Genomic DNA, 57,671 nt, shown 5'->3' on the forward strand with positions numbered 1-57,671 from the left:
GTTGACTTTTGGCACGCTGTTGAGTTCTCAAGGAACGGACGCTTCCTTTGTACTCACCCTCTCGGGCTTTCCTCCGGGCTTCCCTTCGGTCTTGCGTTCCCGACTCTATCAGACTCTTTTTGCGTCTCACTTCTCATGGAGAAGCGGTCTCAATTAAGAGGTCTAATGGCCTTCGGACTGGCCCTTTGCCTTTCGGCGAGCCCGACATTATCAGAAACAGCGGGGCTGAACTAAATCGGCCGCTGCGATTCGGATGATGTATCGGAAATGCTCCGCGGAAATTCGATTCCCGCTCGAAGCCGAGTAGAGATTAACCGTCGCTTCCGAGCTTGTCCAACTCCGACGCAACTAGTCAAATCTACCTCCCCACACAGGCCATGTCAACAATCGGCACCGGTCTCTGTGGAGCGAACTGGAGAATAGCAGGTCAGCAAGCGTCCACGCACATCAGGCTGCCGTGGGCAGCTGGGCGCTCTGGTCGGCGCTCTCCACGTCGCCCGTGTCACCCGCGCGAGCCGCTCGGCCGCCGAGCACGTACACGTACGCCAGGAAGGCCAGCTCGGAGAGGACACCGATGGCGATACGAGCCCATGTCGGCAGGCCGGACGGGGTCACGAAGCCCTCGATCAGACCCGACACGAAGAGGATCAGTGCCAGTCCGATCGCCATCCCGACCGCCGCCCGGCCCTGTTGGGCCAGTGCCGTGCGACGCGTGTACGGACCAGGGTCGATCAGGGTCCAGCCGAGCCGGAGGCCCGTACCCGCCGCGACGAAGACAGCTGTCAGCTCAAGGAGGCCGTGGGGCAGAACCAGACCGAGGAAGCTGTCCAGTCGGCCGGCGGACGACATCAGGCCGATGCCGACGCCGAGGTTGAGCATGTTGAGAAAGAGGATCCAGATCACCGGGAAGCAGAGGAAGGCGCCGAGGACGAGGCACATGGCGGCGGCCTGGGCGTTGTTCGTCCACACCTGGGCCGCGAAGGACGCTGCCGGGTGACTTGAGTAGTAGGTCTCGTACTCGCCGCCGGGTCGGGTCATCTGTCGGAGGTCGTCGGGGGCCGCGATCGCCGACTGGACCTCGGGGTGCGTCCCTATCCACCAGCCGATGACCGAGGCGACGAGTACGGAGAGCAGAGCGACCGGTATCCACCAGTGCCGGGAGCGGTACATCGCGGCGGGGAAGCCGGCGGTAAGGAATCGGGCTGCGTCGCGCCAGCCGGCGCGACGGGTGCCCGTGACCACCGAGCGGGCGCGCGCGACCAGCTGGGTCAGGCGCCCGATGAGCATGGGGTCCGGGGCGCTGGACTGGATCAGCGAGAGATGGGTGGCCGTGCGCTGGTAGAGGGCGACGAGTTCGTCCGCCTCCGCACCGGTGAGGTGCCGTCCACGGCGCAGGAGATGTTCCAGACGGTCCCACTCAGGTCGGTGGGCCGAGACGAAGACGTCGAGATCCATGGTCGGCTGCTGCTCCAGGCACTGGGTGCGTACGGTCCGTACTACTGCGGCACGTTGCAGGCCAGCTTGGCAGACTGAGCGGTCCGGGGGCAGAGAAGGTCGGCGAAGGGTGAGCACCGGTGGATGAGCTAGTCACGGGCGACGCGGTCGTATTGGGGCTGCGCCCCGCGAAGCTGCCGAGCCGGGCTTTGGCGGTCGTCATCGACCTGGCCGTGGTGTGGGCCGGGTACATCGTGGTGTCGATCGTCCTCGCCATCGCGACGGATTCGCTCGACACCGCCGCCGTGGCGGCGCTGGCGGTCGCGAGCTTCCTACTGATACCGGTGGGGGTGCCGATCGCGGTGGAAACCCTCAGTCACGGGCGGTCGTTGGGGAAGCTGGCCTGCGGGCTGCGGGTGGTCCGTGACGACGGCGGGCCCATTCGCTTCCGGCACGCATTGGTGCGCGGGGCGATGGGAGTGGTGGAACTGCTTATGTCCTTCGGGGTCATCGCGTGTATCGCTTCGCTCGTTTCGGCGCGAGGGCGTCGGGTCGGAGATCTGTTCGCCGGGACGTTGGTCGTGCGCGAGCGTGTGCCGGCCGATCGGGCCTCTGCCGTACCGCCTCCTCCCCCGTGGCTCGTCGGGCGCTTCTCGGAGCTGGATCTGTCGTCGGTGCCCGACGATCTGTGGCTGGCCGTACGGCAGTACCTGACGCGGATGCGGCAACTCGACGCCGGCGTCGGCTGGTCGATGGCGCAGCGGCTGGCCGGTGATCTGGCGGCGCGTACGGGGGTGCCGCTTCCCCACGACGTGCCGCCGGCGGCCTATCTCGCGGCTGTGGTCAACGAACGGCAGGCGCGAGACGCGCGGCGGGCCTTCGGACCTGGCTCGGTGACGGCTGGCCGGTCCGCGCCCGGCGCGCAGCCCGGTCCGGTCGCCCCCGCCCACCCACCCGTGCGTCGGCCTGAGGTCGCGGAGCCGCGGGACGCGCGGCCCGTGGAGGTACCGCAGGACGGGGCGGAGGCCGCGAGTCGTGAGCCGGGGCCCGCCGCTCCCCCGGCCTCCGGGTTCGCGCCGCCCGCCTAGACACCGTCAGGGCAGGGCCGACGGCGGCGTTTCGAGGTCTTCGAGCTCGATGCCCGGCGCCGCGAGGACCACGTCGCCACTGATGTGCACGCTGTGCTGTTCACCGGTGTCCAGAGCGCCGACCTGGTACTCGTCCACGGTCAGGGGTCCATTGTCAGTGGCGTGCGCTTCACTTCTCAGTAGCGCCCAGGACTGGTCCAGAGTTCGGGGGGCGAGGACCGGGTCCGTGAAGGCGACGAGACGGACCCGGGTCGCCGGGGAAGCGGGGGTGAGGCGGAGAAGGCGGGTGATCGCGACGAGGAACGCGGGGGATGTGCCGGTGAAGGAGTGGGCGCGGACATTGCCTTCGGTGGCTTCGGCACCGGTGGGGTCGGTGCGGACCCAGGTGACGCCGTCGAGCGCGGCACCACGGACCTGCCAGCTCGCGGCGTGCAGTTCGAGACGGATGGGGCGGCCGAGTTCGTCGAGGGTGAGGTCGACGGAGCCGGCGTGGTCACCACCGGGAGCGGTGATCTGGGAGACGTAGCGCCAGCCGGAGGGGCCCGGCGCGCAGTGGAAGTGTTCTTCGCCGAGGGGGGTGTGGTCGTGTGGATCGTGGAGTGAGTAGCGGCCACGGGGCATGTGCGGGAGTCCTTCGGTGTCCTCCGGGGCCGTGCCGTGAGAGCACACAGCGGTGCCGCTCACGTACACACGAACCACATGGGACCAGCAGCCGGTGGGACCAGGGGCGGGAAAGCGGGGCAGGCCCCCAACACGGGGGTGTGGGGGCCTGCCCGTGCCGCTGGTGTCAGCGGCGGTGCCTGTGGATCAGTAGCGGTAGTGGTCGGGCTTGTACGGGCCTTCGACCTTCACGCCGATGTACGCGGCCTGCTCGGGGCGGAGCGTCGTGAGCCTCACGCCGAGCGCGTCGAGGTGGAGGCGGGCGACCTTCTCGTCGAGGTGCTTGGGCAGCACGTAGACGTCGGTCGGGTACTCCTCCGGCTTGGTGAAGAGCTCGATCTGGGCCAGGGTCTGGTCCGCGAACGAGTTGGACATCACGAAGGAGGGGTGACCGGTCGCGTTGCCGAGGTTCAGCAGACGGCCCTCGGACAGGACGATCAGCGTCTTGCCGTCGGGGAACGTCCAGGTGTGGACCTGCGGCTTGACCTCGTCCTTGACGATGCCGGGGGTCTGCGCCAGGCCGGCCATGTCGATCTCGTTGTCGAAGTGGCCGATGTTCCCGACGATCGCCTGGTGCTTCATCTTGGCCATGTCCGCGGCCATGATGATGTCCTTGTTGCCCGTCGTGGTGACGAAGATGTCGGCGGTGCCGACGACGTCGTCCAGCGTCGCGACCTGGTAGCCGTCCATGGCCGCCTGGAGCGCGCAGATCGGGTCGATCTCGGTGATGATCACGCGGGCGCCCTGGCCGCGCAGGGACTCGGCGCAGCCCTTGCCCACGTCGCCGTAGCCGAAGACGACGGCGACCTTGCCGCCGATCAGCACGTCGGTGGCGCGGTTGATGCCGTCGATCAGGGAGTGACGGCAGCCGTACTTGTTGTCGAACTTCGACTTGGTCACGGCGTCGTTGACGTTGATCGCCGGGAAGAGAAGGGTGCCGTCGCGGTGCATCTCGTAGAGACGGTGGACACCGGTCGTGGTCTCCTCGGTGACGCCGCGGATCTCGGACGCCAGGAGGGTCCACTTCTGCGGGTTCTCGGTGAGGGTGCGGTTGAGCAGACGGAGGATGTAGCTGTACTCCTCGCTGTCCGCCGTGGCCGGGTCGGGAGCCTCGCCGGCCTTCTCGAACTCGACGCCCTTGTGGACGAGCAGGGTGGCGTCGCCACCGTCGTCCAGAATCATGTTCGGGCCGCCGGTGGAGGAGTTGGGCCAGGTCAGAGCCTGCTCGGTGCACCACCAGTATTCTTCGAGCGTCTCGCCCTTCCAGGCGAAGACCGGGATGCCCTGGGGGCTGTCCGGGGTGCCCTTCGGGCCGACGGCCACCGCGGCGGCGGCGTGGTCCTGGGTGGAGAAGATGTTGCAGGAGGCCCAGCGGACGTCGGCGCCGAGCGCGACCAGCGTCTCGATGAGGACGGCGGTCTGCACGGTCATGTGCAGGGAGCCGGTGATGCGGGCTCCGGCGAGGGGCTGCGCCTCGGCGTACTCCCTGCGGATCGACATCAGGCCGGGCATCTCGTGCTCGGCGAGGGTGATCTCCTTGCGGCCGAACTCGGCAAGCGAGAGGTCGGCGACCTTGAAGTCCTGTCGGTTGGCGACAGTGGTCATAGCGAGCTGCTCCTCGTTAAGGGGTCGAGGGTGGGTACGGCTGACTCTGCGGCGGCGGGCATACGAATGCCCGGACGTACGCAACGCAGTCCGTCGGAGGCCCTCTCTCCCTCGGCCGGTCCGCGCCGCAGACCGCCCGACCGCCATCAGCAGCGACGTCTGGCTCTGATGACGAATCTACACCGATCGGCCCAGCGGCCCCACAGCGCACCGGTGCCCGGCCCTCGTCATCGGCGGTCCCCGAGGGGTCCTCGACTCGGGCCTCCGGGGCTTTTCGTACTGGACCGCGTAGGCGCGCCCCCGCACGCCGTGAGGGCGTACGGACGCCTCATCAGTAAGGAGGCCCCGGCGCGAGATGCGCCGGGGCCTCCTTACTGATGCGAGCGGGTGATCAGTGGTCCTTGTCGGCCTCAGGGGTCGCCTCGGGGGCAGCCTCAGGGGTCGTGCCGGGAGTTGTGTCGGGACTCGGCTCCGGCGCCGGTTCGGTGTCCGGGACGCCCGGCGACTTGGCCGGGTTGGTGCCCGCCGCTGCCGCCGCCTCGCTGTAGATGTCCGGCTCCAGGTAGATCACACGGGCGATCGGAACGGCCTCGCGGATCCTCGACTCGGCCGCGTTGATCGCGTGCGCGATCTCGGCCGCCGTGTCGCCGTGCTCGACCGAGATCTTGGCCGCCACGAGCAGTTCCTCGGGGCCGAGGTGGAGCGTGCGCATGTGGATGATGCCGGTGACGACGTCGCCGTCGACCATCGCGGCCTTGATCTTCTCCACGTCCTCCAGGCCGGCGGCCTCGCCGAGCAGCAGGGACTTCGTCTCTGCCGCCAGAACGATCGCGATCACGATCAGCAGGATGCCGATGCAGAGCGTGCCGATGCCGTCCCAGACGCCGTCTCCGGTGGCGAGCGCCACGCTCACACCCGCGAGGGCGAGGATCAGACCGACCAGCGCGCCGAGGTCCTCCAGCAGGACGACCGGAAGCTCCGGAGCCTTGGAGTGCCGGATGAACTCCTTCCACGAGCGCTTGCCACGGGTCGCGTTGGACTCGTTGATGGCCGTACGGAACGAGAACGACTCGGCGATGATCGCGAACACGAGGACGCCGACCGGCCAGTACCAGGCCTCGATCTCGTGCGGGTGCTTGATCTTCTCGTAGCCCTCGTAGATGGCGAACATGCCACCGACGGAGAAGAGCACGATGGAGACGAGGAACGCGTAGATGTAGCGCTCACGGCCGTAGCCGAACGGGTGCTCCGGGGTCGCTTCGCGCTTGGCCTTCTTGCCGCCCAGGAGCAGGAGCCCCTGATTGCCGGAGTCGGCGAGCGAGTGCACGCTCTCGGCGAGCATCGACGACGAACCACTGAAGAGGAACGCCACGAACTTGGCTACTGCGATCGCGAGGTTGGCGGCGAGCGCCGCCACGATCGCCTTGGTTCCGCCTGACGCGCTCATGGGTGCGGTGGATCCCTTCCTCGGTCCCCGGCCCTGACGCCGCGGGTACGGCGGGACATTGTTGCAGCCGCCGAAGCCGGCCGTGCGCGAAGCGTTGGTTCAGGCGACGACGGTAGCCCGGAAGACCGTGCCCGTACCGGTCAGTTCGGTCTTTTCGCCGGCGGGGACGAAGACCGAACCACCCGGCGCCAGGTCGAAGTCGTCGGCGCGCGGCGTGCCTTGCGTGCACAGGAGGATCTGCGGGGTTCCCGCGGTGAGTTCGCGGGGTTCGGCGCCGGGCGCCAGGACGTAGCGGGACAGACGGAACTCATCGATCGGGGTGTCGTACAGCTCTTCGCCGGACGGCGACGCCTCGGGGCGGAGTACGGCGGGTTCGGTCGCCTCGAAGCGCACAACGCGGAGCAGTTCGGGCACGTCGACGTGTTTGGGGGTGAGGCCGCAGCGCAGGACATTGTCCGAGTTGGCCATGATCTCTACGCCCAGGCCGTTCAGATACGCGTGCGGGACACCTGCGCCGAGAAAAAGGGCTTCGCCGGGCTGGAGTTGTACGTGGTTGAGCAGCATGGCCGCGATGACGCCCGGATCTCCGGGGTAATGGTGGGCGATCGACGCATATGGCGAGTACTCGCCTCCGAGGCGTGCCGCGGCTTCGGCGGAGGAATGAACAGTGTGGGACATCTCGTCGGGGTCGGCGGTCAGCACGGCGGTGAGGACCTCGCGCAGCGCGGCTTCCTCGGGGTGGGCGTGCAGGAGGTCGACGTACGGCTTGAGCGAGTCGACGTCCAGCCGGGCGAGGAAGTCGGCGGTCTCGTCAGGGGCGCGGAAGCCGCAGAGGCCGTCGAAGGGGGTGAGGGCGCAGATCAGTTCGGGCTTGTGGTTGGCGTCCTTGTAGTTGCGATGCGGAGCGTCGATGGGGACGCCCTGGCGCTCCTCCGCCGCGAAGCCCTCTTTCGCCTGGGCGAGGTTGGGGTGGACCTGGAGGGAGAGGGGGGCGCCCGCGGCGAGGAGTTTGAGGAGGAAGGGGAGACGTGGACCGAACTTCTTGACGGTGGGGGCTCCGAGTTCAGCCTCGGGGGCGGCTGCGATGACTTCGGAGAGGGGGTGTTCGAGCGGGGTGGTGGTGCGGTGGATACGGGACGGGGCCCCTGGGTGGGCACCCATCCACATCTCGGCCTGGGGCTCGCCGGTGGGGGCGGTGCCGAGGAGCTCCGGGATGGCGGTCGTGGAGCCCCAGGCGTAGGGGCGCACAGTGTTGGAGAGGCGGTCCATGGGGTGCTTCCTGGTCGCGTGAGGGGGACGGTGACGTGCGGGCGCGGGGCGGGGCGGGGCGGATCGGTGCGAGGTGGTGCAAGTTGCGGAGGTGCCTGGGGGAACGGGGTGTGAGAAATGGGCGGTGCGAAGTCGGGGGTGTCTGAGGTGAGTTCAGCGCGGGGGTCGGTCGGGGAAGCCGGTCGGAGTCATTCGCGGTTGCCGGAGGCCAGGGCCAGGTAGACGGCTGTGAAGTCCGTGATGGCTACGAGTTCCGCGAGGGCTTCGAGTTCGCTGCCCTCCTGCGGTTCCAGTTCGCTGATGGCCGTCTCGTGGCTGATGGCGAGTTCACGGGCCGCAGGTGCCGCGGTCAGTCCGCCGACGGGCCGGTCGCGGAGCAGCACGACACGGGCGCGCAGCGCCGGGGGCTCCTCGACGCGGTCGCGGAAGAAGTCGTCGGGGTCGGCGGCACCGCCGGCGAAGTCGCCGCCCAGGAGGAGGCCGTGCGCGGGCAGTGCACCCGGAAGCTCGGCGGCGAGTGCGGGGCGGCCGGACAGCTCGGCCAGTACGGCGGCGAAGCGGCGGCCGGCCGGAGCTGCTGTCGTGCCTTCCGTCCAGATCAGCGGGAGGCTCTCGGCGAGTTCGGCTGCCAGCGTCTTCGCCGGGTTGCTGTACGTCGCGATGGCCGGGCCGCAGCGCTCCGCCGTGCTGTCGAGGCGGTCGGCGACGAGCTGGAGCGTCCCGGCCGGGGCGGTGAGCAGTCCGACGCGGTCGAGAAGAGAGAGAAGGGGGGTGAACAGCGCCCAGAGGGCACCCGGGCTGGCGGCCTGGGTCTCCTCGTACTGCTCCTGTGGTGTCGGCGCCATGGGCACGGAGAGACCGTGCCTGCCGCCGACGGCCTCGCTGAGCGGGGATTGGCTCGGGGCGACGGCGACGACGGTGCAGCCTCGGCGGTAGGCCTGCTCGGCGAGGAGGGCCAGACCGGGCTCGCCGCCGTCGGTGGTGGCGATGAGGAGCAGGTCGACGGAGCCGGCCCAGCCGGGAAGCGCCCAGCGCAGGGCGCCTGCGGCGGGGGCGACGCCGGTGGGGCGCAGCAGCGTGACGGGCGCGGCGGCACCGGCGAGCGCGCCGAGCAGGTCGGCGACACCGAGTGCGGCGGTGCCGGAGCCCGCGAACAGTACGGCGCGGGGACGGCCCTCCGGGTTGAGGTTCCCGATGCCCGCCTCGGCGGCGTGCCGGACGGCGGTACGGACGCGTGCTCCGGCCTCCGCGGCGCCGAGGAGGAGCCCACGGTGGTCGGCGCGGGCCAGCGCGTCCGGCGCGTCGAGCAAGGACTCGTCGAGCATGGCGGGGTGGGTCTCCGATCGCCGGGCGCCGTGGGCGGCGCGTGAGCACGGGCGGTGGCGGTGGCGTTTCGCGAGTGGCCTGCGCGGGCGGGCTCCCCTAGGCGGGGCGGCGGGCCTCGTCGACGAGGAGTACGGGGATGTCGTCCCGGACCGGGTAGGCCAGGCCGCAGTCCTCGCCGGTGCAGATCAGCTCGGGGGTGTCGTCCGCCGTGTGGTCGCTGAGCGGCGCGTGGCAGGCCGGGCAGGCGAGGATCTCCAGGAGGCCGGCTTCGAGCGGCATGTGGTGGGTGTCCCTTCGAACGAGCTGAGGCGTGCGGAGTGGTGCGGATCGAGCCACGTCAGCCTACCGCCGGAGGGTGCCGCGAGGCTCGCTCCGGGGCTGGGGCCGGGGCTGGGGCCGGGCGCCGGGGGTGGGCGCCGGGGGTGGGCGCCGGGGGTGGGCGCCGGGGGTGGGCGCCGGGCACGGCAAGGGACGCGTCCCTCTGCCCGCGACCCGCCCCTTCCGGGAACCGGAGCGAGCCCCCGGGCCCCGGGCCCCGAACGCCCGCTCGCGCCCTCAGGAGCGGATCAGAGCAAGGGCTTCGTCTCTGATCTTGGACATCGTCGGTTCGTCGCGGGCCTCCACGTTGAGGCGCAGCAGCGGTTCGGTGTTGGAGGCGCGGAGGTTGAACCACCAGTCGTGGGTGGTCACCGTCAGGCCGTCCAGGTCGTCGAACGTGACGCCCTCGCGGTCGGCGAAGGCTTTCCGTACGGCGGCCAGGCGGGCCGTCTGGTCGTCCACCGTGGAGTTGATCTCGCCCGAGCCGACGTACCGGTCGTAGGAGGCGACGAGTTCGGAGAGCGGGCCGTCCTGTCCGCCGAGCGCGGCCAGGACGTGGAGCGCCGCGAGCATGCCCGTGTCCGCGTTCCAGAACTCACGGAAGTAGTAGTGCGCCGAGTGCTCGCCGCCGAAGATCGCGCCGGTTCGGGCCATCTCCTGCTTGATGAAGGAGTGGCCCACGCGCGTACGGACCGGGATGCCGCCGCGCTCCCTGACGACCTCGGGGACCGACCAGGAGGTGATCAGGTTGTGGATCACCGTGCCGCCGGGGTTCTTGGCGAGTTCACGCTCGGCGACCAGGGCCGTGATCGCCGACGGTGACACGCCTCTCCCCAGCTGGTCGACGACGAAGCAGCGGTCCGCGTCGCCGTCGAACGCCAGGCCCAGGTCCGCGCCTTCGGAGAGCACGCGGGCCTGGAGGTCCACGATGTTCCGGGGGTCGAGCGGGTTGGCCTCGTGGTTGGGGAACGTGCCGTCCAGCTCGAAGTACATCGGCACCAGGTCGACAGGGAGTGCCGCGAGGACCGTGGGGACGGTGTGGCCCCCCATGCCGTTCCCCGCGTCGACCACGACCTTCAGCGGGCGGATCGCCGAGAGATCGACCAGGGACAGCAGATGTGCCGCGTAATCGTTCAACGTGTCACTCTGCGTGATGGTTCCGGGCTTCGCCGCCGGTTCCGGGGGCCCGTCGGCCAGCCATGTCTCGACCAGTGCGCGGATCTCCGCCAGGCCGGTGTCCTGCCCCACCGGTGCGGCGCCCGAGCGGCACATCTTGATGCCGTTGTACCGCGCCGGGTTGTGCGACGCGGTGAACATCGCGCCCGGCAGGTCCAGTGCCCCGCTCGCGTAGTACAGCTGGTCCGTCGAGCAGAGCCCGATCATCGTGGCGTCCGCCCCCCGCCGGACCGCGCCCCTGGCGAAGCTCGCCGACAGATGGGGCGAGGAGGGCCGCATGTCGTGACCGACGACGATCGCCGTGGCGCCCGTGACTTCCACGAACGCCGCCCCGAACAGCTCGACGAGCCGGTCGTCGAGCTGGTCCGGGTACACGCCACGTACGTCGTACGCCTTCACGATCTGGCCCAAGTCGGCCACGGCCACCCCTCCTGAGGTCTCTGCGGACAGTCAGCACAAACTACCCGCCCCGAGGAGGGGCCCGGAGGGCGCGACCCCACGCCTGCCACAGCGCCTACGGCAGCATCCAGTCCAGCACGAAGGTGCTCTGTCCCACCACGATCAGGCACATCACCAGCAGCAGCCCGAGGCTCCACGGCAGGACCTTCCTCAGGAGGTCCCCTTCCTTGCCGGCGAGACCGACCGCGGCGCACGCGATGGTCAGATTCTGCGGAGAGATCATCTTGCCGAGCACACCGCCGGAGCTGTTCGCCGCAGCCAACAACTCGGGCGACAGCCCGGATTCGCGCGCCGCCGTCACCTGAAGGGCGCCGAAGAGCGCGTTGGCCGAGGTGTCGGAGCCCGTGACGGCGACCCCGAACCACCCCAGCACCGGAGAGAGGAACGCCAGCCCCGCGCCCGCCGCGGCGACGAAGTGGCCGATGGTGGCGGCCTGTCCGGAGAGGTTCATGACGTACGCGAGGGCCAGTACCGAGACGACGGTGAGGATCGCGTACCGCAGTTCGTGCACGGTGGCCGCCCACTCCTTGAGCGCGTCCTTCGCCTTGAGCCCGATCACGCCCGCGGTCAGGAGGCCCGCGATCAGGACGAGCGTGCCGCCGGTCGAAATGAGCGGCAGCGAGAAGACGTTGGCCCCGACCGGCTTCCCCTCCGAGTCGGCGACATCGAGGAACGGCCAGTCGAAGGACTGCGTCGCCTTCGCCAGGAGGTCCTTGATCGGCGGGATCTGCGCGAGGGAGAAGATCACCACGATCAGTCCGTACGGGGCGTAGGCGCGGAGGACTTCGCGGCGCTCGTCCTCGACGTCGAGGTCCTCGCTGCGCGCGCCCGTCAGTACGGAGGTCCGTACCGCCTCGTCGGCCGGCTTGCGCGCGCTCGGCACGGCGAGTAGCGCGGCGGCGCCCACCAGCGCGGCACCGATGTCGGCGAGTTGGGCGGAGACGTAGTTGGACGCCACGAACTGCGCGACACCGAAGGCGAGTCCGCAGGCCAGGGCGGGCGCCCAGGTCTCGCGGAGCCCCCGCTTGCCGTCGACGAGCCAGACGAGCACCAGGGGTACGACGACGGCGAGCAGCGGCGTCTGGCGGCCGACGACGGAGGCGACGGAATCCAGCGGCAGGCCGGTCACCTGGGCCAGCGTCACCACCGGCGTACCCATCGCGCCGAAGGCCACGGGCGCGGTGTTGGCCACGAGGGCGACGACCGCCGCCTTGACCGGGTCGAAGCCGATCGCCACGAGCATCACCGCGGAGATGGCGACCGGAGCGCCGAAGCCGGCGAGGGCTTCGAGGAGCGCGCCGAAGCAGAAGGCGACGACGAGCGCCTGGATGCGCGGGTCGTCGGAGAATCGCCCGAACGAGCGGCGCAGGATGTCGAAGTGCTGGGTGCGGACCGTCATCCGGTACACCCAGAGGGCGTTGACGACGATCCACATGATCGGGAAGAGGCCGAAGACGATGCCCTGTGCGCCGGCGGAGACGGTCTGGCCGATCGGCATTCCGAAGGCGAGCCAGCCGACCAGGGCGGCGACGGCCAGACCGATCAGTCCGGCGCGATGAGCCTTCATACGGACGGCGCCGAGCAGCACCAGCACGGTGACCAGGGGAAGCGCGGCTACAAGGGCGGACAGGCCGAGTGAATCGGCGACGGGTTCCAATTGCTGTTCGAACACGAAAGGGCCTCCGAATTCCGCGATGCGGAAAGTGATCTCTCACGGCTGGAGGAATGATCGTGTCCACGACAAAAGAGGTCAATGGCCCGTGCAGGATCCGTCACGGAAACTCACGGGAAGGGTTCGGCACGGCCGAAACATCCGCCCGCCCTCAGCCCCGTCCGAATCAGGACCAGGACCAGGACACGGGACGAGGACTCAGCACTCGGAGCTCAGGAATCGGGGGAACGCAGCACGCGTAGATGCCCGCGGCGCCCGACCTCCGCCTGATCCGTGCCGCGCGGCCCGTTGCCGCGCGGCCCGTTGCCGCCCGGCCCGCTCGTCCGTTCCGGCGGGCGCGCGGCCTCACGCACGGCGTTCGCCAGGGCTTCCAGATCGTCGCCGCTGGGCCGGGCCGGCGCGGACCCGTCCGTGAGCCGGACGACCTCCCAGCCGCGGGGCGCGGTGAGTCTCTCACTGTGTTCCGCGCACAGGTCGTAGCAGTGGGGCTCGGCATACGTGGCGAGCGGACCGAGGACCGCGGTCGAATCGGCATAGACGTACGTCAGTGTCGCGACAGCGGAACGGCCGCACGCGGTGCGCGAACAGCGACGTACAGGGCTCACGATGTTGGACGGTACCGCACTCTTGAGCGGGCCGCGACGACTCCGCCTCACGTCACTCCACCGTGTCGTGACGCGGCATTCACCCCAGCCGGTACCCACGCAACTGCCCTGACCTGCGCGGGAAGACGAGTAATCGGTCAATCACCGTCAGTGATCCAGTCACCACTTGGGGCAAACCCTGCCAATGAAGGCGAGTTCCACGATCCGGCGGACGTAGCGAAACGAGCCCAAGCTTGGCCGGAATGCTCAATTTGCGACATGACGTCCGGTGGGCCTGTCCGGCACCGTCGCGGCGTTCCCCGGAGAGCTACCCTGCGTCAGTGATGGACAGTCCTGTACCGCAGCAGCCGACCGAGCCGAGACCACGTCGCCGAGACCGCCACGGCCGCGGTATGCGAGGGCCGGTCGCGCCGCCGCAGGTCCCGCTCTCGGCGAGCCGCTCGGACTCGTTCCGTGATCTTGTGCGGGACTCGGTGGAGCGGCTGGAGCGGCGCTGGCCGCAGCTGACGGAGATCGACTTCCTGGTGCTCGACGTGCCCGGCGCGGACGACGAGTCGGTGCCGCTCGGCCGGTCCGTCCCCGAGGGCAAGGACCGGCCCGCGCGCATCGTCGTCTACCGGCGGCCCGTCGAGATCCGTACGAAGAACCGCGAGGAGCGGGCCATGCTCGTCCACGAGGTCGTGGTCGAGCAGGTCGCCGAACTGCTCGGGCTCGCACCGGAATCCGTCGATCCGCGCTACGGCCAGGACTGACCGCGGCGCGGCGCGCCGCCTACCCCCAGCGTCACTTCAGTACGGAGAGGTCTTCCTTCGTCGCCGGTACGGACACCATGCCCCGGTCGTCCGGCAGCGTCTGCACCGTGAACATCGGTACGCCGTCCTTCGTCTCCGCGAGCGTGCGCGCCGCGTGGACCGGTCCGCCCGACTCGGGTTCGACCGTCAGCGCGTACGAGCCCTTGAGCCCCGTCGGCACCGGCGGGGTGACGGCCTGCGTCGTGCCGCCCTTGACCGTGTACGTCTTGACGACCTGCTCGCCGCCCTCGCTGCCCGCCGAGGCCGTGACCTTCACCTTCCCCGTCCCGCTCGGCGCGGTGAGCGACAGAGTCGAGCCCTTGGCCCGGTTGTCGGCGACCGTCGCGCGCTCCGTCACGGGGCCGGTCGCGGGGATGAAGGCGACCTCCTGGTTCGTGCCCTTGCCCCGTACGACGCGCAGCGCGGCGACCACCGGGGTCTCGCCCCCGCCCTCCGCCGGCCCGAGCTTCACCGAGCCGGCCTCGCCCTTGGTGACGTCCCCCAGGTCGAGCGAGGCCGTCATACCCGACTTGACGTTGAGCGTCTCACCGGCGGTGGCCGGAACGATCGTGCCGCTCTTGCCCGCCAGTTGCACCTTCAGCTCGGCGTCGTCCTCACCGGGCGCGAACACCACCAGTCGTACGGAGGTGGCGTCCTCCGGGACTCCGGGGAGTACGAGGCGGGGCGCGGGGTCGGCGGAGGCGGCCAGCCAGTCGCCGCCCACCTTCTCTTCGGCGGCGTTCACCACCGCGCCCACGCGGCCCGTGCGGGTGCTGACGTGGACGGTGACGTTCGGCTCGGCCTCCGCCGTGAGCGTGGACAGCAGGACGGGGACGCTGGACCGCGCCGGGACCGGAATGCCTTCTCCCGTACTGGACTTGAGCGTGCCCTCCTTGCCGTACAGCGCGATGTCGGCGACGGCCGCCGTGTCGTCCGGGTTGGTGAGGTGGACGTAGTCCTGGCGCGACTTGTCCGTGGAGGCGCCCGGGAACCAGAAGTCGGTGTCGGGCGGGGTGCAGCTCATGCCGAGCAGCGCGCGCGAGTCTCCGGCGGTGATCGTGGTGGTCTGCTGTGTGGTCCAGCCGGGCGCGAGAGCGCCGGTGGCGGAGCCGACGAGCGCGGGAGCGTCCGCGGCGTTCTTGGTCGCCGAGACGGGCTTTCCGGGCCCCTTGACGGCCAGGAACGGCTTGGCCTTCGTGTCCGCCCCGTCCGCCGCGGGCTTCTTGGCCTCGTCGTCCTTCGTCTCGTCGTCCTTGGCCGGGTCGTCCGTCGTCCCCTCGTCCGTCTTCTTCTCGTCGTCGGCGGCGTCCGTGTCGTCCAAGGGCGCGACGGACGGCGCCAGTTCGGCCACACCGCCCGTACCCCCGCCCGCCGTGCCACCCGGGGTGAAGGACGTGTACACCGTCTCGGCGAGCTCCGACGTGCTGGGCGCGGGACAGAGCAGGCTGCTGCGCTCCACCGGAAGACGCGCGGGCGTCTTCGACGTCGCCGTCGTGTCGTCGGCGTCGGGCGCGGTGACGGCGGCGAAACCGGTGACCGCCGCGAGCGCGGTGGCGGCCGCGAGGAGGGAGAGTGTCGTGCGGTTCACTGGTTGCTGCTCCCGTCGGGACGCTGCTCGTTCTCGTTGCCGTCGGTGTACGGCTGCTGGGTGTCGGTGTAGGGCTGCTGCCCTTCCGCGTACGGCTGTTGGACGACGTATCCGTACTGGTCGTACTGGACCGGTGCCTGCTGCTGGTACTGATCGGCCGGGTACTGCGGGTACAGCTGGTAGCCGTCGGCGTCGTACTGGGGGGCGCCCTCGTACTGAGGAGCGCCGCCGTCGTACTGCTGCGCGCCCTGGTAGGGGGCGCCTTCGTACTGCTGCTGTTCATTCGTGCCGTACGAGCCGTAGTCCGCGCCCTGGTAGGCCGTCTGTGCCTGCTGGCCGTCCCACTCTCCGTACGACTGCTGCTGCGGCACGGCGGCGGCCGTGACGTACGGGTCCTGCGCGGGCATCGGCGGTGCGGCCTCCCCCGGCCCGACGGCGCCTTCCGCGGTCTCCGGCTCGTCCTGGACCTCGGCCTCCGCCTGCGCCGCGGCCCGCAGCCTGCGCGCCCGGCGGCCCTCGCCCGACACGGGCTGTGCGGGCACGTCGGCGCGCTCCTCGGGCAGGTCGTCGTCGATCTCCTTGCGCCGCCCCGGCAGGGCGAGCACGAGCAGCACGACGGCGAGCGCGCCCTGCGCCCAGACCCACGCGGTGTGGGTGAACGTGTCCTCGTACGTGAGGTCGAGCCGGCCGCCCTCGGCGGGGAGCCGGAACCCCTGCGCCCAGCCGTCGACGGTCGTCTTCTCCAGGACGCTGCCGTCGAGCGTGGCCTGCCAGCCCTCGGCGGCCCGGTCGGCGATCCGCAGGACCCGTCCGTCCTTGCCGGCCGGGATGTCGGTGTGGGCCTCGACGGTGGACGATCCGACGGGCAGCGGCTCGGCGTCGCTCTCGCCCTCGATGATGGTGGCCCGCGAGATCTGGCGGTCGACGCGCCACAGCGCGCTGCCGTCCAGCTGACTGAGCCGGCTGAGGCCCGGGGTGGTGTCGAGCACGCGCGACATCTGCGCCGGCGCGCCGTCCCGTACGAGGACGTAGCGGATCGCGAAGCCGCTGAGCTGGTCGGTCTGGTCGGCGCCGGAGCCCGCGACGAGGCGCCCGACGACCTTGTCGAGCCCGGGGTCACTGCCGCCCGACTCGGTCAGCTCGGCGTCACCGATCCGGCCGCCCGAGCCGCGTACGAGGGAGTACGAGACCTCCGCGGGCGACGTACCGCCGAGGATCAGCGTGCGCGGCTGGTCTCGGGTGATGCTCTCCTCGGCGACGAACGCCGGTACCTGCACCGGGTCGCGCCGCTCCAGCGGGCCCGAAGCGCCGCTGATCATCCAGCCGCCCGCCGCGAGCAGGGGGGCCGCCCCGGCCGCGAGCGCGATGACCGCCGCGACGGGCTGGCGCCAGCCGAAGCTCATCGCGGCGACGCGTTCCTTGGCGCCTTCCGCGCCGAGGACGGACGCCGCGATGAGGGCGAGACCGTAGACGAGGGTGGCGGGGCCGGCCCAGCCGGAGTTGTTGGCGAGGACGGCGAAGACCAGTGCCACGAGGGCTGCCACCCAGGCCGCCCGTACGGCGAACTGCCGCTCGCCGCGCAGCAGTGCTGCCAGTGCCGCCAGGACGACGCCGATCAGCAGCAGCCCGCCGGCGGCCTTGGGGCCGCCGGGGCTCAGGCCGAGCAGATCGAGCGCGGTGGCCTGTCCCGTACCGAACTCCAGTCCCGCCTCGCGGAAGAGGTCGGACGGTGACGTCAGCAGCGAGAGCGACCAGGGGGCCAGGACGAGCAGCGGGGTGCCGACCACGGCCAGCAGGCGCAGCCCGTACGCGACGATGTCGTCACGCCGGAAGGCCAGGACGGCGATGCCGAGGACCAGCGCCATCGGCCAGACGATGGGTGTGAAGGCCATCGCGAAGGTGAGCAGGAAGGTGTACGCCCAGGTGGCGCGCCAACTCCCGCGCGCGGCGCTCTCGCTGTCACCGGCGCGGAACCCGTACGCCGCGACGGCCGTCCGCGCGATCAGCGGCAGCAGGACGGCCAGCACGGCCGTGCCGAGCCGTCCGGTGGCCAGGGCGCCGGTGGCGGCGGGCAGGAAGGCGTACGCGACGCTCGCCCAGGCCCGCAGGAGCTTCGACTCGATGAGCGGGCGGGAGGCGAAGTACGCGGTGACCCCGGCCAGCGGTACGGAGCAGACGAGCAGCAGGGTCAGCGCGAAGCCGGTCGACCCGAGGAAAAGCGCCGACAGGGCGGCGAGGACAGCGAGGTACGGAGGCGCTGTCTGGGTGCCGCCCGTGCCGATGGGGTGCCAGCCGTCGGCGTACCGGGACCACAGGCCCGCCACGTCCGGCGGCGCGGGCAGCAGCGCGCCGCCCGCGAGGGCGCCGCCGCCGAGCAGTGCCCGGCAGGCGACGAGGGAGACGACGAGCAGTACGGCGAAGAGCACCGGGCCCGGCCGGTGCGCGAGGCGCTTCACCCGCGCGAACTGCTCGATCTCCAGAAAATCCGCGTCGTCCCCGCCGGGGCCCGACTCCACCGCGCCGTGGCGTGAGCCACCGGCCTCGGTCTCAGAGCCGCCACCGAGGCTTCCAGCTACTTGCTCGACCGTTGCCCGGACGGTGGCGCCGGGTGGCGGGAAAAGCGCGCGGAGCTCGCTCGGCTCCACGACGCCTTTGCCGCGTCGTTTTCGCGCGCCGATGATTCTGCCGGGCCGCAGCAATGTGCCGAACAGGCCCATGACCTCGTCGACGGCCTGTCCCGGCGCCTTGCCCACCAAGTAGGCGACGGTACGCAGGAGCGTGCCGACGACCAGCCGCAGTAGTACGTAGGGCAGGACGCCGCTGCGCGAGTTGACGAGCATCGTGTAGACGGCGCCGGCCTTGTCGACACGGTGCGGGTTGACGACGGAGCGGCCGGCGCAGTCGACGGTGCGGCGCTCGCGTGCGGCCGCCTCGGCGTGCCTGAGGACGGCGTCGGGTGCGACGAGCACCCGGTGTCCCGCGGCGTGCGCGCGCCAGCACAGGTCGACGTCGTCGCGCATCAGGGGGAGTCTGCGGTCGAAGCCGCCGAGCTCCTCCCACACGTCCCGGCGGATGAGCATGCCCGCGCTGGAGACGGAGAGCACGGTACGGACCTGGTCGTGCTGGCCCTGGTCCTGTTCGCGCCGGTCGAGACCGGTCCAGCGGCGACCGCTGTTGGCGATGGAGACGCCGACCTCCAGAAGCTGCTTGCGGTCGTACCAGCCGCGCAGCTTGGGGCCGACGATCGCGGCGTGCGAGTCGGTGTCGACGACGCGCAGCAGCTCGGCGAGGGCGTCGGGGTCGGGCGCGCAGTCGTCGTGGAGCAGCCACAGCCACTGCACGGGCTCGCCGTGGGGCAGTTCGGGCATGTCGTACGCGTCGTCCTGCCAGGTTCTGGTGACAGGGTCCCAGCCGCTCGGCCGTTTCAGATACGGCAGGTCGTCGGGCGTGAGCACGCCGGCGGTACGGACCGCCTCCTCGACGGCCGTACCGAAGCTGGTACGGCGGGCGAGGTGGACGACACGGTCCGGGCCGAGCGATTCGGTGAGGAGCGTGGCCGATTCGTCGGCGCTGCCGGTGTCGGCGGCGATGATGTTCTGTACGGGGCGTTCCTGGCCGATCAGCCCGGCAAGGGCGTCGGGGAGCCAGCGGGCACCGTCGTGGGAGACGAGCACTGCGGTCACGACGTGCCGCGGGTACTCCGGTGCACTGGCGGGAACGAACGCGGCTGTGGTGGCGGACATCGAGGTAGGGGCCCTCCGGCCGGGGGGTCGCCCCGACGGGGCGTCGGGGCGTCTCGGACGGGGCCCCACACTAACGGTACGAACAGCCGCCGGATCGCCGAGCGCCTGGACAAACCGGACGACGTGGGAGGGAGCGCCGGGCCCGGCGGCCCCCGGCGGTCACGACAACGGTCCGCCGCCTGCGAAGAGGACGCAGCCGACGGACCGTTCGAAGAATGTCGCGCGAGGTGTTACGCGGGCTATCGCGTGGGGCGCGACCGGAGAATGGCCGGAACTGTTCAAACCGCGGCCTTCTTGAGACGGCGGCGTTCCCGCTCGGACAGACCGCCCCAGATACCGAATCTCTCGTCGTTGGCGAGGGCATACTCCAGGCATTCGGAGCGGACCTCACAGGCGAGACAGACCTTCTTGGCCTCGCGGGTGGAGCCGCCCTTCTCGGGGAAGAAGGACTCGGGATCGGTCTGGGCGCACAACGCGCGCTCCTGCCAGCCGAGTTCCTCGTCCGCGTCCTCGACCAGCAGTTGTTCGAACAGCTCGGTCATGTGCGCCCCTCGTCTGTCTTTACGTCCCCGTGCTTGCGGCCGCTACCGTTTTCGGCCGAACGACACGAGTGAAATTACAAGTGTGCGGATACGAGCCAGTCAAGCCGAGATCTGCTATTGGTCCCGGTATTCACTCTGCGGAACCAAGGCTATGCGGAAAGTGTTCAAATCACCAAAAACCTGACACATGCCACTGGCCAGCTCGCATCCACTCCCTCCCTGAGGGAGACGCCCGAAGTCCGGACGATGTTGCGATTCAGCCACGGAAGCGATCCGAATCACAGTCCGGTCACGGGACCGTGACGGTGTTTGCGAGCACGGCTGCTGCGCCATGTCTCCACGTCAGCGCCTGCACAAACCTTTCTCCGAACCCAGTAACCGGATGAGGTGAAACATTGGCGCCAAATCGGTCAGTGAGTTGACAGCCGGGAACCGTTCCCGCCACCTTTGAAAGCATGCCGATCACCTCAGCGCCGTACGCGGCCCACATCCGTGGGTTCCGCAGCGCTGTCCAGGCTCGCTGTTGCTGTTCCTGTTGTCCCTGCTGTTGAGCCACTGAAGCTCCGGCCGGACATGTAGTTTCCCCCCTTTTCTCCCTTTCCCCCGGTTGTTCTCCCCTTCTGCCGAGGAACCTCCACACCCATGAACAGCGACAGTGACCTTCAGATCGCAGGCGACATCCTTGAGGTGCCGCACCTGCTCCAGCCCGCCCGTGAGCATCCGGGCACCGTGGCCGAGTTCGCCGGTCTGGCCCGTGCGATCGCCGCCGACCGCTCCCGGTGGGCCACGCTCGTCGAGTACGACGCCGTGAGCCGCTGGTACCACCGGCTGAGCACCGGACCCGGTTACGAGGTCTGGCTGCTCTCCTGGGTGCCCGGCCAGGGCAGCGGGCCGCACGACCACGGCCACTCGTCAGGTGTCCTGACCGTCCTTGGGGGCGAACTGACGGAGCGTACGGAGCGGGCGAGCCGGAGTCTCGCCGGCGGCGCACAGCGGGTCTTCGCCCCCGGATACGTCCATGAGGTGGTCAACGACTCGATCGAACCGGCCGTCAGCCTGCACATCTACTTCCCCGGTCTGACCGAAATGCCGATGCACTCCGCGCGCTGTGCCCCGGCGGCCCAGGATGTCGTACCCGCCTGACAAACTGCACAGCATGCGCATTGTGGTTCTGGCCGGTGGTATCGGTGGTGCCCGTTTCCTGCGTGGCCTCAAGCAGGCCGCGCCGGACGCGGACATCACGGTGATCGGCAACACGGGTGACGACATCCATCTGTTCGGGCTGAAGGTCTGCCCGGACCTCGACACGGTGATGTACACCCTCGGGGGTGGCATCAATGAAGAGCAGGGCTGGGGACGCGAGGGCGAGACGTTCCAGGTCAAGGCGGAGCTCGCGGCGTACGGCGTGGGGCCCGAGTGGTTCGGCCTCGGCGACCGTGACTTCGCCACCCACATCGTCCGCACGCAGATGCTGGGCGCCGGATATCCCCTGAGCGCGGTCACCGAGGCGCTCTGCGCGCGCTGGAAGCCCGGGGTGCGGCTGCTGCCGATGTCCGACGACCGCGTCGAGACGCATGTCGCCGTCGATGTGCCGGACAGCCCCACCGGCGAGCGCAGGGCCGTGCACTTCCAGGAGTACTGGGTGAAGATGCGCGCCTCCGTGGAAGCCCACGCGGTCGTGCCCGTCGGCGCCGACCAGGCCAAGCCGGCGCCCGGCGTGCTGGAGGCCGTCGCCGCGGCGGACGTGATCCTCTTCCCGCCGTCCAACCCCGTCGTCAGCATCGGCACGATCCTGGCCGTGCCGGGGATCCGCGAGGCGATCGCCGACGCCGGGGTGCCGGTCGTCGGGCTCTCGCCGATCGTCGGGGACGCGCCCGTGCGCGGGATGGCCGACAAGGTCCTCGCGGCGATCGGTGTCGAGTCGACGGCCACGGCCGTGGCGCAGCACTACGGTTCGGGGCTGCTGGACGGCTGGCTGGTCGACACGGTGGACGCGGCGTCGGTCGCGGAGATCGAGGGCGCGGGGATCCGGAGCAGGGCCGTACCGCTGATGATGACCGACCTGGACGCGACGGCCGCGATGGCGCGTGCGGCGCTGGCGCTGGCCGAGGAGGTGCGGGCGTGACTTCTTTCGGCGGAGGCGAAGGTCCGGTGCCCATGTCGTACGGCGTCCGGGCGCTCGACGGGCTGCCGGAGGTCCGCGCGGGCGACGATCTCGCGAAACTGATCGTCGCGGCGGGGCCCGGTCTGGTCGACGGCGACATCCTCCTTGTCACGTCGAAGATCGTGTCCAAGGCCGAGGGCAGGATCGTCGAGGCACAGGACCGCGAGGCGGCGATCGACGCGGAGACCGTCCGTGTCGTCGCGCGGCGCGGGCCGCTGCGGATCGTGGAGAACCGGCAGGGGCTGGTGATGGCCGCGGCGGGAGTCGACGCGTCCAACACCCCTTCCGGGACGGTGCTGTTGCTGCCCGAGGACCCCGACGCCTCCGCTCGTGCCCTCCGGGACGGGCTGCGGGACGCGCTGGGCGTGGACGTCGGTGTGATCGTCACCGACACCTTCGGCCGGCCGTGGCGCAACGGGCTGACGGACGTCGCCATCGGCGCGGCGGGCGTGCGGGTCATGGACGATCTGCGCGGCGGCACGGACGCGCACGGCAATCCCCTGAGCGCGACGGTCGTTGCTCTCGCCGACGAACTGGCCGCCGCCGGCGACCTGGTGAAGGGCAAGTCCGCCGGGCTGCCGGTGGCGGTGGTGAGGGGCCTGGCGCAGTTGGTGGGCGAATCGGCCGACGGCGCGCGGGCGATGGTGCGCGTCGCGGCCGACGACATGTTCCGGCTCGGGACGTCCGAGGCGGTACGGGAAGCGGTCACCCAGCGGCGTACGGTCCGGGAGTTCACGGACGAGCCGGTCGATCCGGGCGCGGTACGTCGCGCGGTCGCCGCGGCCGTGACGGCGCCGGCGCCGCATCACACGACGCCGTGGCGGTTCGTACTGCTGGAGTCGCCCGAGTCGCGCGTCCGGCTCCTCGACGCGATGCGGGACGCGTGGATCGCGGACCTGCGCCGCGACGGCAAGTCGGAGGAGTCCGTGGCCAGGCGGGTGCGGCGCGGGGACGTGCTGCGCGCGGCGCCCTATCTGGTGGTGCCGTGCCTGGTGGCGGACGGCGCGCATACGTACGGGGACGAGCGGCGCGACACGGCGGAGCGCGAGATGTTCGTGGTCGCGACGGGCGCCGGTGTGCAGAACTTCCTTGTGGCGCTGGCGGGTGAGCGGCTCGGCTCCGCGTGGGTGTCGTCGACGATGTTCTGCCGCGATGTCGTACGGGACGTGCTCCAACTGCCCCCGAACTGGGACCCGATGGGCGCGGTGGCGGTCGGGCACGCGGCGGCGGAGCCGAAGGAGCGGCCGGGGCGGGCGGCGGAGGACTTCATCTCGGTGCGCTGAGGTGTCCGCTGCCTGATGGCTACAGATGGGCGATTCTGCCGACGGGCATGCGGGGGGCGCGGCGTGGTGGCGTACGGCCGGTGAGGAGGATGAGCCGTACGGCACGGTGGCGCTGGCCGGCGTACGGCTCCAGCAGTTCGAGCATCCCGGCGTCGTCGGTGTCGGGGCGGCCGGCGAGCGCGTAGCCGATGATGCCCGGCAGATGGAGGTCGCCGACCGTGACGGCGTCGGGGGCGCCGTTCGACCGCTGAAGGACCTCGGCGGAGGTCCAGGGGCCGATGCCGGGGATCAACTGAAGTCGGGCGGCGGCGAGTTCGGGCTCCATGGTGGTGGCCTCCTCCAGCCGGCGGGCGACGCGGACGGCGCGCGCGATGGTGTCGGAGCGCTTGGCGTCGACACCCGCCTTGTGCCACTCCCAGGACGGGATCATGGCCCATGTGCGGAGGTCGGGCATGACGTACATCCGGCTGTCACGGCGGCCGTCGGGGCGGCCGTCGGGCGAGTCGCCGTACGGGCCGGGGGCGGGCTCGCCGTACTTCCGTACGAGGTGCCGCCAGGATCGGTTCGCCTCGATCGTCGTGACCTTCTGCTCCAGGACCGACGGGATCAGCGACTCCATGACGAGGCCCGTGCGGCACAGGCGCAGGCCCGGGCGGCGGCGCTGGGCCGCGGCGAGGAGTCTGTGGCGCGGGACGAAGGCGTCGGGGTCGTCCGACGCGCCGAGCATCTCGGGCAGCCGCTCCAGCAGCCAGTCCGCGCCGGGGCCCCACGCCTCGGCGCGCACGACGGCGTCGCCGGCCCTGACCCGCAGGGTGCCGGGCCCTTCGGGGGTCCGGGTGGCACGGACGGCGGAACCGTCCTGAGAGAGACGGAAGGTGGGGTCGGCGGGCCCGCGCCGGAGGGGCCCGAGGGCGAGCCCCAGCTCGAAGTCCCCGTCCGGCGCCCAGAGGCGGGTCTTGGGGGGTGTGGCGGGGCGGCTTGGCCGTGGGGTGGGTAGGGCGGTGGCGGTGCGGGGGCGGGGGGCGAAGCGGCCTGCCACGGGGAGGGTCCTTGGGGGTCGGGGTCTGTGAAGAGGGTAGGCGGTGCCGGGCGGGACCTTTTCCCCAACCCCGCCCCGGCCCGAAACCGGGGGCCACGGCCCCCGGACCCCCGTGCCGGGGAAGCGAGGGTGCGGGCCGCGCCGGGCCGGCGCCCTGCGCACACGCCACGGCTGCGCCGGGCGAGCGCCACAAAGAGCCCGTCCGCGCCCGACCGGAGCCGCGCCAGCACCCCAGCTCAGGACTCCGGCCCCGTGGGGACGCGGCACAAGGCGAAGCCGCCCACGCCCGACCGGAACCGCGCCAGCACTCCGGCCCCGTGGGGGGGCAAACGCGCCGGCGACGCCGGGCGAAGCCGCCCGCGCCCGCCCCGAGCCGGGTCAGCTGCGGGGCACGGCCGCGCCGCGCCGACCCCCTGCTCCGGGACACGGCCGCGCCGCGCCGGACCCCGGACAAAGGGCCGTACCACCGGGCAGGACCGGGGGACGTCCCCGGTCCCGCCTCCCTCACTCGTCCGACGAGAAGCGGATTGCGCAGGCCGGGAGCGTCGTGTCGCACCAGACGCGGGCTCCCTCGTGGAGTTCGTTGTCCGGGCCCACCGTCGCGCCGTCTCCGATCACCGCGCCCGACAGGGTCGTGCGGGCTCCCACGCGGGCTCCCGCGCCCACCAGGGAGTCCGTGATCACCGCGCCGGGGCCGATCACCGCGTGAGGGAGGATCGCGCTGCCCGAGATGCGGGTGCCCTCCGCGATCACCGCTCCCTCGCCGACCACCGTGCCCGCTGTGAGCTTCGCGTCCGGGGCGACCGTGGCCGTCGGGAGGATCAGGCGGTCGCCGCAGCGGCCGGGGACGGACGGGGACGGGGCCACGCCCAGGACCAGGTCCGCCGAGCCGCGGATGAACGCCTGGGGGGTGCCCAGGTCCAGCCAGTACGTGGAGTCGACCATGCCTTGCAGATGCGCCCCCGACTCCAGCAGGCCCGGGAACGTCTCGCGTTCCACCGACACCGGGCGGCCCGTCGGGATCGAGTCGATCACCGAGCGGCGGAAGACGTACGCCCCCGCGTTGATCTGGTCGGTGACGATCTCCTCCGGCGTCTGCGGCTTCTCCAGGAACGCCGTGACCCGGCCGTCGTCGTCCGTCGGCACCAGCCCGAACGCCCTCGGGTCCTCGACCCGCGTCAGGTGCAGCGAGACGTCCGCCCCCGACGACGCGTGGGTGTCGACCAGCGCGCCGATGTCCAGGCCCGTCAGGATGTCGCCGTTGAAGATCAGCACCGGGTCGTCCGGGCCGGAGTCCAGGCGGGAGGCGACGTTACGGATCGCGCCGCCGGTGCCGAGCGGTTCGCGTTCGGTGACGTACTCCAGACGAAGGCCGAGGGACGAGCCGTCCCCGAAGTACGGCTCGAACACCTCGGCCAGGTACGACGTCGCGAGGACGATGTGCTCGACCCCGGCCGCCCGCGCCCGTCCCAACTGGTGTGCGAGGAACGGGACGCCGGCCGCCGGGACCATCGGCTTGGGCGTACGCACCGTGAGCGGCCGGAGCCGGGTGCCCTTGCCACCGACCAGGAGGATCGCTTCAGTCACCTTGTTCGTCTCTGCTTCCTGCTGGGGTCGGCGGTCCCCCGTGCCGGGGGGGCCGGGCCAGTCTAGGAGCGTCCCTGGTACTTCGCGGCGGATACCCGAACCGCGCCGAGCTTGCCGTACAGCCTGTTGCCCGGACAGTCGGTCACGAACCCGTCCCGGTGACCGGAGACCGCGTTCATGCTCACCCTCTTGCCCTTCTTGTACTTGTTGCTCCCGCCCGACGTCATCGTCACCTTGCCCTTCGGGTTGATCCCGTGCAGCCCCAGCTTCCAGGCGCTGAGCCTGGCGACCGCCGTCGTCACGGCCGCGGGCGGGTTGACGGTCGAGTACGACCCGAGGACGGCGATGCCCGTGCTGTTCGTGTTGAAGCCGAGCGTGTGCGCGCCCATGACGGGCTTCGTCACGCCCCCGGCGCGGCCCTCGTAGACGTTTCCGCACTTGTCGATGGCGAAGTTGTAGCCGATGTCCCGCCAGCCGCTGCTCGTCACGTGGTAGCGGTAGATACCGCGAATGACGGAGGGCGCCTGCTTGCACGTGTAGTTGTTGCCCGTCGCGCTGTGATGGACGAAGACCGCCTTCACCGTCTTCGTGTAGCCGAACTCGCGTTCACGCAGTTTCTCGTTCGCGCCCCACCCCTTGCGCGAGACGATCTTCGGGCGCGGGGCCTTGTACGGCTTCGCGACGGCTCCCGTGCCGCCGCCTTCAGCCGTCACCGGGTTGTCGGAGTCGGCCACGACCGCCTGGCGGCGCGACGTGTCGGCCTCCTTCACCGGCAGTTGCTCCGGCGCCTCCCCCGGGTCGACCAGTTCCAGGCTCAGTCCGTGCGGCAGCGGCGGGCGGACGGGACGGACCTCCGGGCCGGCGTCCGGGTTCTCGTCCGCCTGGACCCGTACCTGGACACCGTCCGACGGCCCGACCCACAGCGGCGCCGTGGAGCCCCGCACGGTGCCGGACTCACGTTCCGACGTACCGCGGTCCGCGCCGTGCTCGGCGTTGTGCGTCTGAAGGTGCTGCCAGCCGGACCAGTCGCCCGTCTCGGCCGACCGGCTTCTGACCTGGACCGAGCCGTGGAGTTCGGCGTCCGCGTCGTCCCAGACGACACCGACGAGCGAGAAGGGCTGGACGTCCTGCTTGGGCAGCCCCTGCTCGGTGGCTTCACCGGGGGAGCGTTCGGAGTTGAGCGGGGCCAGTGGCAGCGACGCGGTGGAGCCCGGCACGGGTGAGCCCGCCCGGGCGTCCTGGGGGGCCGCGGCGGCCCCGGAGGGCAGGGAGAGCGGGAGTACGAGTGCCGCGGCACACGCGACGCCGATCGAGGAAGTCAGGAATGCACGCATGTTCCGATCGTGCGGGCGGAGGGCCGTACCCGCCTTCCGGGAGCACCCGCGGAAACTGACGGACCATCGGACCAAGCGGTGGACGGCGTCACCGGTACGGCGGTGTGCGCCCGGCCGCCCCGCGTACCCTTGCCCGGGTGAACGCCAGCGACCGCACCCCCGCCGACCTGCTGCGATCCGCCCTCGCCACGGATCCGGCCCGCCCCTTGGTCACCTTCTACGACGATGCCACCGGTGAACGCGTGGAATTGTCCGTGGCCACCTTCGCCAATTGGGTGTCCAAGACCGCCAACCTCCTCCAGGGCGACCTCGCCGCCGCGCCCGGCGACCGGCTCGCGCTGTTGCTGCCCGCGCACTGGCAGACCGCGGTCTGGCTGCTCGCCTGTTCCTCGGTAGGCGTGACCGTCGAGATCGGCGGCGACCCGGCCGGCGCGGACCTCGTCGTCACCGGCCCCGACACGCTGGACGCCGCCCGCGCCTGCCGTGGCGAACGGCTGGCCCTCGCGCTGCGTCCGCTCGGCGGCCGCTTCCCGCGGACGCCCGACGGTTTCGCCGACTACGCGGTCGAGGTACCCGGCCAGGGGGACCGTTTCGCGCCGTTCGAGCCGGTGGACCCGGACGCCCCCGCGCTCGTCGTCGAGGGTACGGAGCTGACGGCGGCCCAGGTCGTCGAGCGCTCCCGCGCCGACGCGGCGGCCCTCGGTCTGACAGCGCCGGGCACCCGGCTGCTGTCCGGTAAGCCGTACGACACGTGGAACGGGCTGTCGGCCGGGCTGTACGCACCGCTCGCCGCCGGCTCGTCGGTGGTGCTCTGCCGCAATCTGGACCAGCTGTCGGCGGAAGGGCTGGCCAAGCGGGTCGAGAGCGAGCGGGTCACGGCCACGGCGGAGGGCAAGGGCTGAGCGTTCGGGTTACCGTCCGGTCGGCGACACGGTGACCCGATGGCCCGACGGGTTCCGGCGCCGAACCCCGCCTCCGGTAGATGATCGTCGGTAGTTCTAGTTCAGTGCACAACCAAGTGTGCGATTCAGCCGTCTACCCCTGAAACCGGCGGAGCCGTACGCCGCCGACGCCATGAAGGATGGACTTCGCCGTGACCGACAGCGCTGGCACGCCGCCCGAACCGGACCCCCGGGCAGACGACGAGCCGCCGACCGCGTCGCCCGGGTCCGACGGCGACGCGCACCCGAACGAGAACGCCGACGAGAACGCGAACAACAGCGGCGGCGACGGCGGAGCCGGGCCGGACGAGCCCTCGCCCGAGGCCGCTGACGCCAGCGGCGCGGACGGCGGCTCCGCCAAGGGCGAGGCTCCCGGCAACCCCGACGACCCCGACCCCGCCACCCCCCGCAAACGCCACTGGCTCCGCTGGACCGCCCTCGGTACCTCCGTCGTCGTCCTCGCCGCCGCCGGGGTCGGCTGGTGGTTCTACCAGAAGCTCGACGGCAACATCACCACCGACACGACCGCCGCCGCCGAGCTGCGCACGTACGAGAAGGAACGTCCCCGCCCCATCGCCGTCGACGCGAAGAACATCCTTCTCATCGGCTCCGACACCCGCGCGGGCGCGGGCAACGGCAAGTACGGCCGTGACGACGGCGGCTCGCAGCGCTCCGACACCACGATCCTGCTGCACCTGGCCGCCGACCGGCAGAGCGCGACCGCCGTCTCCATCCCGCGCGACCTGATGGTCGAGATCCCGCGCTGCCTCACCTCGGACGGCCGACGCTCCAAGGAGCAGTCCGCGCAGTTCAACTGGGCCTTCCAGTTCGGCGGTACGGCGTGTTCGATCCGTACGGTCGAGAAGCTCACCGGCATTCGCATCGACCACTACATGGTGATCGACTTCAGCGGCTTCAAGGACATGGTGGACGCCGTCGACGGTGTCGATGTCTGTCTCAAGCAGCCCGTCGACGACGTCGACGCGCATCTGAAACTGCCGGCCGGAAAGCAGACCCTCAGCGGTGAGGAAGCCCTCGGTTTCGTACGGGCCCGCAAGACCATCGGCGACGGCAGCGACACCGAACGTATGGAGCGCCAGCAGCAGTTCCTCGGTTCGCTCGTCAGGAAGGTGCAGAGCAACGGTGTTCTGCTCAATCCCGCACGGCTGTATCCGGTGCTGGACGCGGCGACCAAGTCGCTGACGACCGACCCCGGTCTGAACACACTCAAGGACCTGTACGACCTGGCGCGCGGCCTGCGGAACGTACCGACGGAAAAGGTGCAGTTCATGACAGTACCGCGCCAGCCCTATGTCAATGATCCGAATCGTGACGAACTCGTACAGCCGGACGCGGGGCGGCTTTTCTCGCAACTGCGCAAGGACGAGCCCGTCTCGATCGCTCCCGCCGGGGAGAAGGAGTCCACACAGCGTGACGAGGGAAGTTCGAAAACAGATGAGAAGCCGGACGACCCCGGATCGCCGAACGCCACTGCGACCCCGAGTTTTCCGGGCACAAATGCCGCCGCCGGACTGTGCGAGTAAAAGGAAAACCAAGAAGACGTCGACAGTCTATGACGATTGAGCAGATTGCCCCCTTGTAAGAGGAGTCGAATTTGTCACCGGCGTCACTCGACGCTGAACTGGGCGGATAGTGTGACTCGATCCGGCTTCATCGGACCGTGAGGTCGCGCACTGCCGGATCGAAAGACCGAGCGCCTTTGGGGGAAGGGGCGCTTCGCGTGGCACCGACGGAGGACTCAAGCAACCGTGGATGCGCATAGCCGTGGCGAGTCGGGCGGGATCGACCCCGCCGACCAGTGGGTACTCAACCCGCAGACCGGCAATTACGAATTGCGACTGAACCACTCCGAAGGGCAGTCGTCCGCCCCTTCCCGTGATGCGGGAAACGGGTCCGGCACCCCTCGCCGTTCCAGAAACGCCTCTCCCACGGACGACGGTTCGCCGCGCGGCCGATCCGCCAGGGAACGCGGAGCGCCGGGCGCCGCGGGAGCGGGCGCCGGAGCGGCAGCCGGAGCCGGAGCCGACGGCGCGACCGACGGCGCCGGCGGGCGCATTCCCCGCGCCCGTAACTCCTCGGGTTCCGGGGGCGCTTCGGGTACGTCCCGCCGCGACGTACCCGGTCAGCGTGGCCGCCGCGCCGCGAACAACGCCGACAGCGGGGCCACCGCCGCGGGCCGCCGCAAGCGCAAGGCCCCGCCCAAGTCCCGTAAGAAGAAGGTCCTCGGCTGGACCGGCGGCATCACCGCGTTCGTCCTCATCGGCGGCGCGGGCGCGGCCTACTACGCGTACCAGGAGCTCAACGGCAACATCAAGACGATCGACGTCCAGGGCGCGGGCAGCGGCGGCTTCAAGAAGGACCAGGCCGTCAACATCCTGGTGATCGGCACCGACAAGCGCACCGGGGCCGGCAACGAGAGCTACGGCGACAAGGACAGTGTCGGCCACGCCGACACCACGATCCTCTTCCATGTCTCCAAGGACCGGACGAACGCGACCGCGCTCTCCATCCCCCGCGACCTGATCACCGACATCCCGGACTGCGAGACGAAGACCGAGGAAGGCACGAAGGTCATCCCCGGCGAGCAGGGCGTCCGGTTCAACACCAGCCTCGGCCAGTCCGAGCGCGACCCGGGCTGCACGATGCGTACGGTCAAGGAGCTGACCGGCCTGACGGTCGACCACTTCATGATGGCCGACTTCAACGCGGTGAAGACGCTGACGACCGCGGTCGGCGGTGTGGAGGTGTGCGTCGCCAAGGATGTCGACGACCCCGACTCACATCTGAAGCTGACCAAGGGCAAGCATGTGATCGAGGGCGAGCAGGCTCTCGCCTTCGTCCGTACGCGGCACAGCTTCGGCAACGAGAGCGACCTCGACCGGATCCAGACCCAGCAGCAGTTCCTGGGTTCCCTGATCCGGAAGATGAAGTCCAGCGAGACGCTGACCAATCCCGCGAAGCTGTGGGACCTGGCGACGGCGGCGACCGACGCGCTCACGGTCGACACGGGCATCGGCAGCATCGAGAAGCTGCGTGACCTGGGTATGGAGCTGTCCAAGGTCAATCCGAAGAACATCAGCTTCACCACGCTGCCTGTCATAGACAACCCGGCCGAGGTCGTGAAGGCGACGGTCGTGGTCAACGAGGCGCAGGCGAAGCCGCTGTTCGCGATGATGCAGAGCGACACCTCCCTCACCGAGGTGAAGGAGCAGGAGAAGGCCGCCAAGAGCAAGCAGGCGGCGCTCCTGAAGGGAACCAAGGCCGACCCCGGCGATGTCAGGGTCGATGTGTTCAACGGTGGCGGGCCGCAGGGCTCCGCCCAGGAGACTCTCGCCTGGCTGCAGAACGAGGAAGGCGTCGACAAGTCCACCAATAAGGGCAACGCGCCCGAGGACTTGGCCAAGACATCGCTGGAGTACGCGCCGAACCAGGCCGACCAGGCCCGCCGTCTCGCGGACATGATGGGCCTTCCCGCCGAAGCGATGAAGCCGGGCACGGAGGACGCCGTGGGGCTTGAGGCGATGACCCTCACCCTCGGCGCGGACTTCAAGGGCGCGGGAATTCCGATCGTCGGTCCGGCAAAGGCGCCGGAAGGCGTGCAGAAGGTGGAAGCGGACAAGCAAGTGTGCGCCAAGTGAGCCCGGCTCCGGCAGGCCCGGAGCCCCGACTCGTGTGGAGCGCCTGAACGACAGGGGTAGGGGGGTACGGAGTGGGGCAGAGCATGCGCAGAAACGGGACGCGGCAACGCGTCCCGCACGCCCGCGAGTTGGGCTGGGACGACAGTCTGTACGAGGACGGCGCGGGTGACGCTGCCGGTGCTGACGGGGCGTCAGGCGGAGCGAACGGCGGCACCGGTCCCGGTGACGGTTCCGCCTCCCCCTCCGGCGACAGCGCCGCCGACGGTGGTGACCGCTCGGGCGGGAAGAGAAGGGGCGGTCCCCGCCGCAACGGCTCACGCCCGCGCAACCGCCGCGGCAAGCGCCGAATACTTCTCTGGGTCTCCGCCGTCCTCGCCCTGCTGATCCTCGGCACGGCCGGCGCCGGATACCTCTACTACCGCCATCTGGACGGCAAGCTCAAGAAGGAAGACCTGACGCTCGGCGACAAGCCGATGGCCGACCACAAGGCCAACTCCGCGGGCCAGACCCCGCTCAACATCCTGCTCATCGGCTCCGACGCCCGGGACTCCAAGGAGAACCAGAAACTCGGCGGTGCCAAGGAGACCTTCGGCGGCACGCCTCTCGCCGACGTACAGATGCTGCTCCATGTCTCGGCCGACCGCAGCAACATGTCGGTCGTCAGCATGCCGCGCGACACGATGCTGAAGATGCCCAAGTGCACGGACCCGGACACCGGCGAGGTCTACCAGGCGAGCACGCTCAACGTACAGACCAACGAGAGCCTGGGGCGCGGGGGTCCCGGCTGCACCGTGGCCACCTGGTACGAGCTGACCGGCATCACCATCGACCACTTCATGATGATCGACTTCGCGGGCGTGGTGTCGATGGCCGACGCCATCGGCGGCGTGCCGGTCTGCGTCCAGGAGAACGTCCACTCCCGCAACGCCCAGGGCAAGGGCTCCGGGCTGAAGCTGGAGAAGGGCGAGAACATCATCCAGGGCGAGGAGGCCCTGCAGTGGCTGCGCACGCGTTACGGCTTCGAGGACGGAAGCGACCTCGCCCGGACCCACGCCCAGCACATGTACATGAACTCGATGGTCCGGGAGCTGCGCAAGGGCGCCAAACTGACCGACCCCGGAAAGCTGATGAGCCTCGCCGAGGCGGCCACCGACGCACTGACCGTCGACAAGGGCCTCGGCGGCGTCAAGAAGCTGTACGACCTGGCGGAAGAGCTCAAGAAGGTCCCCACGAACCGCATCACGATGGCGACGATGCCCAACGTGTACGGCGAGGGCACCGAGGCCGGGCGGGTCTTCCCGAAGCCCGGCGACGCCGAGCAGCTGTTCACCATGGTCCGCGACGACGTGCCACTCGACGGCAAGGCGTCCAAGCGCAAGCCCCCGGCCGAGACCAAGGACCCGGCGGCGGTTCCGGCCGACACCGGGGTGCTCGTACGCAACGGCACGGGCAGCGCCACGCAGGCGCCGACGCCGCAGCGGGCCACCGCGGTGGCGGGGCTGCTCGTCGGCAAGGGCTATACGAAGGCCGTGTCCGACGCGACGCCCGATCCCACCGAGCGCACTCAAGTCCTGTTCCCCAGCGCCGACTTGGAAGGTGACGCGCAGGCGGTCGCCAAGTCCCTCGGGATTCCGGTCTCTTCGGCGAAGAAGTCGACGGACGTGTCGGGTGTGACAGTGGTCGTGGGCGCCGACTGGCGTTCGGGTGACACCTACCCGAAGTCGGCCGCGCCGGACGAGACCAAGACGCCGGACACGGCGCGGGCGCTCAACGGGGCCGACGAGAGCGAGTGCATGGAGATCCAGCCCGGCTTCACCTTCTAGCCGGGAGCCGGTGTACGACGAGGAGCCCCGGGCGACGCGCCCGGGGCTCCTTCGTTCGTATCGGCGTCCTACGTGACGGCGTCGTACGCAACGGCCCCGCACGTGACGGCCTTGCTCAGGCGGTCTGCCCGACCGTCGGGCGGCGGCTCGCGATGACCTTCTTGGCGAGCGAGCGCGGGCTCGTCAGGAAGCCGAACCCCCACGACATGTGCATCGTGGCGAGCGCGAGCGGGATCTGGAGCCGCGCCTTGAGCGGCAGGCCCCTGCCCGCCGGTATCGAGCCCGCGACGATCGCGGCCAGATAGCCGCCGGGGACGATCAGCGCCCAGGGGGTGAGGGCCAGACCGACGACGACGCCCAGCGCGTTGGCGCAGACCGCGACCGGCGGCGCGAGGTAGCGCAGATTGATCGAGCCGGAGTGGAAGCGGGCGACGACATGGCGCCAACGGCCGTAGTTCTTGTACTGCTTCGCGAGCTCCCGGACGGACGGCCGCGGCCGGTACTGGACGCGCAGCTCGGGCGAGAACCAGATCTGGCCGCCCGCCTCGCGGATCCGGAAGTTCAGCTCCCAGTCCTGGGCGCGGACGAACTCCTCGTTGTAGCCGCCCTGTTGCTCCAGCGCCGCGCGCCGGAAGACGCCGAGGTACACGGTCTCGGCGGGCCCCGCCTCGCCGCCCGTGTGGAAGGCCGCGTTGCCGACACCGATCTTGGAGGTCATCGCCGCCGCGACGGCGTGCTCCCAGTCGTTCTCGCCCTCGGCGTGCATGATGCCGCCGACGTTCTGCGCGCCCGTCTCCTCCAGGAGCCGTACGGCGGTCGCGATGTAGTTCGGCGAGAGCATGCCGTGGCCGTCGACGCGTACGACGACGGGGTGCTTGGACGCCTTGATGGCCGCGTTGAGCGCCGCCGGCGTGCGGCCGGTCGGATTGGGCACGGTCTGCACCCGGGCGCGGGCGCTGTCCGCGGTCTCACGTACGAGTTCGGCCGCGATCTCGTCGGTACGGTCCGTGGAGGGGCCGAGCGCGATGACCACTTCCATCTCGCCGTCGTACTCCTGCTCCAGGATGTGCCGGACGGAGTTCCGCAGATGGCGCTCCTCGTTGAGCACCGGCATGATCACGGACACGGCTGGGGGCTGGGCGGGCATGTGATCCTTCGGGCGTCCGGGAGGCGGGTTCTGGCACGCCACGTTACCGCGAATGGGGGACCCCGGCGCGCGTCGGGCGGGCTCAGCGCAAGGCTGCTGATCGTATGGGCCTACGTTGCGTCCCCTGGTCGCCCTTCGCCCCGTCACCCGGCAGTCCAGTCGTTCCCGTCACCCGCGGAGGTGTCCCCCCGTGCCCCCACCACCCCGCTCCCCCCGCCCCCGGCCCGCCGGCCGGCCCGGACCGGCGCAGACCGGCGTCCGGTCCGAGCGGACCGCCGGCGCCGCCCGCGGTGTGCGCGGTGGACGGCGGAACGGGCGTCCGGGCCGTCCCGGACGGCCGCGCTGGGGGATGCGGGTGGCCACGACGCTCTCGGTGCTGGTACTCGGCGCGGGCGGCATCGGGCACGCCGTCGTGACGAGTCTCGACACCGGGATCGGCCGGGTGGACCCGTTCAAGGACATGAAGAACCGCCCCGACGGGGGTCACGGCATGAACATCCTCCTGGTCGGCACCGACGGCCGCGACAAGATCACCAAGGGGGAGCGGGAGAAGTACCGGCTCGGCGGCGCTCCCTGCCGCTGCACCGACACGATCATGCTCGTGCACATCTCGGAGGACCGTGAGCGTGCGAGCGTCGTGAGCCTGCCGCGCGACAGCTACGCGCAGCTGCCCTCGCACACCGACGGGAACACCGGTGAGAAGCACGGGCCCCACCCGGTGAAGCTCAACGCGGCGTACGCGGAGGGCGGCCCGCATCTGACGGTCCGGACCGTCGAGAGTATGACCAGCGTGAAGATCGACCACTATCTGGAGATCGACTTCACCAGCTTCATGAAGACGGTCGACACGCTCGGCGGGGTGGAGATCTGCACCGCCAAGCCGCTCAAGGACTCGCACACCGGCCTCGACCTGAGCGCGGGGACGCACAAACTGGACGGCGGCAAGGCTCTCCAGTACGTACGGTCCCGCTATCTCGACGGCTCGTCCGACCTCGGCCGGATGCAGCGCCAGCAGCGCTTCATGGCCGCCCTGATCAAGCAGGCCACCAGCAGCGGTGTGCTCCTGAACCCGGTGAAGCTCCGCGGCGTGACCTCGACCATGCTCGACTCGGTCCGGGCGGACAAGGGCTTCGGTACGCGGGAGATGCTCACGCTCGGCAAGGCGATGCGCGACTTCACCCCGGCGTCGTCGGAGTTCACGTCGGTGCCGGTCACCGAGGGAGGCTTCCCGGTCAAGGGCATCGGGTCGACGCTGAAGTGGGACCCGGTGAAGTCGAAGAAGCTCTTCCGGGCGCTGCGCGAGGACAAGCCGCTGACGCCCGCGGCCCCCGCGGGACCGCGCCGGCCGGGGGCCCCGAAGCCGCCGGCCACGATGGTCGAGGTGTCGCCGCAGCAGATCAGGGTGCAGGTCTACAACGCGACGCGGGGGGACGGTCTGGGCCAGCGCGTGGACGGCGCCCTGCGCGCGACGGGTTTCCGTACGACGCGTGCCCCACTGAACCACACCGGACCTGAGGTGACGCGTACGCAGGTGCTGTTCGACCCGCGCTGGGACCGCTCGGCGAAGTCCCTGGCGGCCGCCCTGCCGGGCTGCGAGCTGAAGCCGGTGCCCCGGCAGGGCGCGACGCTGAAGGTGATGGCGGGGAAGGACTACAGGACGGTACGGCCGGTGCGGGCGGAGGATGTGCACCAGGGCGAGTTCGGTGCGGTGACGGGCGACCAGGTGGTGTGCCCGTGACGACCGCCTACGGGCTCCGTCAGTCGTCGATCCCGTCGGCGGCCCGCTTCTCCCGCAGCTCCTTGATCGCACGCCGCCGGGCGAGCCGGTGCGTACGCCGGATCTGCGCCTCCTGGTAGCGCCGCTTGTCACGCTCGGTCTCCGGGATCACCGGCGGTACGGGGCGGGGCCTGCCGTCCGCGTCGACGGCGGCGAAGACGAGATAGGCGCTGCCGACCTGCTGGGCGGGGGTCGACTCGTTCCAGCGCTCGGCGAGCACGCGTACGCCGACCTCCATGGACGACCGTCCCGTCCAGTTGACCTGGGCCTTCACATGGACCAGGTCCCCGACCCTCACCGGCTCCAGGAACACCATCTCGTCCATGGACGCGGTGACCGCGGGCCCTCCCGAGTGCCGGCCGGCGACCGCGCCCGCGGCGTCGTCGACGAGCTTCATGATCACGCCGCCGTGCACCGTGCCGAGAAGGTTGGTGTCGCTGCCGCTCATGATGTGGCTGAGCGTGGTGCGGGACGCTGAGGTGGGCTTACCCGGAATATCTGTCTCGGGGCGGACGGCCTGGTCTGTCATGCCCTCCACCCTATGCGGGGGTCCGTGACGGGCCGCATTGCATCAGCTTGGCAACAGGGATGCTGTGATTTTCCTCCACCCCTGTCTGCGTGACACCTCCGAGCCGCACACTGGTCCGCATGAACGATCCTGACGGATGGAACGGCGACCGCGCTGACCGTGGCGGCGAGCGTTACGGACGCGGCAGCGCGGGCGGACGGCCCGAAGGCGTACGCGCGATGCCGCACGTGCAGCGGCGCGCCGTCCCGCAGCAGCCGTCGCAGGGGTACGACGGGGGGTACGACCCGCCCCCGTACAACAGCGACTACAACACCGGCCAGGTCTACGGCGCCCCGGCCGACCGGGGTCAGGGCGGACCGCCGCGTGTACCTCCGCAGGGGTCGTACGACAACGGCGGCGGCTACCCGCCCGGCCACGCACCGGACTGGCGGCGCCGTATCAAGATCACCGCGATCTCCCTGGTCGTCGTCTTCCTCGTCGTCTCCATAGGCACCTACTTCTGGGCCGACTCCAAGCTCAAGCGCGAGGTCGACCTCTCGAAGGTCATCGAGCGCCCGGAGGCGGGCGACGGCACGAACTATCTGATCGTCGGCTCCGACAGCCGTGAGGGCATGTCCGACGAGGAGAAGAAGGATCTCCACACGGGCAGCGCGGAGGGCAAGCGCACCGACTCGATGATGATCCTGCACGACGGCTCCAACGGCCCGACGCTGATCTCGCTGCCGCGTGACTCGAACGTGGTGATCCCGTCGTTCCGCGGCTCGGAGTCCGGGAAGCTGTTCCCGAACCAGGGCCGCCAGACGAAGCTCAACGCGGCGTACGCGGAGGACGGGCCCGAACTGCTCGTGCGTACCGTCGAGTTCAACACCGGTCTGCGCATCGATCACTACGTCGAGATCGGCTTCGCGGGTTTCGCCAACATCGTGGACGCCATCGGCGGTGTCGAGCTCGACATCCCGAAGGCCTTCAAGGACGAGAAGTCGGGCGCCGACTTCAAGGCGGGCAAGCAGACGCTGGACGGCGAGCAGTCCCTGGCGTTCGTCCGTACCCGGTACGCGTTCGCGGGCAGCGACCTGGACCGTACGAAGAACCAGCAGAAGTTCCTGGCGGCCCTGGCCTCCCAGACGGCCACGCCCGGCACCGTCCTCAACCCGTTCAAGCTCTACCCGACGATGGGCGCGGGCCTGGACACCCTGATCGTCGACAAGGACATGTCACTCTGGTCGCTGAGCCAGATGTTCTTCGCGATGAAGGGCGTCACGGGCGGCGACGGCAAGTCGATGAACATACCGATCTCGGGCAGCACCGGCGGGAACCTGGTCTGGGACAAGGCCAAGGTCAAGCAGTTGGTGGAGCAGCTGAACAACGACGAGAAGGTCACGGTCACCTCGAACTGAGGCCGCCGGCGACGAAAGGCCCCGGCCCGCACGGGCCGGGGCCTTTCGTTGTACGGAGGCCGGGCCTACGGCAGGTTGCGCGCCATCACGATGCGCTGGATCTGGTTCGTGCACTCGTAGATCTGGGTGCTATACGGGTCATACGGCGCTGACCTGCACGGACACCCCTCTTGGTAGAGCCCTCCCCGGCATTTCCCCATGATCGTCAAGAGTCTGCCCAGGTCGGCGCGGTACTGGCGGCAGCCTCCCCGACCGGTCGGAGGAGCGGCAGGCTCCGGGGAGGTTACGCGGTTTCCCGTTCCGTCAACCGTGATCGCTTGATCCGCGCGCCCTGGCCTCGGGAGCGTCAACCCAGATGCGGGGTACTGGCAGCACGGGGGAGGGAAACCCAGACCATGAAGGTCACCAAGCTGGTCAGCACGTGCGACATCAAAGACTGCCCGACGATCTACGCGACGGATCGCGGCACGCTCTTGGTTCAGGGGGAGTCTCCGACCGACCACGGGCTTCAGATTCCCGCTCACGAAACCCTGGTCGAGATCCCGATGGAACTGATCCAGAAGGCCATCCGTGACAACCTCATCTAGGACCCTCGGCGACCTCTTCGACACGTTCCAGCGTGAGGCGTTCCGACTCGAAACCCTCGACGACTACAGCAAGTCGGGGAACGTCGATGCCTGTCACGCGTTCCTGGCCGGGGAGCCGCAGCCGGACAACTACAACGCGGGCTGGGTCGAAGAACTCCGCTCACACACCGGAAAAGGGAAACAGGTCTACCGGGTTCACATTCTGCGCCGCCCGCTCACGGACTATCTTAGGTTCGAACTCGGGTGGGGGTACCAGAAGAACATGTCCGGAGGTGAGGAGTTCTTCATTCTGGACTTCACCGACAAGACGAACCCCCTACAGAACGTACCTGACTTCTGGCTCTTCGACTCCGAGTCCGTAGCCGTGATGAACTACGACGGCGCCGGAAAATACCGGGGCTCGGAAGTTCTGTCATCGGAACGAACGGCGGAATTCGCCGGGCACCGTGACGCCGCACTCACCCACGCGGAACCGTTCACGGAATGGTGGGCCAAGTACGGGGCGTGAACAGAGCACAGCTTGGGGCCGCGCCGCGGGCCCTGCGAGTAGCTTCCGGCAAGGAGGCCAAAGCGGTGGCCCGCAGCGCCCTCATGTCTCCGTCCGAGCTGTCCAAGATTGAAAACGCGAAGCTCGCGGCCAGCGCGACGGACGTAGAGCGCATCCTGACCGCCATCGGTGTCTCGGACGAGGTCAAGGCGGAGTACACCGAGGCTGCGCGGGCGTCGGCAACGGAGGCAACGGCATGGCGCCTGTTGAAGCGCATCGGAGTCCACAAGGGCCAGCAAGCCGCCAAGGCCCTTGAAGCCCAGATGTCCACGCTCCGACTGTTCCAACCTGCCCTGGTGCCGGGCTTGCTCCAGACGCCGGAGTACATCCGCGCCGTTCTCCAACGGCACAATCCGAGTGAGGACTCTCTCTCCCGGACGGTCAACGGCAGGCTTGAACGTCAAGCGGTCCTCTACGACAAGGCCAAGTCGCTGCGGTTCATAATCACAGAGCCTGTCCTGCGGTGGCGCATTGTCCCGCCACAGATGATGGCGGCACAGCTCGACCGAATCGTTTCCATTTCCCGCCTGTCTCATGTGGACATCCGCGTAGTCCCGTTGCGGATTCAGCAGCGCGACATTGCGAATCATGCGTTCGTCATCCGCGATGATCGAATGGTCACGGTTGAGACCGTCCACGCTGAGGTGGTCGTAACGGACCCACGGGACGTTGGTCTCTACGTCGAGAAGTTCGAGGGATTCGAACGAGTGGCATTGTCGGGTGACCACATGCGGGGCCTGGTCGAAGGTATCCGCAACGACTTTTCGCGGGAACAGGAAACAGGCTAGAGCCGCATCGGTAGCCCGCCGAAGATGGTGCCATGGAGAGCGAAGAGAGAACTTCCGGTCCTGGAACCCACGCGACAGCATGGACGTTCCTTTCGGGGCCACCTCGCGAGCCGTCACCCAAACCCGGTTGCGCTGACTGCCTGTCCATATCGGTAGCCCGCGAGAACGCCCGCTCCACGTTCGACTACTCCGACCTGCAAAAACCCTGCTACGGAAGGTTCCTGGCCATGACGATCCGCTGCACTTGGTTCGTGCCTTCGTAGATCTGGGTGATCTTGGCGTCGCGCATCATCCGTTCCACCGGGTAGTCGCGCGTGTAGCCGTACCCGCCCAGGAGCTGGACCGCGTCCGTCGTGACCTCCATCGCCACGTCGGAGGCGAAGCACTTGGCCGCGGCGCCGAAGAAGGTCAGGTGTTCCTTGTCGCCGCCGTCGGAGACGCGCTGGGAGCGGGCCGCCGCCGAGTAGGTGAGCTGGCGGGCCGCCTCCAGCTTCATCGCCATGTCGGCGAGCATGAACTGGACGCCCTGGAAGTCGCCGATCGGCTTGCCGAACTGCTTGCGCTCCTGGACGTAGCCCGTCGCGTAGTCGAGCGCGCCCTGGGCGATGCCGAGGGCCTGGGCCGCGATCGTGATGCGGGTGTGGTCCAGGGTCTTCATCGCCGTGGCGAAGCCGGTGCCCTCGGCGCCGATGAGGCGGTCGGCCGGGATGCGGACGTTGTCGAGGTAGACCTCACGGGTCGGGGAGCCCTTGATGCCGAGCTTCTTCTCGGGGGCGCCGAAGGAGACGCCTTCGTCGCCCTTCTCGACGACGAAGGCGGAGATGCCCTTCGTACGGCGGCCGGGGTCGGTGACAGCCATCACCGTGTAGTACTCGGAGACCCCGGCGTTGGTGATCCAGCGCTTCACGCCGTTGAGTACGTAGCCGTCGCCGTCCCGTACGGCCTTGGTCTTCATGCCGGCGGCGTCGGAACCCGCGTCCGGCTCGGAGAGGCAGTACGAGAACATCGCGTCGCCCTTGGCGAGCGGGCCGAGGTACTTCTTCTTCAGGTCCTCACCGCCGGAGAGGACGACCGGCAGCGAGCCGAGCTTGTTCACGGCCGGGATCAGGGAGGACGACGCGCAGACGCGGGCGACCTCCTCGATGACGATCACCGTGGCCAGGGCGTCCGCCCCGGCGCCGCCGTACTCCTCGGGGACGTGGACCGCGTGCAGATCCGCGGCGACCAGCGCGTCGAGCGCCTCCTGCGGGAAGCGGGCCTCCTCGTCCACCGCGGCGGCGAACGGCGCGATCTTCGCCTCGGAGAGCGCACGCACCGCCTCCCGGAGCATGTCGTGCTCCTCCGACGGGCGGTACAGGTCGAAATCAGCCGATCCGGCCACGGTCTTCCACTCCCCTGAATGATAACTACCGTTAAGTAACACTAATTTTAGAGGTCCGGGGCGCCGCGATGTACGTGAGTTTTCCGACAGCTTCCGCACCTTGCCGTGCGGGCGACCGAAAGGGCGTCCGGAGCGCGGGGCTATGCTCGGCCGCGCACTCACGGTGCGATCGCAGCCGCGATCGCACGCCGGGCGCACCGCATCCCGACCGCACTCCCAGGAGCACGACATGGCCCTCAAGATCACTGTGATCGGTACCGGCTACCTCGGCGCCACGCACGCCGCGGCCATGGCGGAACTGGGCTTCGAAGTCCTCGGGCTCGATGTCGTCCCCGAGAAGATCGAGATGCTGTCGGCGGGGCGGGTCCCGATGTACGAGCCCGGCCTGGAGGACCTGCTGCGCAAGCATGTCGCGGGCATCGAGGGATCGAGCGGCCGGCTGCGCTTCACCACCTCGTGGGAGGAGATCGGCGCCTTCGGCGACGTCCACTTCGTCTGCGTGAACACCCCGCAGAAGCACGGCGAGTACGCGTGCGACATGAGCTATGTGGAAAGCGCCTTCGACTCGCTGGCCCCGCAGCTGGGCCGGGCGGCACTGGTGGTCGGCAAGTCGACCGTGCCCGTCGGCAGCGCGGAGCGGCTCGCGCGGCGGCTCACCGAGCTGGCGCCGGCGGGCGGCGGGGTCGAGCTGGCCTGGAATCCGGAGTTCCTGCGGGAGGGCTTCGCCGTACAGGACACGCTCCACCCGGACCGGATCGTGGTGGGCACCGAGAGCGAGCGCGCGGAGAAGCTGCTGCGCGAGGTGTACGCGACTCCCCTCGGGGAGGGGGCGCCGTTCATCGTGACGGACTTCCCGACCGCCGAGCTGGTGAAGACCGCCGCGAACTCCTTCCTCGCCACCAAGATCTCCTTCATCAACGCGATGGCCGAGGTCTGCGAGGCGGCCGGCGGTGACGTCGTGAAGCTGGCGGAGGCCATCGGCTACGACGAGCGCATCGGAAGGAAGTTCCTGCGCGCCGGGATCGGCTTCGGCGGCGGCTGTCTGCCCAAGGACATCCGGGCGTTCATGGCGCGGGCGGGCGAGCTGGGCGCCGACCAGGCGCTGACGTTCCTGCGCGAGGTCGACTCGATCAACATGCGGCGCCGCGGCCACATGGTGGAGCTGGCGCGCGAGGCGGTCGGCGCCGACTCGTCGTTCCTCGGGAAGCGGGTCGCGGTCCTCGGCGCGACGTTCAAGCCGGACTCGGACGACGTACGGGACTCCCCCGCGCTCAACGTGGCCGGGCAGATCCATCTCCAGGGTGGCCAGGTCACCGTGTACGACCCGAAGGGCATGGACAACGCGCGCCGGCTCTTTCCGACGCTCGGCTACGCCGAGTCCGCGCTGGATGCGGTGCGCGGCGCCGATGTCGTGCTGCATCTGACCGAGTGGCGCGAGTTCCGCGAGCTGGACCCGGCGGAGCTCGGCGGGGCCGTGACGCGGCGGCTGATCCTCGACGGGCGCAACGCGCTGGACCCGGCGGTGTGGCGCGGGGCGGGCTGGACGTACCGGGCGATGGGCCGGCCGAGGGCCTGAGGCCGCCCGGCACGGCTCCCGCGCGCGGGTGACACCCAACTACCGGCGGGAGTCGTCCAGTTCCCCGATCGTCACCGTCGACGGCGAGCGCCGCTGCTGGGCGGCGCGCGCCAGGAACTCGGTGTCGCGCAGCACGCGGGCCGCGTTGCCCCAGGTGAGATCCGTGATGGCGGTGTCGTCCCAGCCGCGGTCGAGCAGTTCGGTGATCAACTGCGGGTAGCACGAGGTGTCTTCGAGGCCGACGGTGTGCGGCGTCCCCGACTCTCGGCCGTACGTCCCGGAGAGACCGACGCACTCCGGGCCCGCCACGTCCCGTACCCGCTCGACATGGTCCGCGACTTCTGTGAGGGACGGACTCTTGCTCTCGCGGGTGAGCTGATCGCGGGAGAGCTGGTCGGGCGCGAACTGGTCGGGCGCGAAACTCACCATGCAGACACCGTTGTTGGCGCCGAGCAGCGTCAGGATGTCGTCCGGGACGCCGCCGTCGGGGCGGTCCCCGAGGGCGCGCGCGGCGGAGTGGGAGAACATCGCCGGTGCCTTGGTGACGGCGAAGGTCGCGCGCATCGTCTCGTCTGACGTGCCGGACAGATCGATGACGACGCCGAGCCGGTTCAGCTCGCGCACCACCTCGTGGCCGAAGCGGCTGAGCCCGTCCTCGGCCCAGCGCGCGCCGGCGAGGGCGAGGGAGCGTACGCCGAGGAAGTGGAAGGCGCGCAGCGTGGCGAGCGAGTCGCCCATGGCCGGGCCCGAGACGGGGCCGAGGAGCGAGGCGACACGTCCGCAGTTGCGGGCGTCGGCCAGGTCCCCGGCGCCGAGCGCGAGGCGCAGGCTCTCCGGGTAGGACAAGATCAGGTCCCGTACGAGGTCGATCAGCTCCAGGGTGGTGCTGACGGCCCGGCCCTCACGGACCTCGTCGGCGTCGACCTCCAGGGACCAGAACTGCGCGCCGAGCGCGCCCGCCTTGATCCGCGGCATGTCGGTGTCCAGGAAGCTGTCGCCCTGTTCCAGGTCGTGCCTGTGGCCGGCGCCGCGGCGCCGCAGCGTGGGGGCGAGGCTGTTGTGGCCGTCGACGACGGGGTGCGAGACCAGCAGCACGCGGGCACGTTCCGCGGACGACGCGGGTGTGGCCACGGAAGCCGTGTCCGTCGTCGTCACCGTCTCGGAAGCCGGATGCGGAGGTGTCGCGTCGAGATCACCGGCCGCGGCTGTCGTGTCCGTGTCGTAAGGGTCGTCCTGCAGATCTGCCATGACGAGGCTCCGTGGGGTGCGAAGGCAGTACGCCCACCGTGCCACGGGCGGACGGACGGGTCACGGCGGACGGGGCGTTCGGGGGTACGGCGCGGGGCGCGGGCCCGACGGCAGGCCCGCGCCCCGTATGCGGACCCCTCAGCCGTCCAGTTCCCCGATGGTCGCCGTCGACGGACCGCGCTCCACCCGCAGCACCCGGGCCACGTCCTCCGCGGCGCGCACCACCCGTACCGCGTTGTGCCAGGTCAGCTTCGCCAGGTCCTCGGGGGACCAGCGGCGGGCGAGGAGCTCCGCGACGAGGTTCGGGTAGCCCGAGACGTCCTGAAGGCCCTCCGGCGTGAACGCCGTGCCGTCGAAGTCGCCGCCGATACCGATGTGGTCGATGCCCGCGACCTCGCGCATGTGGTCCAGATGGTCGGCGACCGTCGCCGCGGTGGCCGCCGGACGCGGGTTGGCCGCCTCGAAGGCCCGGTGGATCTTCATCCCGGCCTCGGTCGTGTCGAGCGGGTGCGCACCGTGCTCGCGCATGTTCTCGTCGGCGGCCCGCGTCCAGGCGATCGCCTCGGGAAGGATGAACTTCGGTACGAAGGTGGCCATGGCCACGCCGCCGTTGGCCGGCAGCAGCTCCAGCACGTCGTCCGGGATGTTGCGCGGGTGGTCGCAGACCGCCCGTGAGGAGGAGTGCGAGAAGAGGACGGGCGCGGTGCTCGTGGCGAGCGCGTCGCGCATCGTCGTGGCGGCCACGTGCGAGAGGTCGACCAGCACGCCGGTGCGGTTCATCTCGCGTACGACCTCGTGGCCGAAGGGCGAGAGGCCGCCCACGCCGGGCTCGTCGGTCGCCGAGTCGGCCCACGCGAGGTTGTCGTTGTGCGTGAGGGTCATGTACCGCACGCCGAGCGCGTACAGGGCGCGCAGCGTGGCGAGGGAGTTGTTGATGGAGTGGCCGCCCTCGGCGCCCATCAGGGAGGCGATCCGCCCGGTGCGGCGGGCGTTCTCCATGTCGTCGGCGGTGCGGGCGGTGGCGAAGTCGTCGGGGTAGCGGGCGATCATGCGCCCGACGACGTCGATCTGCTCCAGGGTCGCGCTGACGGCCGTGTCGCCCGCCATGTCGGAGCGTACGTACACCGACCAGAACTGGGCCCCCACCCCGCCCGCCCGCAGTCGCGGGATGTCGGTGTGCAGATGCGCCGACTGGTCGTCGGCGAGGTCGCGGCGGTCGAGGTCGTAGAAGACCTGTTCGCGCAGCGCCCAGGGCAGGTCGTTGTGCCCGTCGACCACGGGGAAGTCTTCGAGCAGTTCGCGGGCCTGCTCCAGATAGTCCTCGGTACCCATGGGGGCCCTCACTTCCCGAAGCCGAAGCTGTCGTGACCGCTGACCTTGGCTCGCAGGAGTCTGCCCTTGTCCGTCGCCTGTTCGTTCAGGCCTCGCTGGAAGTCCTCCATACGGGCCCGCAACCGCGGGTCGTTGGCCGCGAGGATGCGCGCGGCCAGCAGACCGGCGTTCCGGGCTCCTCCTACGGAGACGGTCGCGACCGGCACCCCCGCGGGCATCTGCACGATCGACAGCAGCGAGTCCATGCCGTCCAGGTACTTCAGCGGTACGGGGACGCCGATGACCGGCAGCGGCGTGACGGAGGCCAGCATGCCCGGCAGATGGGCCGCGCCGCCCGCACCCGCGATGATCACCCTGAGCCCGCGCCCGGCGGCCTCCTCGCCGTACGCGATCATCTCGCGCGGCATCCGGTGCGCGGAGACGACGTCGACCTCGTAGGCGATCTCGAACTCGTCGAGCGCCTGCGCGGCGGCCTCCATGACGGGCCAGTCGGAGTCCGACCCCATGACGACGCCGATGAGGGGAGAGCTCATGTGGTGATCGTTCCTCGGAGGTATCCGGCGGCGTGGCGGGCGCGCTCCAGCACGTCGTCCAGGTCGTCACCGTAGGTGTTGACGTGGCCCACCTTGCGGCCGGGCTTCACGTCCTTGCCGTACATGTGGATCTTGAGCTGCGGGTCGTGGGCCATGCAGTGCAGATACGCCGCGTACATGTCGGGGTAGTCACCGCCCAGCACGTTGCACATGACCGTCCACGGCGCGCGCGGGCGCGGGTCGCCGAGCGGCAGGTCGAGCACGGCGCGCACGTGGTTGGCGAACTGCGAGGTGATCGCGCCGTCCTGCGTCCAGTGGCCGGAGTTGTGCGGGCGCATGGCCAGCTCGTTGACGAGGATGCGGCCGTCGGCCGTCTCGAACAGCTCGACGGCGAGATGACCGACGACGCCCAGCTCGGCGGCGATCCGCAGCGCGAGCTGCTGCGCCTCGCCGGACAGTTGTTCGGAGAGGCCGGGCGCCGGTGCGATGACGGTGTCGCACACGCCGTCGACCTGCCGGGACTCCACGACGGGGTACGCGACGGCCTGGCCGTGCGGCGAGCGCACGATGTTGGCGGCGAGCTCCCGGACGAAGTCGACCTTCTCCTCGGCGAGGACGGGGACGCCGGCCCGGAAGGGCTGCTCGGCGTCGTCCTCCGATCGGGCGAACCAGACGCCCTTGCCGTCGTAGCCGCCGCGCACCGTCTTCAGGATGACGGGGAAGCCGCCCACCTCGGCGGCGAAGGCCGCGACATCGGCGGGGTCGGTGACGATGCGGTGGCGCGGGCAGGGCGCGCCCAGCTCGGTGAGCCTGGCGCGCATCACGCCCTTGTCCTGCGCGTGCACGAGGGCGTCGGGCCCGGGGCGTACGGGGACGCCGTCCGCCTCCAGCGCGCGCAGGTGCTCGATCGGCACATGCTCGTGGTCGAAGGTGATCACGTCGCAGCCGCGCGCGAAGGCGCGCAGGGTCTCCAGATCGGTGTGGTCGCCGACGACCACATCGGCGACCACCTGGGCCGCGGAGTCCTGAGGGGTCTCGCTGAGGAGCTTGAATCTGAGGCCGAGGGGGATGCCCGCCTCGTGGGTCATGCGGGCGAGCTGACCGCCGCCGACCATGCCGACTACCGGGAACGTCACACTCCCAGGGTATCCGTCGCCCGGTCCGGCACGGTCCGGTGGTTACAGTGGGCCGGTCGGCGCCGTCGGGGCGCCGCGATCGACTTCACCGACGAAACTGCGTCGTCGACCGAACACGCCGACCGGACGGGGCTGAGCGAGAAGATGACTGCCGCGGCTACGCAGCGACCGGCCCTGCGGGAGCGGTTGTTCCTGCTCACCCATGAGATCGCCAAGTTCGGCGCGGTCGGCGGGGTGGGTCTGCTGGTCAATCTGGCCGTCTTCAACCTCGTACGGCACACCACCGAGCTCCAGGTGGTGCGGGCCAGCATCCTGGCCACCGTCGTCGCCATCGCCTGCAACTACGTGGGCTTCCGGTACTTCGCCTACCGGGACCGTGACAAGAGCCGGCGGACGAAGGAGCTGACACTCTTCCTGCTGTTCAGCGCGGTCGGGCTGGTCATCGAGAACGGTGTGCTCTACGCGGCGACGTACGGCTTCGGCTGGGACGGGCCGCTGCGGAGCAACGTGTTCAAGTTCCTCGGGATCGGCGTGGCGACGCTGTTCCGCTTCTGGTCGTACCGCACGTGGGTGTTCCGCCGGCTCCAGCCGGAGCCGGCGCCCCTGCCCGGGCTGGTGCCGGAGGCGGAGCCCGGCCGGGTCACCTGACGGTCTTCTTCGGCTCCTTTCGGATACGCACCTCGCGGCTGAGGAACAGCGCGAAGACCGGCGGCTGCTGCTGGAGCAGTTCGAGCCGCCCGCCGTCCGCCTCCGCCAGGTCCCGGGCGACCGCGAGCCCGATACCCGTCGAGTTGTGCCCGCTGATCGCGCGCTCGAAGATCCGCGACCCGAGGTCCGCCGGGACACCGGGTCCCTCGTCCGTGACCTCGATCACGGCCTGGTTGCCGGTGATCCGACTGCGCAGGGCGACCGTGCCGCCCCCGTGCATCAGCGAGTTCTCGATCAGCGCGGCGAGGACCTGCGCGACGGCGCCGGGGGTGCCGACGGCCCGCATGTGCTGGGTGCCGGAGCAGACGATCGCGCGTCCGGCGCTGCGGTAGGCCGGACGCCACTCCTCGATCTGCTGCTGTACGACGTCGTCGAGGTCGAAGACGATCGCGGAGCCGGTGCGGGCGTCGCGCGAGTTGGTGAGCAGCCGCTCCACCACGTCGGTCAGCCGTTCCACCTGTGTCAGGGCGATCGTCGCCTCGTCCTTGACGGTGTCCGGGTCGTCGGTGGTGGAGATCTCCTCCAGGCGCATGGAGAGCGCGGTGAGCGGCGTACGGAGCTGGTGGGACGCGTCGGCGGCCAGTCGGCGCTCCGCGGTCAGCATCCGTGCGATCCGCTCGGCACTGGCGTCGAGGACGTCGGCGACCCGGTCCAGCTCGGGCACGCCGTACCGCTTGTGGCGGGGGCGCGGGTCGCCGGAGCCGAGGCGTTCGGCGGTCTCGGCGAGGTCGGTGAGCGGGGACGCGAGCTTGTTGGCCTGGCGTACGGCGAGCAGGACGGCGGCGATCACGGCGAGCAGTGCCACCGCGCCGATGATCATCAGGGTACGGCCGAGTTCCCGGGTGACGGAGGCGCGCGACTCCTCGACGGTGACGGTCTCGCCCTGCTCGCCCTCGGCGCTGCCCCTGATCGCGCCGTCGTCGGGACGATTGCCGATCTCGACGGTCGGGCGGCCGGGGATCTCGACCTTGGCGTACCGCCCGCCGTCGATCTGCTCCCGCAGGATCGCCTCGGTGACGCGCTCGCCGCCGAGCAGTCGGCTGTCGACGATGCTGACCAGCCGTACGGCCTCCAGGTCCACTCTCTCCTGGGCGCTGTTGCTGATGGTGCGGGTCTCGACGATGACGAGCGAGACCCCGAAGACGGCGATCACGACGAGCACCACGGCGAGCGTGGAGTTGATCAGACGACGGCGCACTGTGCCCTACTTCTGTTCGGCCCTTGGTCTTGTCCGGCGGATCGGGCCGGATCGGGCCGGACCGCCCGCCTCAGCTCTTCTCGAAACGGAAACCGACACCCCGTACCGTCGCGATGTACCGCGGGTTCGCCGCGTCGTCGCCCAGCTTCTTGCGGAGCCACGAGATGTGCATGTCCAGGGTCTTCGTGGAGGACCACCAGGTGGTGTCCCACACCTCGCGCATCAGCTGGTCGCGGGTGACGACCCGGCCCGCGTCCCTGACGAGGACCCGCAGCAGGTCGAACTCCTTCGCGGTGAGCTGGAGTTCCTCCTCGCCCATCCAGGCCCGGTGCGACTCGACGTCGATGCGGACGCCGTGCGTGGTGGGCGAGGAGGCCGGTTCGCTCGCGCCGCGCCGGAGCAGGGCCCGGACCCGGGCGAGCAGTTCGGCCAGCCGGAAGGGCTTGGTCACGTAGTCGTCGGCGCCGGCGTCGAGGCCGACCACCGTGTCCACCTCGTCGGCGCGGGCCGTCAGCACCAGCAGGGGTACGGAGTGGCCCTCGGAGCGCAGTCTCCGGGCGACTTCGAGACCGTCCATGCCGGGGAGTCCGAGGTCGAGTACGACCAGGTCCACTCCGCCCTGGAGGCCGGCTTCGAGCGCGGTGGGACCGTCTTCGCGTACCTCCACCTCGTAGCCCTCCCTGCGCAGTGCGCGGGCCAGCGGCTCCGAGATGGACGCGTCGTCCTCGGCGAGCAGTACACGGGTCATGAGGTTGATGGTAGTCCGCGTGGAGGAGCCTCCGGGCAGTGATCGCCGATGCCTGTGGCTCCGGGATGCGATTGGGTCACTTGCCTTCGAATGAGGTTCACGGTGAGGCGGAAACCTGTGATTCATCCCTCAAGCCATTCCATATACCTTTCTGTCATGCCGTATGGTGGCGTGGCGTTCTGTAGGACCAATTGGGGATCTTTGGCAGCTTGAGGGCCGAAGATCCCCTTTTCATGAACCCGATCGAGCAAGGATCCCCCCATGGCGTCCAGCCTCACCAAGGACTCCCCCGACCCGACCGGCGGCCGCCCCACGGCCCCCGGCCCCCACGGCGTTTCCGAGAAGACGTTCTTCGGCCATCCGCGCGGACTGGCCACGCTCTTCATGACGGAGATGTGGGAACGCTTCAGCTTCTACGGCATGAGGGCTCTGCTCACGATCTATCTGATCTCGGGCGGCCCCGACGCGTCGAAAGGTCTCCAGGCGGGCGGCCTCGGTCTGACCCTTGCCACCACGACGGCCATCTACTCGATCTATCTGTCGATGGTCTATCTGCTGGCCATGCCCGGCGGCTGGCTGGGCGACCGGGTCTGGGGCCCGCGCAAGACCGTGACGATCGCGGCCTGCACCATCATGGTGGGCCATCTGACGCTCGCCCTGCCGGGCTCGGGCACCTTCTTCGCCGGTCTGGCGCTCGTGGCTGTCGGCTCGGGGCTGCTGAAGTCCAACATCTCCACGATGGTCGGCCATCTCTACGACGGCACCGACGACCCGCGCCGCGACGGCGGGTTCACCATCTTCTACATGGGCATCAACATCGGTGCCTTCTTCGCGCCGCTGATCATCGGCACCGTCGGTGAGAAGTACAGCTGGCACCTCGGCTTCGCGCTCGCGGCGCTCGGCATGGGCATCGGCCTGGTCGTGTTCCTGCTCGGTACGAAGCACCTGGCCCCGCGGTCCAGCCAGGTCCCGACACCGCTGTCCCGCGAGGAACGGGCGAGCTGGCTGACGAAGGGGCTGACCTGGCTGCTGATCGGCTCGGTCTTCTACGGACTCGTCGTCTTCACCGGCCACTTCACGATCAACTGGGCGATGGTGCCGCTGACGCTGGCGGGCATCGTCATCCCGGCCGGGGTGCTCATCCGGATAAAGCGCGACAAGGATCTCTCGCCGTCCGAGCAGACGAAGATGTCCGGCTACATCTGGTTCTTCGTCGCGGCCGCCGTGTTCTGGATGATCTACGACCAGGGCGGGTCGACGATCCAGGCCTTCGGTACGACGAAGGCCGCCGACCAAGTCTTCGGCATCGGCTTCCCGACGTCCTGGTACCAGTCGCTGAACCCCGTCTTCATCATGGCGCTGGCCCCGGTCGTCGCCTGGCTCTGGCTCTGGCTGAACCGGCGCGGCCAGGAGCCGAGCACGGTCGTGAAGTTCGCCGCCGGCCTGGCCTTCGTGGGCGTCTCGTTCTTCTTCTTCCTGATCCCGCTGATGCTGGCGGCCGACGGCACCCTGGTCAGCCCGGTCTGGCTGGTGGGCATCTATCTGATCCAGACGGTGGGCGAGCTGTGCGTCTCACCGGTCGGTCTGTCGGTGACGACGAAGATGGCTCCGACGAAGTACGCCAGTCAGATGATGGGCGTCTGGTTCCTCGCGGTGACCGCGGGCGACTCGGTGACGGGGATGCTCTCCATCGCCGGTGTCGATCTGAGCCGTACGGGAGTGGTCGCCGTGGAGGCGGCGCTGGCCACGCTCGCGGGCTTCGCGGTCTTCATGTACCGCAGGAAGGTGCGTGCGCTGATGGGCGACGTGCGCTGACGGGCCGGCGCCGGGACGCGCGGCTCCGGGTGCTCCGGCGCTCCGGGGCCGCGTGAGCGGCTCTCGCGTCTCCGGCGTCTCTCTCGTCTCTCGCGCGGTCTCCGGCGCCAGGACGCGCTAGGACGGGGCCGCGAGGATCGCCCAGACCGTCTTGCCGGGCGCTCCCGGCGTACGGGAGACCCCCCAGTCCAGACAGAGCCGCTGGACGATGAACATCCCGTGCCCCCCCGGCCGTCCGGCGCGGTGCGGGGTACGGGGCGCGGGCTGGCCGGTGCCCCGGTCGGTGACCTCCAGGCGCAGCACCTTGGTGTCGAAGGAGACCCGCAGCTCTTCGGGGCCCTCGGCGTGCAGACAGGCGTTGGTGACCAGCTCGGAGACGACGAGCAGCACGTCCTCCGCGGCGGCGCGGCGGTCCGCGGTCTCGGCCGGCAGCCAGCCCCAGTCGTAGAGGGCCTGGCGGGTGAAGTCGCGGGCCATCGGGACGATACCGCTGGCGCTGCCCAACGCCAGGGTGCGTACCCGGCCTTCGGGCCCGGCGGAGTGGGTACCCGCGCCGTCCGGCTCGGAGCCGAAATCGCCCGGCGGAAACTGCCGGGTGGTGCTCATCAGCGCTTCACCTCACCGATTCACCGGTTCGCGAATTAGTCGTTACATCGGCACAGAGAGTGTCTGCTCCGTACCGACCGGCCCGGGGTCTCTTCTGCCCGGCGTAATCGTGACAACACCCACAAGACCTACGTGGGTGACGTGACACTTGCAACATCTGGTTCCCGCGGGGCCCCCGTACAGCCCCGGGGTCAGTCGGCAAGAGCCGCTTCCAGCGAATCGTGCACGGTGAAGACCGCGTCGGCGCCGGTGATTTCGAAGACCCTGGCGACCACCGGCAGCATCGCGGCCAGATGGACGGCCCCGCCGGCCGCTTCGGCCTTGAGACGGGCCCCGAGCAGTACGTTCAGCCCGGTCGAGTCACAGAATTCGAGCTGCGAGCAGTCGATCACAAGGCGTACCCGGCCTTGGTCGAGTGCTTCGTCCAGGGGTGAGCGCAACAGCTCGGCGGTGTGGTGATCCAACTCACCCGCGGCTGTCAGGACCTCGCTCCGGCCCTCGGTCCGAACTTCGACCCGAAGCCGGCCCCGGTTCGTGCTGCCGACCGTCTGGCGGTCCATGCCCGTCCGTCCCTCTTCTGCCGTGTCGTGCGCCGTCGTCAGATGTTTCAGAAGTTGTCGCATGTCGCGCTGCGATCGTGCCCGTCGTTGCGTCACGTGCCGTTGACGTCCGACGAAACATTACGCCTTTCAAACGGTCTCCGGTAGCCGATCTCCCCCACAAGGCGGACATACGTACGAAATGACACTTGCACGTGTCCGCACCGAACCGATAGGGCTAGTAACCGACACAAGAATCAGACCGACACGACCGGCTATGGAGGCGCCGCAAACCGCAGCAGCGCGTATTGGCATCGGCAGCCATATGCCGAGAACGTATGGAGGAGACCATGTCACCCCGGCTCGACGAACCGCGTACCCACGACGCGCCGTCGACAATCCCGTCCGAACCTGACGAGACCGGCGCCACACTCGCGTCCGGTTTCCCGGGCCTCGATGACATGCCAGAGATCCCGCCCTTCGACGAGATCGGCGCACTGGACGCCCGCGCGCTGTCCAAGACGCTCTTCGAGCGCCTCGAAGGCCTGGAAGAGGGCACCCACGAGCACGCGTACGTACGCAACACCCTGGTCGAGCTGAATCTCGCCCTGGTCAAGTTCGCCGCCTCCCGGTTCCGCTCCCGCAGCGAGCCCATGGAGGACATCATCCAGGTCGGCACGATCGGTCTGATCAAGGCGATCGACCGGTTCGAGCTCAGCAGGGGCGTCGAGTTCCCCACCTTCGCGATGCCGACGATCGTCGGCGAGATCAAGCGCTTCTTCCGCGACACGTCGTGGTCGGTGCGGGTCCCGCGAAGGCTCCAGGAACTCCGTCTCGAACTGGCCAAGGCCGGCGACGAGTTGTCGCAGCAGCTGGACCGCGCGCCGACCGTCGCCGAACTCGCCGGCCGGCTCGGCATCACCAACGACGAGGTCGTCGAGGGGATGGCGGCGAGCAACGCGTACACGGCGAGCTCGCTGGACGCGCAGCCGGAAGAAGACGACACCGAGGGGTCGCTGTCCGACCGCATCGGCTACGAGGACCACGGGCTCGAAGGCATCGAGTACGTCGAGTCGTTGAAGCCGCTGATAGCCGGGCTTCCGGCGCGTGACCGGACGATCCTCTCGCTGCGGTTCGTGGCCAACATGACGCAGTCGGAGATCGGCGAGGAACTCGGCATCTCCCAGATGCACGTGTCCCGGCTGCTGTCGCGCACGCTCGTGAGGCTGCGGAAGGGTCTGACCCTAGACGAGTGAGCGGGGCTTTTCTATGAACGGGGCGTCGCGGCCGGGGAGTTACGGCTGCGGCGCCCCGTTCATCACTCCATGGCCCCCGTCAGCCGACCCGGCGCAGCACCCGATGCCGGTCGCCACGTCCAGCCTGCGCCGCTGCCCGCCGCACTGACCGCCCGCCCCCGATCGCCGGACCGGCCGGAGACCGTATTGACGGGAGCATCCCGTAAGGCCACATTGATCCGGGGGCAGGGGGAAACGGTATGGCTCTTGGGGTGGGCTGTCCGACGCCGTACGCCGCGCTGGAAGGTCTGATGCGGCGACGTCTCGGCAGGGAGTGTCTTTATGTGCCGTCGTGCCGGCTCGGGCTCTACGTGGCGCTTCGCCACTGGTGCCCGCCCGGCGGCCGGGTGCTGATGTCGCCGGTCAACGACGACGTGATCATGTTCGTGGTGCTCGCCGCCGGACTGCGCCCCGTCCAGGCGCCGCTGAACGCGCGGGACGGGTCGATCGACCTGGCGGCCGTCCCGGACTCCGACTGGCGCGGGCTGTCCGCCGTACTGACCACGAATCTGTACGGGAATCCCGACCCCGCGCCCGAACTGCGGGCCCGCTGCGACGCGTTGGGGATCCCGTTGATCGAGGACGCCGCCCATGCCATCGGGAGCGAGGTGGGAGGCCGGGCCGTCGGCACCTTCGGGGACGCGGCCGTCTTCAGCCTCTCCAAGCATGTGGGCGCCAAGACCGGCGGGTTCTTGGCCGTGGCCGACCCCGGGCTCCGGACGGAACTGGCGGCGGCCCGCGACGCGCTCCTCGAACCGTCCAGGCTCGCCGCCGAACTCACCTACGCCGTAAGGCCGTACGCGGAGGCCGGGATGCGCGGGCTGCGGCTGGTGCGGGCGGCGCGGGGACTGCTGCGCGCGGCCGGCGCCGAGGAGCGCCGCGAGATCCGGATGGAGTTGCGTCCGGGTGATCTGAAGGAGGCGCTGGCCGCTGAACGGGGGCTGGGCGGCTTCGACTCGTGGGTGCGGGTGGACATGCACCGGTACCGCATCGCGCCGGGCCGCGTACGCCTCGGACGTACCGAACGGCTGCTGTCCGGGCTCGATCCGCTGCTCGGGGCCCACCGGGCGGGCACGGAAAGGCTGTTGGGGACGCGGTGGGCGGCGCCGGGGCCGCACGGAGCGGCGCAGCCGCTGTTCCGGGTGCCGTTGCTGGTCGCCGACCGGGACGCCGCCGTCGCCGCGCTCGCCCGGCGCCGGATCACCACCGGCTATCTGTACGACCCGCCCCTCGACGTCTACGCGGGCGACGTCTTCACCGACGCGTCGCCGCACCCCGCGCCCGCCGCCTGGTTCGCCCGGCACGCGCTGCCGGCCGATCCGTTACGTGCCCCTCAAGTCATCGCCGCACTGGGCGAGTCGGGGGCCGAGCCCGCGTCGCCCCCGGAGCACGTCGGTGACTGACACCTCGCGTACGGAGACGGTGGCGCGGGAGGGGCCCGCCGCCGGAGGCGAGAGCGACGGCGGCGGGGCCAACAGCGACTCGATGTTCCGCAACGCGTACGCGCTGATGCTCTCCACCGGCGTCTCCGCCGCCCTCGGTCTCGGCTTCTGGCTGGTCGCCGCCCGCTACTACACGGAGGAGGCCGTCGGTCAGGGCTCCGCCGCCATCGCCGCCATGCGACTGCTGGCGTCCCTCACCGCGACCACCATGATCGGCGCGGTGGTGCGTTACGTGCCCCGGGCCGGGCGGGCTACCGGGGCGCTGGTCTGGCGCGCGTACGCGGTCAGTTCGGCGGTCGTCTGCGTCGCCTGTGTGGTCTTCCTGCTGACGCTCGACCTGTGGGGTCCGTCGTACGCGCCGCTCAGCGGCGTCACCGCCGGGCTCGTCTTCACCGGCTCGTGCGTGGCCTGGGCGCTGCTCACCCTCCAGGACGGAGTGCTGACCGGGCTGCGCAGGGCGTTCTGGGTGCCGGTCGGCAACGCCGTCTTCTCCCTCGGCAAACTGCTGCTGCTCGTCGTCTTCGCCACCGCGATGCCGGTCCTCGGCGTCTTCGTGTCGTGGGCGGCGGCGATCGCCCTGTCCGTACTGCCCCTCGGCTGGCTCGTGTTCCGCCGGCTCATCCCCCGCCAGGCCGCCGCCGACCGGGACCGCGAGCCGCCGCGCCCGGCGGACATCAGGCGGTTCCTGGCCGGTGACTCGGTCGGCGCCCTGTTCAGCCTGGCGATGATCAACCTGCTGCCGGTGATGGTCGCCGTCCGCTTCGACGCGGCGCACAACGCGTTCTTCTACACCGCCTACACCGTCGGCGGGACGATGGAGTTCATGGCCATCAACATGGCCTCGTCCCTGACCGCGCACGCCTCGCACTCCCCCGAGCGGCTCGCCGAGGGCGTACGGGGGGCGCTGCGCCGGATGACATTGCTGCTGGTGCCCGTCGTCCTGGTGCTGGTGGTCTTCGCGCCGCAGGTGCTCGCGCCCTTCGGGGCGGACTACGCCGAGCACGGCTCGACCGTGCTGCGGCTCCTGGCCGCCGCCGCGCTGCCCCGGGTTGTCGTGGAGCTGTACATCGGCGTGCTGCGTGTCCAGGGGCGTACGGGCATGCTCGCCGCCCTTCAGGGCGCCATGTGCGTGTGCGTCCTCGGCAGCGCGGTGGTGCTGCTCGGGCCCGCCGGGATCTCGGGCGCCGGGCTGGCGATGCTGCTGTCCATGACGCTGGTCGCGCTGGTGGCGGCGCCGGGGCTGCGGTCGGCGCTGAAGGGGCACGCGCGGGCGCGGGACAAGGGGTACGGGACGACGTGGGCGCGCGAGGCCGCCGAGCGCAGGCTGCGCGCGGGAGACGACCCGCTCGACGCGGCGGGGCGGACCACGTATTCGGGCAGTGGGTACGACACGGCGACCCCGGCCTTCGGGCTGCCCGTGCGACCGCCGAAGGCCACCGCCCGTACGGAACCGGCGGAAGCGCCACCCACCCGAACAGCCTCACCCCCCCACGGCACGGGGCATCTGTCGGACGCCGTGCTGTGGGTGCTCCTCGCTCTGGCGGCAGGGCTGTTCTGGATACCGCTGCGCGGTACGGCCGACATCGGCTCCGACCGGGTGTCGGGGACCCAGCTCATCGCCGCGCTCCCGCCGTCGACCGTGGGCGCCGGAGTGCTGCTGATCGCCGTCCAGTGCGCGGCCGTGGCACTCGTACGGTCGCGTCCGCTCCTGCTCACGGCGGGCGTGCTGGCCCTGTTCGGCGCGCTGCACGGGGCGCCGGCCCTCCTGGGCGTACCGCCGGAGGCGGTG

47 protein-coding genes (1 of these 47 running past the window's edge) are annotated in these 57,671 nt (G+C 70.2%); 20 read left to right on the forward strand and 27 right to left on the reverse strand.

All coding sequences use genetic code 11. The features are described 5' to 3' along the window. Window positions 1-447 precede the first annotated feature (447 nt). Complete coding sequence (locus tag ACIBBB_RS22055; protein ID WP_398984477.1) at window positions 448-1,455, reverse strand: stage II sporulation protein M; 1,008 nt, start codon at window positions 1,453-1,455, stop codon at window positions 448-450. Between the two features lie 119 nt (window positions 1,456-1,574). On the opposite strand from ACIBBB_RS22055, the gene ACIBBB_RS22060 reads away from it, so the two are divergent. After that, the gene (locus ACIBBB_RS22060; protein WP_398984479.1) at window positions 1,575-2,522 is read left to right on the forward strand and encodes an RDD family protein; all 948 of its coding nucleotides are present in this window, start codon (window positions 1,575-1,577) and stop codon (window positions 2,520-2,522) included. Between the two features lie 6 nt (window positions 2,523-2,528). On the opposite strand, the gene ACIBBB_RS22065 is transcribed toward ACIBBB_RS22060, so the two are convergent. The 9 genes from ACIBBB_RS22065 to ACIBBB_RS22105 form a co-directional block, all read right to left on the reverse strand. Beyond that, window positions 2,529-3,143: a hypothetical protein gene (locus ACIBBB_RS22065; protein WP_398984481.1), complete on the reverse strand. Its 615-nt coding sequence runs from the start codon at window positions 3,141-3,143 to the stop codon at window positions 2,529-2,531. Between the two features lie 186 nt (window positions 3,144-3,329). Next, the gene (gene ahcY, locus ACIBBB_RS22070) at window positions 3,330-4,787 is read right to left on the reverse strand and encodes an adenosylhomocysteinase (protein WP_398984483.1); all 1,458 of its coding nucleotides are present in this window, start codon (window positions 4,785-4,787) and stop codon (window positions 3,330-3,332) included. Between the two features lie 391 nt (window positions 4,788-5,178). Continuing rightward, window positions 5,179-6,234, reverse strand: a complete 1,056-nt coding sequence (locus ACIBBB_RS22075; protein ID WP_398984485.1) for a cation diffusion facilitator family transporter — start codon at window positions 6,232-6,234, stop codon at window positions 5,179-5,181. Window positions 6,235-6,333: 99 nt separating this feature from the next. After that, entirely contained in the window at window positions 6,334-7,503 is a 1,170-nt protein-coding gene (gene manA, locus ACIBBB_RS22080; protein WP_398984487.1) for a mannose-6-phosphate isomerase, class I, read from the reverse strand. Between the two features lie 188 nt (window positions 7,504-7,691). Beyond that, on the reverse strand, window positions 7,692-8,828 hold the full coding sequence (locus ACIBBB_RS22085; RefSeq protein WP_398984489.1) for an SIS domain-containing protein: 1,137 nt from the start codon (window positions 8,826-8,828) through the stop codon (window positions 7,692-7,694). 97 nt (window positions 8,829-8,925) lie between these two features. Then, on the reverse strand, window positions 8,926-9,108 hold the full coding sequence (locus tag ACIBBB_RS22090) for a Trm112 family protein (protein ID WP_384197185.1): 183 nt from the start codon (window positions 9,106-9,108) through the stop codon (window positions 8,926-8,928). A gap of 276 nt (window positions 9,109-9,384) precedes the next feature. Next, window positions 9,385-10,743 carry a phosphomannomutase/phosphoglucomutase gene (locus ACIBBB_RS22095; RefSeq protein ID WP_398984493.1) on the reverse strand — a complete coding sequence of 453 codons (1,359 nt, stop codon included), beginning with the start codon at window positions 10,741-10,743 and terminating at the stop codon, window positions 9,385-9,387. Window positions 10,744-10,837: 94 nt separating this feature from the next. Then, window positions 10,838-12,454, reverse strand: coding sequence for an L-lactate permease (locus tag ACIBBB_RS22100; RefSeq protein WP_398984495.1), 1,617 nt, complete (start codon window positions 12,452-12,454; stop codon window positions 10,838-10,840). A 212-nt stretch (window positions 12,455-12,666) separates the two neighbouring features. Further along, window positions 12,667-13,110, reverse strand: a complete 444-nt coding sequence (locus ACIBBB_RS22105) for a DUF3499 domain-containing protein (protein WP_398984497.1) — start codon at window positions 13,108-13,110, stop codon at window positions 12,667-12,669. Window positions 13,111-13,382: 272 nt separating this feature from the next. Between ACIBBB_RS22105 and ACIBBB_RS22110 the strand changes: the two genes are divergently transcribed. Then, window positions 13,383-13,811, forward strand: a complete 429-nt coding sequence (locus ACIBBB_RS22110) for a metallopeptidase family protein (RefSeq protein ID WP_398984499.1) — start codon at window positions 13,383-13,385, stop codon at window positions 13,809-13,811. A gap of 31 nt (window positions 13,812-13,842) precedes the next feature. Here ACIBBB_RS22110 and ACIBBB_RS22115 read toward each other — a convergent pair whose 3' ends face one another. The 3 genes from ACIBBB_RS22115 to ACIBBB_RS22125 form a co-directional block, all read right to left on the reverse strand. Further along, on the reverse strand, window positions 13,843-15,438 hold the full coding sequence (locus ACIBBB_RS22115) for a DUF5719 family protein (protein ID WP_398984500.1): 1,596 nt from the start codon (window positions 15,436-15,438) through the stop codon (window positions 13,843-13,845). Then, the gene (locus ACIBBB_RS22120; protein WP_398984502.1) at window positions 15,435-19,181 is read right to left on the reverse strand and encodes a glycosyltransferase; all 3,747 of its coding nucleotides are present in this window, start codon (window positions 19,179-19,181) and stop codon (window positions 15,435-15,437) included. Before ACIBBB_RS22120 ends, ACIBBB_RS22115 begins: the two co-directional genes overlap by 4 nt. A 278-nt stretch (window positions 19,182-19,459) precedes the next feature. After that, window positions 19,460-19,723: a WhiB family transcriptional regulator gene (locus ACIBBB_RS22125; RefSeq protein WP_023541320.1), complete on the reverse strand. Its 264-nt coding sequence runs from the start codon at window positions 19,721-19,723 to the stop codon at window positions 19,460-19,462. A gap of 642 nt (window positions 19,724-20,365) precedes the next feature. On the opposite strand from ACIBBB_RS22125, the gene ACIBBB_RS22130 reads away from it, so the two are divergent. The 3 genes from ACIBBB_RS22130 to ACIBBB_RS22140 are packed head-to-tail and all read left to right on the forward strand — an operon-like array spanning window position 20,366 to window position 23,170. Beyond that, window positions 20,366-20,866, forward strand: coding sequence for a cysteine dioxygenase (locus tag ACIBBB_RS22130; protein ID WP_398984505.1), 501 nt, complete (start codon window positions 20,366-20,368; stop codon window positions 20,864-20,866). 13 nt (window positions 20,867-20,879) lie between these two features. Continuing rightward, window positions 20,880-21,848, forward strand: a complete 969-nt coding sequence (gene cofD / locus ACIBBB_RS22135) for a 2-phospho-L-lactate transferase (protein ID WP_398984507.1) — start codon at window positions 20,880-20,882, stop codon at window positions 21,846-21,848. Between the two features lie 32 nt (window positions 21,849-21,880). Next, window positions 21,881-23,170 carry a coenzyme F420-0:L-glutamate ligase gene (locus ACIBBB_RS22140; RefSeq protein WP_398984972.1) on the forward strand — a complete coding sequence of 430 codons (1,290 nt, stop codon included), beginning with the start codon at window positions 21,881-21,883 and terminating at the stop codon, window positions 23,168-23,170. Between the two features lie 19 nt (window positions 23,171-23,189). On the opposite strand, the gene ACIBBB_RS22145 is transcribed toward ACIBBB_RS22140, so the two are convergent. The 3 genes from ACIBBB_RS22145 to ACIBBB_RS22155 all read right to left on the reverse strand — a co-directional run bounded on the left by ACIBBB_RS22145 (window position 23,190) and on the right by ACIBBB_RS22155 (window position 27,130). Beyond that, window positions 23,190-24,209, reverse strand: a complete 1,020-nt coding sequence (locus ACIBBB_RS22145; RefSeq protein ID WP_398984509.1) for a DNA-3-methyladenine glycosylase family protein — start codon at window positions 24,207-24,209, stop codon at window positions 23,190-23,192. 504 nt (window positions 24,210-24,713) lie between these two features. Further along, the gene (locus ACIBBB_RS22150; protein WP_398984511.1) at window positions 24,714-25,796 is read right to left on the reverse strand and encodes a sugar phosphate nucleotidyltransferase; all 1,083 of its coding nucleotides are present in this window, start codon (window positions 25,794-25,796) and stop codon (window positions 24,714-24,716) included. Between the two features lie 62 nt (window positions 25,797-25,858). Then, window positions 25,859-27,130 (reverse strand): peptidoglycan recognition protein, encoded by a 1,272-nt coding sequence (locus ACIBBB_RS22155; RefSeq protein WP_398984513.1) that lies wholly within the window; start codon window positions 27,128-27,130, stop codon window positions 25,859-25,861. 137 nt (window positions 27,131-27,267) lie between these two features. On the opposite strand from ACIBBB_RS22155, the gene ACIBBB_RS22160 reads away from it, so the two are divergent. The 4 genes from ACIBBB_RS22160 to ACIBBB_RS22175 all read left to right on the forward strand — a co-directional run bounded on the left by ACIBBB_RS22160 (window position 27,268) and on the right by ACIBBB_RS22175 (window position 33,553). Further along, window positions 27,268-28,032, forward strand: coding sequence for a TIGR03089 family protein (locus ACIBBB_RS22160; protein ID WP_398984515.1), 765 nt, complete (start codon window positions 27,268-27,270; stop codon window positions 28,030-28,032). A gap of 179 nt (window positions 28,033-28,211) precedes the next feature. Continuing rightward, a complete protein-coding gene (locus ACIBBB_RS22165; protein WP_398984517.1) occupies window positions 28,212-29,615 on the forward strand; it encodes an LCP family protein in 1,404 nt (467 codons plus the stop codon). 225 nt (window positions 29,616-29,840) lie between these two features. Next, entirely contained in the window at window positions 29,841-31,730 is a 1,890-nt protein-coding gene (locus tag ACIBBB_RS22170) for an LCP family protein (RefSeq protein ID WP_398984519.1), read from the forward strand. Between the two features lie 83 nt (window positions 31,731-31,813). Further along, entirely contained in the window at window positions 31,814-33,553 is a 1,740-nt protein-coding gene (locus ACIBBB_RS22175; protein WP_398984521.1) for an LCP family protein, read from the forward strand. Between the two features lie 115 nt (window positions 33,554-33,668). Here ACIBBB_RS22175 and ACIBBB_RS22180 read toward each other — a convergent pair whose 3' ends face one another. Next, entirely contained in the window at window positions 33,669-34,700 is a 1,032-nt protein-coding gene (locus tag ACIBBB_RS22180; protein ID WP_398984523.1) for a glycosyltransferase family 2 protein, read from the reverse strand. 349 nt (window positions 34,701-35,049) lie between these two features. On the opposite strand from ACIBBB_RS22180, the gene ACIBBB_RS22185 reads away from it, so the two are divergent. Further along, window positions 35,050-36,438, forward strand: a complete 1,389-nt coding sequence (locus tag ACIBBB_RS22185; RefSeq protein WP_398984974.1) for an LCP family protein — start codon at window positions 35,050-35,052, stop codon at window positions 36,436-36,438. Between the two features lie 19 nt (window positions 36,439-36,457). Here ACIBBB_RS22185 and ACIBBB_RS22190 read toward each other — a convergent pair whose 3' ends face one another. Next, on the reverse strand, window positions 36,458-37,006 hold the full coding sequence (locus ACIBBB_RS22190; RefSeq protein ID WP_398984525.1) for an acyl-CoA thioesterase: 549 nt from the start codon (window positions 37,004-37,006) through the stop codon (window positions 36,458-36,460). A 119-nt stretch (window positions 37,007-37,125) separates the two neighbouring features. On the opposite strand from ACIBBB_RS22190, the gene ACIBBB_RS22195 reads away from it, so the two are divergent. The 4 genes from ACIBBB_RS22195 (at window position 37,126) to ACIBBB_RS22210 (ending at window position 40,325) form a co-directional block, all read left to right on the forward strand. Beyond that, window positions 37,126-38,403: an LCP family protein gene (locus tag ACIBBB_RS22195; protein WP_398984527.1), complete on the forward strand. Its 1,278-nt coding sequence runs from the start codon at window positions 37,126-37,128 to the stop codon at window positions 38,401-38,403. Between the two features lie 395 nt (window positions 38,404-38,798). Then, on the forward strand, window positions 38,799-38,990 hold the full coding sequence (locus ACIBBB_RS22200; RefSeq protein WP_398984529.1) for a hypothetical protein: 192 nt from the start codon (window positions 38,799-38,801) through the stop codon (window positions 38,988-38,990). Beyond that, entirely contained in the window at window positions 38,974-39,498 is a 525-nt protein-coding gene (locus ACIBBB_RS22205; RefSeq protein ID WP_398984531.1) for a DUF6879 family protein, read from the forward strand. The genes ACIBBB_RS22200 and ACIBBB_RS22205 overlap by 17 nt, the downstream gene beginning before the upstream one ends. Further along, a complete protein-coding gene (locus ACIBBB_RS22210; RefSeq protein WP_398984533.1) occupies window positions 39,495-40,325 on the forward strand; it encodes a helix-turn-helix domain-containing protein in 831 nt (276 codons plus the stop codon). Before ACIBBB_RS22205 ends, ACIBBB_RS22210 begins: the two co-directional genes overlap by 4 nt. Window positions 40,326-40,533: 208 nt before the next feature. On the opposite strand, the gene ACIBBB_RS22215 is transcribed toward ACIBBB_RS22210, so the two are convergent. Continuing rightward, window positions 40,534-41,706 (reverse strand): acyl-CoA dehydrogenase family protein, encoded by a 1,173-nt coding sequence (locus ACIBBB_RS22215; protein WP_398984535.1) that lies wholly within the window; start codon window positions 41,704-41,706, stop codon window positions 40,534-40,536. Window positions 41,707-41,935: 229 nt separating this feature from the next. On the opposite strand from ACIBBB_RS22215, the gene ACIBBB_RS22220 reads away from it, so the two are divergent. Beyond that, on the forward strand, window positions 41,936-43,282 hold the full coding sequence (locus ACIBBB_RS22220; protein ID WP_398984537.1) for a UDP-glucose dehydrogenase family protein: 1,347 nt from the start codon (window positions 41,936-41,938) through the stop codon (window positions 43,280-43,282). Between the two features lie 39 nt (window positions 43,283-43,321). Here ACIBBB_RS22220 and ACIBBB_RS22225 read toward each other — a convergent pair whose 3' ends face one another. The 4 genes from ACIBBB_RS22225 to ACIBBB_RS22240 all read right to left on the reverse strand — a co-directional run bounded on the left by ACIBBB_RS22225 (window position 43,322) and on the right by ACIBBB_RS22240 (window position 47,510). Beyond that, window positions 43,322-44,530, reverse strand: coding sequence for a dipeptidase (locus tag ACIBBB_RS22225; protein WP_398984539.1), 1,209 nt, complete (start codon window positions 44,528-44,530; stop codon window positions 43,322-43,324). Window positions 44,531-44,668: 138 nt separating this feature from the next. Beyond that, entirely contained in the window at window positions 44,669-45,862 is a 1,194-nt protein-coding gene (locus ACIBBB_RS22230) for a dipeptidase (protein ID WP_398984541.1), read from the reverse strand. 8 nt (window positions 45,863-45,870) lie between these two features. Continuing rightward, entirely contained in the window at window positions 45,871-46,395 is a 525-nt protein-coding gene (purE, locus tag ACIBBB_RS22235) for a 5-(carboxyamino)imidazole ribonucleotide mutase (RefSeq protein WP_398984543.1), read from the reverse strand. Continuing rightward, window positions 46,392-47,510, reverse strand: coding sequence for a 5-(carboxyamino)imidazole ribonucleotide synthase (locus ACIBBB_RS22240; RefSeq protein WP_398984977.1), 1,119 nt, complete (start codon window positions 47,508-47,510; stop codon window positions 46,392-46,394). Before ACIBBB_RS22240 ends, purE begins: the two co-directional genes overlap by 4 nt. Before the next feature lie 165 nt (window positions 47,511-47,675). Here ACIBBB_RS22240 and ACIBBB_RS22245 point away from each other — a divergent pair, with 165 nt between their 5' ends. Then, complete coding sequence (locus ACIBBB_RS22245) at window positions 47,676-48,179, forward strand: GtrA family protein (RefSeq protein WP_398984545.1); 504 nt, start codon at window positions 47,676-47,678, stop codon at window positions 48,177-48,179. Here ACIBBB_RS22245 and ACIBBB_RS22250 read toward each other — a convergent pair. Continuing rightward, window positions 48,172-49,437 (reverse strand): ATP-binding protein, encoded by a 1,266-nt coding sequence (locus ACIBBB_RS22250; RefSeq protein ID WP_398984547.1) that lies wholly within the window; start codon window positions 49,435-49,437, stop codon window positions 48,172-48,174. The genes ACIBBB_RS22245 and ACIBBB_RS22250 overlap by 8 nt on opposite strands. Window positions 49,438-49,507: 70 nt before the next feature. After that, window positions 49,508-50,185: a response regulator transcription factor gene (locus ACIBBB_RS22255; RefSeq protein WP_398984549.1), complete on the reverse strand. Its 678-nt coding sequence runs from the start codon at window positions 50,183-50,185 to the stop codon at window positions 49,508-49,510. 261 nt (window positions 50,186-50,446) lie between these two features. Between ACIBBB_RS22255 and ACIBBB_RS22260 the strand changes: the two genes are divergently transcribed. Continuing rightward, on the forward strand, window positions 50,447-52,000 hold the full coding sequence (locus tag ACIBBB_RS22260) for a peptide MFS transporter (RefSeq protein ID WP_398984551.1): 1,554 nt from the start codon (window positions 50,447-50,449) through the stop codon (window positions 51,998-52,000). Window positions 52,001-52,117: 117 nt separating this feature from the next. On the opposite strand, the gene ACIBBB_RS22265 is transcribed toward ACIBBB_RS22260, so the two are convergent. Together ACIBBB_RS22265 and ACIBBB_RS22270 are read right to left on the reverse strand one after the other, a co-directional pair. Continuing rightward, the gene (locus ACIBBB_RS22265) at window positions 52,118-52,606 is read right to left on the reverse strand and encodes an ATP-binding protein (RefSeq protein WP_398984553.1); all 489 of its coding nucleotides are present in this window, start codon (window positions 52,604-52,606) and stop codon (window positions 52,118-52,120) included. 191 nt (window positions 52,607-52,797) lie between these two features. Next, the gene (locus tag ACIBBB_RS22270; protein WP_398984555.1) at window positions 52,798-53,166 is read right to left on the reverse strand and encodes an STAS domain-containing protein; all 369 of its coding nucleotides are present in this window, start codon (window positions 53,164-53,166) and stop codon (window positions 52,798-52,800) included. 329 nt (window positions 53,167-53,495) lie between these two features. On the opposite strand from ACIBBB_RS22270, the gene ACIBBB_RS22275 reads away from it, so the two are divergent. The 3 genes from ACIBBB_RS22275 to ACIBBB_RS22285 all read left to right on the forward strand — a co-directional run. Beyond that, entirely contained in the window at window positions 53,496-54,401 is a 906-nt protein-coding gene (locus ACIBBB_RS22275; protein WP_398984557.1) for an RNA polymerase sigma factor SigF, read from the forward strand. 290 nt (window positions 54,402-54,691) lie between these two features. Then, complete coding sequence (locus tag ACIBBB_RS22280) at window positions 54,692-55,843, forward strand: DegT/DnrJ/EryC1/StrS family aminotransferase (RefSeq protein ID WP_398984979.1); 1,152 nt, start codon at window positions 54,692-54,694, stop codon at window positions 55,841-55,843. A gap of 82 nt (window positions 55,844-55,925) precedes the next feature. Next, window positions 55,926-57,671, forward strand: partial view of a lipopolysaccharide biosynthesis protein gene (locus tag ACIBBB_RS22285; RefSeq protein ID WP_398984981.1) — the 5' portion only. It continues 306 nt past the right edge of the window; the window shows 1,746 of its 2,052 coding nt (coding positions 1-1,746); its start codon is at window positions 55,926-55,928; the stop codon falls past the right edge of the window.

This window comes from Streptomyces sp. NPDC051217 (assembly GCF_044455465.1).
Lineage (GTDB): Bacteria > Actinomycetota > Actinomycetes > Streptomycetales > Streptomycetaceae > Streptomyces.

Excerpts from the sequence above, each read along its gene's own strand:
- ACIBBB_RS22110 (WP_398984499.1), top strand. The coding sequence starts at position 13,383 with ATGGACAGTCCTGTACCGCAGCAGCCGACCGAGCCGAGACCACGTCGC.
- ACIBBB_RS22245 (WP_398984545.1), top strand. The coding sequence starts at position 47,676 with ATGACTGCCGCGGCTACGCAGCGACCGGCCCTGCGGGAGCGGTTGTTC.
- ACIBBB_RS22090 (WP_384197185.1), bottom strand. The coding sequence starts at position 9,108 with ATGCCGCTCGAAGCCGGCCTCCTGGAGATCCTCGCCTGCCCGGCCTGC.
- ACIBBB_RS22280 (WP_398984979.1), top strand. The coding sequence starts at position 54,692 with ATGCGGCGACGTCTCGGCAGGGAGTGTCTTTATGTGCCGTCGTGCCGG.
- purE (WP_398984543.1), bottom strand. The coding sequence starts at position 46,395 with ATGAGCTCTCCCCTCATCGGCGTCGTCATGGGGTCGGACTCCGACTGG.
- ACIBBB_RS22085 (WP_398984489.1), bottom strand. The coding sequence starts at position 8,828 with ATGCTCGACGAGTCCTTGCTCGACGCGCCGGACGCGCTGGCCCGCGCC.
- ACIBBB_RS22140 (WP_398984972.1), top strand. The coding sequence starts at position 21,881 with ATGTCGTACGGCGTCCGGGCGCTCGACGGGCTGCCGGAGGTCCGCGCG.
- ACIBBB_RS22125 (WP_023541320.1), bottom strand. The coding sequence starts at position 19,723 with ATGACCGAGCTGTTCGAACAACTGCTGGTCGAGGACGCGGACGAGGAA.
- ACIBBB_RS22055 (WP_398984477.1), bottom strand. The coding sequence starts at position 1,455 with ATGGATCTCGACGTCTTCGTCTCGGCCCACCGACCTGAGTGGGACCGT.
- ACIBBB_RS22200 (WP_398984529.1), top strand. The coding sequence starts at position 38,799 with ATGAAGGTCACCAAGCTGGTCAGCACGTGCGACATCAAAGACTGCCCG.
- ACIBBB_RS22255 (WP_398984549.1), bottom strand. The coding sequence starts at position 50,185 with ATGACCCGTGTACTGCTCGCCGAGGACGACGCGTCCATCTCGGAGCCG.
- ACIBBB_RS22190 (WP_398984525.1), bottom strand. The coding sequence starts at position 37,006 with ATGACAGACCAGGCCGTCCGCCCCGAGACAGATATTCCGGGTAAGCCC.
- ahcY (WP_398984483.1), bottom strand. The coding sequence starts at position 4,787 with ATGACCACTGTCGCCAACCGACAGGACTTCAAGGTCGCCGACCTCTCG.
- ACIBBB_RS22220 (WP_398984537.1), top strand. The coding sequence starts at position 41,936 with ATGGCCCTCAAGATCACTGTGATCGGTACCGGCTACCTCGGCGCCACG.
- manA (WP_398984487.1), bottom strand. The coding sequence starts at position 7,503 with ATGGACCGCCTCTCCAACACTGTGCGCCCCTACGCCTGGGGCTCCACG.
- ACIBBB_RS22225 (WP_398984539.1), bottom strand. The coding sequence starts at position 44,530 with ATGGCAGATCTGCAGGACGACCCTTACGACACGGACACGACAGCCGCG.
- ACIBBB_RS22075 (WP_398984485.1), bottom strand. The coding sequence starts at position 6,234 with ATGAGCGCGTCAGGCGGAACCAAGGCGATCGTGGCGGCGCTCGCCGCC.
- cofD (WP_398984507.1), top strand. The coding sequence starts at position 20,880 with ATGCGCATTGTGGTTCTGGCCGGTGGTATCGGTGGTGCCCGTTTCCTG.
- ACIBBB_RS22230 (WP_398984541.1), bottom strand. The coding sequence starts at position 45,862 with ATGGGTACCGAGGACTATCTGGAGCAGGCCCGCGAACTGCTCGAAGAC.
- ACIBBB_RS22130 (WP_398984505.1), top strand. The coding sequence starts at position 20,366 with ATGAACAGCGACAGTGACCTTCAGATCGCAGGCGACATCCTTGAGGTG.
- ACIBBB_RS22185 (WP_398984974.1), top strand. The coding sequence starts at position 35,050 with ATGCGGGTGGCCACGACGCTCTCGGTGCTGGTACTCGGCGCGGGCGGC.
- ACIBBB_RS22265 (WP_398984553.1), bottom strand. The coding sequence starts at position 52,606 with ATGAGCACCACCCGGCAGTTTCCGCCGGGCGATTTCGGCTCCGAGCCG.
- ACIBBB_RS22175 (WP_398984521.1), top strand. The coding sequence starts at position 31,814 with ATGCGCAGAAACGGGACGCGGCAACGCGTCCCGCACGCCCGCGAGTTG.
- ACIBBB_RS22120 (WP_398984502.1), bottom strand. The coding sequence starts at position 19,181 with ATGTCCGCCACCACAGCCGCGTTCGTTCCCGCCAGTGCACCGGAGTAC.
- ACIBBB_RS22065 (WP_398984481.1), bottom strand. The coding sequence starts at position 3,143 with ATGCCCCGTGGCCGCTACTCACTCCACGATCCACACGACCACACCCCC.
- ACIBBB_RS22165 (WP_398984517.1), top strand. The coding sequence starts at position 28,212 with ATGGACTTCGCCGTGACCGACAGCGCTGGCACGCCGCCCGAACCGGAC.
- ACIBBB_RS22180 (WP_398984523.1), bottom strand. The coding sequence starts at position 34,700 with ATGCCCGCCCAGCCCCCAGCCGTGTCCGTGATCATGCCGGTGCTCAAC.
- ACIBBB_RS22260 (WP_398984551.1), top strand. The coding sequence starts at position 50,447 with ATGGCGTCCAGCCTCACCAAGGACTCCCCCGACCCGACCGGCGGCCGC.
- ACIBBB_RS22240 (WP_398984977.1), bottom strand. The coding sequence starts at position 47,510 with ATGGTCGGCGGCGGTCAGCTCGCCCGCATGACCCACGAGGCGGGCATC.
- ACIBBB_RS22195 (WP_398984527.1), top strand. The coding sequence starts at position 37,126 with ATGAACGATCCTGACGGATGGAACGGCGACCGCGCTGACCGTGGCGGC.
- ACIBBB_RS22275 (WP_398984557.1), top strand. The coding sequence starts at position 53,496 with ATGTCACCCCGGCTCGACGAACCGCGTACCCACGACGCGCCGTCGACA.
- ACIBBB_RS22155 (WP_398984513.1), bottom strand. The coding sequence starts at position 27,130 with ATGCGTGCATTCCTGACTTCCTCGATCGGCGTCGCGTGTGCCGCGGCA.
- ACIBBB_RS22270 (WP_398984555.1), bottom strand. The coding sequence starts at position 53,166 with ATGGACCGCCAGACGGTCGGCAGCACGAACCGGGGCCGGCTTCGGGTC.